Below are 57671 nucleotides of genomic sequence, written 5' to 3'. Positions count from 1 at the left end.
GCGAGTGAACTGCTAAATCGGTACTGCCGGCAAATTCCTGACGACGCTGATTAATTCTAGTTTGGTCTTCGGCGTGTACTGCAATTAATCGATCGCCCTTAGAGAAAACTCGCTCTAAATTTTCCTCTCCATCCATCAAAAGCTGTCCGTGCATCGAACCCATAAACACCTTAATCCCTGGAGTCGGATTCGCATCCAGCAAATCCGGCAAATTCTCCGGCGTAGCCCCAATAAAAAAGCCGTAATTGACCAAACACTTCTGGGCAGCGCGACTTAGCTTATCATCTAAGGCAGCTTGGGTTGTGGTCAAAGGTCGCGTATTGGGCATTTCCAAAAATGATGTCACGCCGCCCTTAGCGCAGGCACAGCTAGCGGTAAACAAATCTTCCTTGTGTTCTAACCCTGGTTCGCGGAAGTGTACCTGGGGGTCAATTACTCCGGGTAACAGAGTTAAGCCGATCGCATCTATTTCGCGATCGCACTCTGCCGCAATCTCCGGAGCAACCCGAACAATTTTGCCATCGCTAATTTGCACGTCCCCTACCAAAAACTCGCCGTCGGGCAACAGAATGCGAGCGCGGCGGATTAACAAACTTGATGTTGTCGGCATAAACTATAATTAAGTGAGTAATGTGCGTGGAAGCATGGACAAATTTTATCGTTAAAATAGTTTTGAAAATAGTAAGAAATATAACTAGCTTTCGGAAAATGTGTAAATTTTCGGGTGTGCACCGAACACCTTACTGAAGCAGATAGTATAAAAACTCACCTCTCAAGCGCAGATTTGGCAGATTTCCTCAAAAAACTCCGAATTAAGTCTATAATTTGTATCCAGCCCAGTCACTTAACACTTATGACTCGTCTAGACAAGTCAGCCGACGAAAAACCCCCGCAAGATACCGAAAATCCTTGGATAGAAGGAATTAAGACGATCGGCTTAGCAGCATTCTTGGCCTTTGGCATCCGCACCCTGGTTGCTGAAGCTCGCTACATTCCTACTGGCTCCATGCTCCCAACCCTACAAATTAACGATCGATTAATCATAGACAAGGTGAGCTATCGACTCCAAGACCCCCACCGAGGAGATATTATCGTGTTTATGCCTCCCGATCCGGCGAGTTTGTGCACGGGACAGCCGCCACCGATCAAAGATGCTTACATCAAGCGAGTGATCGGACTCCCGGGGGACACTGTGGAAGTCAAAGAGGGAAAAGTTTTTATCAATAAGCAGCCGCTACAGGAAAAGTATATTGAAGAAATTCCCAATTATCCCTACGGGCCTGTAGTTGTATCTCAAAATTCTTACTTGGTGCTCGGGGACAACCGCAACGCAAGCTGTGACAGCCATTATTGGGGCTTTGTACCGAGGCAAAATATCATCGGTAGGGCGATCGTCCGTTTTTGGCCTATCAACCGCACAGGGTCGATCGACCCCACGCCGATTTATCCCGCTAAAAATTAGCCACAACCTAGAATTCCGCAGCGTAAAACCTGCGGTGATTAGCTTACATGACCAATGACTAATGACGACTGACCAATGACTCCTTGGGATTTAGTATGACGTTTCGCGATCGAGAACTTTCACAACCTTGTTGTACATCTCCTCTGCTTCTTGGGGCGAATTGCCAATACTCGTCAATCCCAATTTGCCAAACTCCGACAAACAACCCATTAAATGAAACACGCTCCCCGTCTCAGTACCGCTGTCAAAATGCAGTTGATTGTCAGCAATAATATCCATCAAATCGTTCGGCAACAATCCCCGATAGCGCTCTTTTTTTAAATTGTCCGAAGCGACATAATATTTCGGACGCCCCTGCAGGCTGTAAAACAATCCCGTAGTTCGGTCGTAACGACCGTTTGTTAACAGCTTCAAAGCCATAAACGGATGAGTTGTCCCACCTTTACGCAAGTTAATTTCTATTGCTTGAAGATCCCATTTACCGTCGGATTGCTTGACGGCAACATAATCTACTCCAAATCGCTCTAAAGCACCTTTTTCCGCTAAGTTTTTCCCGACTTTCCATCCCGATTCTTGCAGCGCCAGCCGATAGGATTCATCCGCCGGAAATCGGCAACCCAAGAAAATTTGACCGTCCGGGCCTCCTAAAATCTGGTCGTGGGTTGAGAGAATTTCTACTTCGCCGCTGGGGACAATTCGACCTTGAACGCTGGGCGATCGCTTTTCTGATCCTTCAATAAATGCTTCGGCAATCGCCCCTAATTCTGGAATGCGACGGCTAAAATTTTCCCAGGTTTCGCCTGTTGATTGAAAGCGCAAATTGTGGAAGCGCTCGCCAATTGCTTTAACTCTTTCTTGAGGCGCTTTACCTGCGATCGGTTTGAGATCTAAAATTGCATTTCCTTCCCCGGAAAAACCTTCATTTAACTTAATTACCATCTGCTGCAAATCCGGCTGCCTTTCCCACAACTGAGCCGCAGCTTCCGCTAAATCTTCCGCATTCCAAACCAACTCGGAACCGTCAGGATAAGGCACGCCACATTCTTTAAAAATTTGCCTGCTACCGCTTTTTGTTCCCCAGTAAAGCAGATCGGGATCGCTAGCCCACAAAGGAATGCCCAATTTAACCGATAACTCGCGCTCTAAAGGCGTCGAGTTGTAACAAACCATGTAAGATTTTTTCGGTCGCACTGCTTGACGAATGCGCTCCATCAAGCGGGGACGATCTAAAATTTTCTGGGTGAGAGATTTGGCAGAAGCATCATAAGCCGAGAACAGCAAAAGCCGATCGCGCGCGTGAGAAAATGGAATTCCAGGCAGCAATTGCAGGTAATAATCCACAATCATTGGGTGCAGCGGCTCCGAAGTAATGTAAATTAAGCGCGTGCGGGGATTTCGCAGGCGAATTAATGAAAATAAGTGCCGCTCTTCGTAGTGGTAAGCACCTTCAACTTTCTGCATTTCTTGCTGATCCAAGCTGAGAGAAGGAATAACAATAATGTCACAATCTCCGCTGTCAAAGTCTTCGACACCTCGCCAAGTTTCGCGCAATTCTGTCTGAAGATTGCGAAATTTTTCCGAGTGTTCGGAATCAGATTTATTTATATTTTGCATTTCCTTATCCTAAATAGATGTATAGCCTTTCTCAGAAAGATGAGGTACGCGAACGGCATAGGGCATAGGGCATAGGGCATAGGGCTATGGGCTATGGGCTATCCTCACCACGCTTGATAACCGCTATAGATGTAGGGTGGGTCAGTCCAGATACCTGAAGCAAGTCAAACAGTTTTTTCCGGGGCACCCTACCGGGGACGATCGCGAATTTATGTCAAGTTACTTTAAGAAGCCCGCCGCACTCGAAAAAGTTTAGCATACTCTAATATCGGCTCTAGCCGACGTTGATTTTGCTTGAGTGCTGATCGCAATTTTTCCGAAGGGCGGAACACCAGAGGAGCCGAATATTTGTTCAGCATCTCGATATCCGGCGACTGACTCAGCAGCATCAGCCGCACATCTTTGTCAAGCAAATAACTCAGGGACAGCAAATCTCCCATGTTAGTAAAGTCGTTACCGCGATCGCTAATTACAATTGTATCTTTAATTGATCGATTAGCGATCGCCTCTTTGTTAATATTTCTGGCAACTTCAGCATTAAAATAGCTTAAGTCTTTGCTCCACCAAGTATCAGAAACAGCGCTGAGGGTACAAGATGCTATGCTTGCTGTAAATATCCCTGCTAAAACGACTCGCCAAAACCGCTGCTGAGTTTTCAGATTAGTTGCGAGCAAGTAAGCAACTGCTAGCTGCACTCCCGGAAAGCACGAAATCAGATAGCGGCTGACGGCGGAACGTTTGCCGCCTAGGATTAGATCCGGTAACGCCAGTATCAAAAAAGGTAGGAAAATTGATGTTACAATAAACAGCTTAGTTGAACTGCTAGTTTGGCGGCAGATTTGGTAAATCGCTGCGGCAATTAACAGCAAAAATGGCAATCTCAGCAGATAAGTCCAGATATTGTCAAAGCCGAAATCGAAGTCAAAAAATAAGGATGTAAAGCTGAGCGTCCACAATTTGACCAGATACAGCCAACCCGGATTTACTCGCGTCCAATCTGTGGTAGCTGATGCTCGTTCCAGGTTCGTCGCTAGCACGTAAATCCACGGCAGATACAAGATTAAAGCTGCTGTTACTGCCAAGAAAAATTGCGAATTAGTTAAGTGACAGCGCAATTTTTTTTGTTTGACAAACAGCCCGCAAGCAATTATAAAAACTCCCTGTCCGAGCAGTGTCAAACTGAAGAAAGGGTGAGTGTAGAAACCGATCGCGATCGCCAGCGAGTAATACGCCCAATTTTGCCAACCGCGCAACCGCACTGCTCTCAGCAGCAGCCAACTGCTGCCAATCACCGTTGCAGTCAGCAAACTGTACTGCCTTGCTGTCTGAGCAAACAAGATGTCAAAGGGAGATAAAGCTAACAGTGCTGTGGCTAATAACGATGTTAAATTAGAGGCAAACAGTTCTTGAGCTAAAGCGTACATCAAAGGCAGCGACAGCAAACTCAATATGGCTGGCAAACTGCGGGATGCTGTTAGAGAACTCCCAAATTCCTGCATCCACAAACGAGCCATCAGAAAGTATAAAGGCGGATGCTGCGGGTCTTCTAGTGCTAAAGAACGAATGGTGTCTGCTGCTGTACTTCCCGGTTTTATCCGCTGATATTTTTGCAATTCGGGTGCGGGAACAATTCGGTTTTGGAATAGTTCATCGTCGATTTCTTGGCGGGTGAAACCAGCGGCGCGGATTGATGTGTAAACTTCGTCGTGCCAGTACAGTTTGCGATCGATCTCGAAGAACCGAAATCCGATCCCTAGTAAAATGCCGATCGCCAATAAACCGATCGGCCACCGGGAATTTTTGGTATGAGATGTGTCTTGATGTGTTGTAGATGCCATGCTTGTCCTAATTGTGGCGATCGGTTCCAGAGCAACTGCCGATCGTCCTAAACCTCACTCAAGCGAGCGATACCAGTACATACCCCAACATATCGTAATTCTACCCTTTGGTAGATGCCAAATACCTTACAGAGCCAATTTGAAATATTTTACCACAAAGAATTGGTTTAAAGCCGGAACCCTTGTAGGGATAAATTAAAATCAGACAATTCATTACTCCAATCCTCTTCCTTCTAGCTCAACTGTCAACTGTCAACTGTCATCTGTCATCTGTCAACTGTCAACTGTCAACTGTCAACTGAATGAACCACCTTTTCAAAAGCCTGCGCCTGAGATGATGCTGGTTTAATTGAGATGTTGCATCTCAACATCGATTATTTCAAGTTGCAACCTGTGAATATTGCCTGCGATCGCGATACTACTAAACTACGGTTATCAACAGTGAACATCTTACAGAATAGTTAAACAAGATTTATCCACAGACGATCGCAAAAATCAAGTTTGAACTTGCGGAAAAACAATCGAAAGCCGAAAAAAAAAGCCTCATGCGAATCAGGATGTGTTTTGGTTGAAGCAAGCTGGGTGAAGAGAAGGGTCAAATGCTGGGATGGAAAAATGTAAAATTTTGGGGAATAACTTTGAGAGAACTTTGGATGATTGTTAGAATATCTGCCCGCTTCTCAACCTGACGATTGGTTGAATTTGCTTGACAATTATCAGTTTGTGCGCTATAAACTTGTCAGCAAAAATTTTAACTGGGGAAAGGCGATCGTTTTGCGATCGAACTTGGGCAATCTAGAGATAGGTACTCTGCGAGTGCCTGGAAAACAGCGACGCCAAGGGTTAGCAATGGAAAGTACAGAGAAAAAATACATTGAGGATAAGGTGCGGCGGAGCGATTCCCTACGGGATAGCTACGCTTCACGAACTAAGCAGATTTTTGCGTTAGTATCGATGGTAGGTTTTGCTGGTTCTGCGATTTTTGGTATTGTGAGTCTGTTCACCAGCGGTTTGAGCAGCCAGCACCAACAAAAACCAGTGCCGGCTGCTGCTGTTTCTCAGGAATCTCTGCTGGCGGCGCAGGAACGGGAATATGAGACGGTTTTGCGGCGGGAACCTCAGAATCAGACGGCTCTGGAGGGCTTGGCAAATGTGCGGTTGGAGATGAATAATAAGCTGGGGGCGATCGAGCCTTTGGAGAAGTTGGTGAAGTTGAATCCAGGGCGATCGGATTATCAGGCGCTGTTGGGGCAGGCTAAGGGGAAAAAGTAGGGGAAGGGCGATCGTTAAAGCTAAAATCAAAACAAAGCAGACTTACAACCAATCTCACTAAATAAAGCAAAAAATTTATTATGCTCTTTTTACCAAGTCTTAAGAAAACCGGTCATTTAGATCGAGTTCACATTACAGTTGGCATTGTTGGATCTCGTAAAATCGGAGACCTGGATGATTATGCAAGTCAAGGATGGGAAATTTTTGCGCCTAATTTGACTATCTATGGATTTGATGCAGATGCGGAAGCTTGCAATGAAGCTAATGCTGACCTAGAAGCTAGACAAGTAAATTGGACTGAAAAACATATTCCCTTAGCTCTTAGCAATACAGAGGGAAAAGCCACACTTTATGTAACAAAATATCCTGGATGCAGTTCTTTATATCCCCCTAGCGAAGAGTATATCAAGCGCTTCTCGGGAAATTCAGAACTGATCGAGCTAAAGTCTACAGTAGATTTATCCACTACCACTTTAGAAAATTTTTGTAAAACTGAAGATATCAAAGAAATAGATTTTCTTCACCTAGACGTTCAGGGAGCAGAGCTAAAAGTTTTACAAGGAGCTGATGGGATATTAAATAATAGTGTATTGGGATTAGTAACCGAAGTTGAATTCACCGAACTCTATGCAGGTCAACCTTTATTTAGCGATGTAGATATTTATCTCAGGAACCGAGGTCTTACACTGTTTGACTTTGGGCATATGCAGCGCGATATGCGTCGCGAAATCCCAGTCATATCAAACAGTCATCCGGGCGCTTTAATTTGGTCAGACGCTTTTTATTTTCGCGATTTGATGCGATCGAATGTAGATCCAAGCTTGAAAACACCAGAAAAACTACTCAAACTAGCTTGTCTGGCTGACGTGATGAAATTTCATGACTATGCTCTGGAAATTCTAGTGTATTTGACCCTGCAATATGGGGGCGATATAAGATATAACTTGGCTAACAATATTATAGAGAGCTTAGCGCAAATTCCAGAGCTAGTTAAGCTGGGACTAAGTTCATTGCCTATTATTGCTAAAATTCGAGATTACAGCAGTGGTTATAGTGCCATATGTGTATTAAGCGATCAAACTAATTGGCAGCAAAGAGGTAATTCATGCTTGTTTTTAGGAGACTATTCTAAAGCAGCAAGTATTTATGAGCAAGCTATAGAATCTGAACCAAACATCAAATCCCACTATTGGCATTTGGGGTTGATGCTGCTTTTGCAAGAGCAAGAATCCGAAGCTCTAACAGTTTGGTTCACCGGTATACTTGAGGAAAATGCCGAACAAATCGAAGAATGCACATCTGAACTAATAGAAGTTATACAAACAGAAGCACAGCGCCGAGAAGGACTAACCGACTATGCTGTTGCTCGGATACTCCGGCAACACATCCGGGAAATAGCTCCCACCGATATAAATAATCTGTTAAAGATTGTCGAGCTTTCCATTAATATGAATACTTTTATAAATCAAGACCTAATATCCTTGGGAATTGTTGAGTTGTTGCGGTCGGAGTTGTACCCCGTTAATTCCGATTTACTATTACAAGTTCTTCAAAGCATTTTAAATTGTGTACCCTACGAACAATCTACCCTTGAATTTGCCACAGCTTGTCAGCGTTATGCCTCCGATCCTCAAGCATTTGTTAAGGTATTGATGCTAGCTAGCCCCAATATCGCAGATAGCAAAAATGTAGACGCTCCAACTCATAAATATTCATATTTAGACGAAGAAACTATTATTGATAAATATTTGAATCAATTAAGTATAGAAAATAAATACTGTGTAGATATAGCTGCTAGTGATGGAATAACTATGTCAAACACTTATTTTTTATACAAGCAAGGATGGGCGGGATTGGCTATAGAATATGATAGCCAACTATTTACAAGATTAGCACTTAGGTATAGTGAATTTGAAAAAGTCAACTTAAGTAAGTGCATGGTGACACCTGAAAACGTAGTTGATCTTATGAAAACACATCAAGTCCCCGATAACTTTAGTTTTCTCAATCTTGATATAGATGGTTATGATTATTTTGTTTTAGACCAAATACTTAGTTCATTTAGACCTTTGTTGGTCTGCGTAGAAATCAATGAGAAGATCCCACCACCTCTAAAGTTTACTGTTAACTATAGCCCAAATTATGTTTGGAATAACGATCATTTTTTTGGTCAAAGTATTTCACAGTTAAATATTATATGTCAACAGTATAATTATACTCTGGTAGAGTTACATTATAATAATGCTTTCTTGATTCCTCAAGAAATCAGTCCAGCACCTTCACTTACACCAGAGGAAGCCTACAGAAGAGGATATCTCGAACAGCCAGACCGGAAAAATAAATTTCCGTGGAATGCTGATATAGAGCAAGTTCACAATTTATCTCCTCAAGAAGCCTTGATTTATATCACTAACTTTTTTTCTAAATATGAAGGAGAATTTACTTGCTACATATAATTTTAGTAATTAGGTATCTAATTAAATTAATTTAAAGCTTTAACTGTTCTGATGCCTAATCTCAGGAAACGCTAATCCAACAAACAAGGTAAAGACAGGCTGTAAACAATGGAAAATAACATTTCAGACTCCGATATAAATGCCTACGCAATTCTCAAAAAAGTTACTGTTCAACCAGCCAGTTATACAACCATTCAGTCTGCTGTTGAAGCCATTGAAGGTTTCATGGTTCCAGGGCAAGAAGAGTACCTCTTCAATAAGGTAAAGTCCCTCCCTAATGATGCTGTAGTCGTGGAAATAGGATCGTATAAAGGACGCTCCACAGTTGCTATGGCTTATGCCTGTATAGGAACAAATATAAAAATTTATTGTATTGATACATGGGATGGTAACGATATTGACTTTCCAGACCGAAATTTCTTGGATATTTGGCAGCAAAATTTACAAAAAAATGGATTATATGAATATGTAGTCCCCTTACAGGGATACTCTAATCAAGTGTTAAGCCAGTGGCTTGAACTAACCAATGCCAACAAAATCGACTTTATTTTTATTGATGGTTCTCACCAATTTTTAGATGTATTAAAAGACTTTGAACAGTCATTCCCACTCGTAAAAGAAGATGGTTGGATAGCATTTCATGACATTGTACCTACTTGGCCTGGTTCTGAGCGTGTATGGCATAATATTGCCAAACATTGTCTAGTCAATCATGAGTATTCATCAACTCTTGCCTGCGGTCAGAAAAAATCGACTGCCTGTGCTTCTCCCTCATCATTAGAATTACCGCTTCACTTTTTTACTATTGTTCTCAACGGTGAACCATTCATCAACTATCACATAGAAGTATTCAAACAACTACCTTATCAATGGCATTGGCATATAGTAGAGGGTGTAGCGGACTTGAAGCATGATACAGCGTGGTCTTTACAAAATGGCGGACGCATTACCGACGAAATCCACTCCAAGGGACGCAGCAATGACGGCACAGCAGAATACCTAGACGAATTGGCACGGCTATATCCAGAAAATGTCACGGTTTATCGTAAACCGGAGGGTATTTTCTGGGAAGGCAAACGTGAAATGGTTAATGCACCCTTGGAAAATATTAAGGATGAATGTTTGCTATGGCAAGTAGATGTTGATGAATTGTGGACTATCGAGCAAATCTGCACAGCGCGACAGATGTTCATCTATCATCCTGAAAAAACAGCGGCTTTCTATTGGTGCTGGTATTTTGTCGGAGAGAATTTGGTGATTAGCAGTCGCAACTGTTATGCTCAGAATCCTGCACAAGAATGGTTGCGAACCTGGAGGTTTAAACCTGGCTGTATCTGGACTGCCCACGAACCTCCTGTATTGGCTGAACCTTTACCTAATTCTGAATGGAGGGATGTTGCAGCAGTAAACCCTTTTGTGCATGAAGGGACAGAAACGCGGGGTTTAGTATTTCAACACTTTGCCTATGTAACGCCAGATCAGTTGCAATTTAAAGAGCAATATTATGGCTATGCAAACGCAGTTTCAGAATGGAGGGTATTGCAAGCTCAGACTAAATTCCCAGTTCGCCTGAGCCAGTATTTTTCATGGGTTCAAGATGGCACTATGGTTGATACTGCTAATTCCTGTGGTGTAACACCAATGGCGAAAAGAGAAAAAGATACTAATATCTGGGAGTTTTGCTCACCAGACGAATTACCAAGGAAAACAGCATTAACTACTCCAAGAGCAACTCCAACGATTCTTATTGATGGCGTTTTTTTCCAGCTTTACCGAACAGGAATTGCTCGTGTCTGGAACTCCTTGCTAGAAGCATGGGCAAAAGATGGTTTTTGTCAACATATTATCCTTCTTGACAGGGCGGGAACCGCTCCAAAGATTGCAGGGATTAGATACCTTACTATTCCAGCTTACAACTACGAGACAACCGACGCTGACCGGGAAATGCTACAGCAACTCTGCGATCGAGAAGGTGCTGATTTATTTATCTCTACTTACTACACAACGCCCCTATCAACTCCTTCTGTATTCATGGCTTATGACATGATTCCAGAAGTTTTAGGTGCCAATTTTGATGAGCCGATGTGGAGGGAAAAGCATCATGCTATCCGCCACGCCTCTGCCTATATTTCAATCTCCAAAAATACAGCTTGTGATTTAGTCAAGTTTTTTCCGCAAATTCCTTCTAATTTGGTAACTGTAGCTCATTGCGGAGTTGCGAAGGATTTCTCACCTGCCAATAAAGAGGAAGTTAATTGTTTTAAAATAAAGTACGGTATCTCAAAGCCTTACTTTATTTTGGTTGGTGCAGGAAGCAACTATAAAAATGCACCTTTGTTCTTTCAAGGTTTTGCTAAACTTTACACCAGACAAGGCTTTGACATTATCTGTACGGGCAGTGGCCTATTATTGAACTCTGAATTGAGAGCTTGTACATCGGGGAGTGTGGTGCATACGCTGCAACTGAGCGATGAGGAATTGATAGTAGCTTATTCTGGTGCTGTCGCATTGGTTTATCCGTCAAAGTATGAAGGTTTTGGGATGCCTGTGTTAGAGGCGATGGCTTGTGGTTGCCCTGTCATTACTTGCCATAATTCCTCTATTCCTGAAGTTGCAGGGGCAGCAGCTTTATATGTGAAGGATGATGATATTAATGGGTTAGCAGACGCGCTTTGCGAGGTTCAAAAACTAAAAATTCGCAACTCATTGATTGCTTCTGGGCTGGAACAAGCCAAAAAATTTTCCTGGTCAAAAATGGCAACCACAGTTAGTTCGGATTTAATTGAAGCCACTCTCTTGCGCTTGAATTTGAAAGATATTAATTTAATTATTTTCCCAGATTGGTCGCAAATAGAAGAGTCTTTGGATTTAGAGTTAGTACAAGTGGTGAGGGCGATCGCAACTCACCCAGACAAAAGTAAAATGACTCTACTGGTAGATACTACAAATATTTCTGATGAAGATGCCGATTTAGCTTTATCTAGCATTGCGATGAATCTGCTAATGGAAGAAGATTTAGATGTTTCCGATGGGCCTGAAATTATAGCGATCGGACACTTGAGCGAAATTCAGCGGGAAATACTCATCTCTCGCCTGCAAGGTAGAATTGTGTTAGAGAATGAGAATAGAGATGCGATCGCTCAGGCAAAAGCAGAGAACATAGCCTTATTTGAATTAGACAGCTTAAAAATATAAAATTCAATCCTCTGTTTCTGGTGACATCGCATTTAATTCCAGTTCAACTACTCAAATGTATTTGTGCAACACCTTGCTGCGCAAATTATTTATCAGAGTATGCTTTAAAGTATAACATACACAAGATGGGCTTATAGCAATTCCGAAATCTTGAATTCATACCTGTATTCAGCAACGCCCAGGGAAAATTAGAGTGATTGATAATTAATAACCGTTAAAAACTCATCAACCGTTAAAATTGGGCAATAAAATTTATCTGAAAGGCACAGTAAATCACCATCACCTGTCACCAAATAATTAGCCTGACCGACAACAGCTAACAGCAAAAAAGGGATATCAAAAGGATCTCGACATTCAGGAACTACAGGCAAAGTATCGGGCATCAGCACAGTATCACAAAACGGCAGATAGTCTGACAGTAAATCTTCCTGCTCAGAGTTTGTGAGTTTGAATTTTGGGTAAGTAAGCACCCGAACTAACTCAGAGATCGTAACTTCAGAAGCTAAAGGAATAAAGCAATTATTCTGCCATGCAAGGCGCAATCTGGACAGTCTGCCCCCAAACACTAACGCTGACAACACTAAATTTGTATCAATTACCACTCGTGGATGCTCAATCATAACTGATGCGCCCACTCCACAGCATCAGTAATATCCTGTTCATTCACATTTAACGCTCCTAACTTAGCCCGTACAGAATCAGCCCCTTGAATTTTTACTGGAGTCAGAATAATTTGTCCACCTTCTACCTTAACCTCAAAATATTCAGCCGCCCCGATAGTTTGAGTTATACTTTTAGGTAGAATAAGCTGGTTTTCAGCCGTTAATTTGGCAAGCATAGCAAACTTTCCTATTTAGTTGTTTAAGCTTTGCTTAGTTTAACATATCCTAGAAATAATAGAAATAAGTCCCGTTAACTTGTCATATCAAATCCGGTAGCATCGGAATTATTATTAGCCGAAATTAGGAGACGGCTTGGCCTTAGTCCCTACCCAAAATAATATTGTAGGGACTAAGGCCAAGCCGTCTCCTCTATGGGTGCATCTCACTTTTGAAGAGGGCTCTCGCATGACCGCATATAAGTTATTAGTTATAATCTCATATTGACGGAGGTCATGCGAGAGCCCCTACTATTTGTAAAACCCAGATGCACCCTCCTCTATCATTCCGGTGCAACCGGAATTGATATCATATAGCACGTCTAAATCATAAAGATTTGTAGGGTAGTGCCCCGTGCCTACCCCATCGATACGGGGGCGAGCGCGGGGGGAGTGTCCCTACGTTGTATTTAATGGTTTGATTGGTCAATATATATCTGCCACATTTGCTCGTAAGCTTTCTCCATCTCTCGCGTAAATTGCTTGCCATTCCACAGCGGAGCCGTTTGTCGCGACTGCCGCAGTTTCCAAGATATCTGCTGCCGCAAAGCCGCATCTTTTCCTAAACGAATTCCCCATTCTACATACTCTTCATCAGTCCAAGCAATCCCTTCGGAAATACCTGCATTCATCATCATCGTGTAACTGTTACGTGCCGCAAATTGCTCGCCAACTCGCGTCACCAGAGGAATGCACATCCACAAAGTTTCTAGGGTGGTGGTAGCACCGTTATAAGGATAGGTATCAAGAACTACATCGGCAATACCCAAGTTCGCTCGGTGAACGGCTTCTGCTGCTACCTCTGACAAAAATCGCAGGCGATCGCCCGCCACACCTTCTTCTTCTGCCATTTGAGTAAAGAAGTTTTTTATTGATTCTTCATCTCCCCCACCTTTAATCAAAAAGTAACTATTCGGTACTTCCTTCAAAATCTTAAGTTGCAGCCGCGCTGTTGAGGGATGGCGTTTGTAGCTCTTCTGAGCGCTTAGATACACCACCGCATCGCTAGAAATATCTAACTGATCCCGACGCAAAGTAGGGACAGCCACCTCAAAACCATCTACAGCTACATAAGTTTGAGGCAAGCGCCAGATTTTTTCACTATAATAATCTTGAGCAGACTCCGGTAGAACATACGGATCTGCAATAAAATAGTCAACCGCCGGCAGCCCAGAAGCATCCCATCCCAGCCAAGTAGCTTGAATAGGAGCTGATTTAAGCGCCACCGCTTCACAGGTAATATCTAAAGTGATACTGTCGAGTTCAATCAGAATATCAATCTCATCGTTAGCAATCTGCTCTGCTATTTCCAGACCTGCAACGCTGTCCTTAGATGCTTTGAAAACTTGATTTACATACCATTCTTGTAAAGAATCTTGCGTTTTTTTGTTGCCTATAAAATATCCGTAAATTTGAAATTTATCGCGATCATGATACTGAAACAACCATCGCGCTAACCAGCCTACAGAATGCCTTCTCAGGCAACTGGATAAGTAGCCAATCTTCAAGGGCTTAGTAGAACTACCGCTGCTTTTACGAGATGACTGCTGCTGTCGGTATTTTTCTGACTGCTCCTGAGCATAGATTTGAACATTAGCTTGACACAACTGAGACACTTGGTTTTGAATTTGCCTATTATTTTTTGGCTCATCCTGAAAGTAAGGTAAAAAGAAAGAAGTAAGAAATAAATTTTGAACTTTAACTGGGTGAATAGCTCTTGATTGTTCAGCTATCAGCGAATTCAGCAGAGATTTATGTAGTTCGATAACTGAAGCAACCTCTTCCCAATATCCACCTGCACTCATCAAACAGCGCATAATCAGATGGTTGGAAAAAACTTTATCTGCTGACTCATCTGATAAGGAATAGCGCAATTTAGCCACTTGTATGCCCAGATCGTATTGCTGAGCATTTGGGTAATAATTAGCCAGTTGCTGCAAAATTCCTAGATTTTCATCATCTAAACTGCGAGCTAGCTCAGCGAAGCGTACTGCCAGTGCTGGTATTTGTTGTGCAATCTGAACTGAAGCTGCTACGACTATTTCAATAAAAACTTGAATGTTACGCACATGAGGTATACAGGCCTCCGTTAATTCCAAGGAACAGGGATGCAAAGAGTCATAATCTAAAACGCTCTTTAACACTTGCATTAATAACGTAGAGTCTAGCTTGATGTGAGGTTCCGACTCAAGTATATTGAATAAGTCTAGACCAATCAAATCATCTCCCGTATAAGTCTCAAGCAGGATGGACAGTCCTATTATATGCAACAGATTGTTAATATCCCCAGGGTTGATTTCACGTAGATGCTGTCGAATCATCCAAGAGAGCGAACAATCACCGAGATTACCTCTGCGCTCTGCTTCTGCTTGCAGAACTTGTATCAGTTCCGCAGTCCACAGTTCGACTTGTTCTGGCTCCCCCTCTGCCATGCCTAGCAGCCAAGTCGTCTGAGCTTCTGCCTCTTGCCCCTGCAATAGCAATACTAGCCCTAAATTCCAGTAGTATGATTTTATGTCCGGTTCCGCTTCTATCGCCTGTTCATAAAGGTTTGCAGCGTGAGCGTAATCTTCTCGGATGAGACATTCACAGGCTTGTTGTTCCCAATGAGTAGGCTTAGTCGGTAAGTATTTAGCAGTCATATAAGCAAGCTAAGTTTATGCCATTTTCAAGCAAAGTGTAATAAGGACGAGCGGAAATTTATAGTCGTATATTCTGCTTTGATATTAGGAAATGTTTTGTCAAAAAAGTTTATTCAATTCAAATTGAAAGAGTGGGTAGTATTAACAAATACTACCCACTCTTTCAATAGGTTCAGCTCAGACTAGCAAGACCCATGCTCTATCTGAGACCTGTCCTACTTAGTAACTTCAAGTGATGTACCAGTATCACAGACTAAGCCAGCACCACCACCAGCAGGAATAGTAATGGCGTTACCTTTTGCTGCCTTAGTGGCCTGGCATAATACTGCTACAGTGGTTGCATCAGTCTGATTCGGAGGCGTTACCAGAGCCACAGTTCCTGTATAGGGTAAGAGTGAGTCAGATAAGGAGAATGCTTGGTTGCCAACGCTTTTGCCGCCCGAATCTTTAACTGTATAGGTGTAGTTAGAAGTTTGAGTTTTAATGCCGATACCCAGATTGTCAACGGAATCTATTACAAAATTACCATTTTCTGCATATTTGGCTTGCTGGGCGCGGTTCATCGAACCTGTGTACTGCTTGGCTTCGGACTGCTTGGCTTTGTTAGCTTGGTTGAGGAAGGAAGGCAAGGCAATAGCAGACAGAATACCAATGATGATGATAACTACCAGCAGTTCAATCAGGGTAAAACCTTTATCTTGTCTTTTTTGATTGAGGTGATGCAGGAACTTAGCTTTTAATTCAGTTTTCATGGTTTGTTTCTCCTAGAGGCGTGGGATGCTTGATTTCTAACTCGTAAATTTAACTTACCCAGTTTTCGTAGCGTTCATATCACTCCCGCTCATTTTTTTTTCTCATCTCAAGCTGATCGCTCTAAAAGCACGTACATAAAAGCTTCCAGCGTACTTAGGAGTTCCCGCACTTCTGCAAAAGCCGTCTCGTGGCTCACGGGTTCTAGGGTAGCAGGATGCAGTGGCTTGAGCTTGAGCCACAGTTCGACTAGGGAGATCATCGGCTGCGCTCCTTCCCACAAAGGTAGCAGGCAAGCTGCTACCATACTCTCGACGGCGATCGGAACTTGGGAAAGCACAGGGATATAACGGCTGATCGTGAAAGATTGTTGCTTAGCGATGCACTTGAGCAAGTCTTCTTTTACCTGGGGAACCTTCAATTGAGGATGCAGGTGAACCCGCGCTACCTGCCACTCAGATTGGGTCCATTCGGAAACTGGCACTAAAGGCTGACCTTGGTTGGGATGACCACACCAAAAGTCAATCAGGCGATGGACAGGATGAAACAGCTCAAATAAATGCAGTCGCTCTTCCACAGAAATTTCTGGCAGGCTCATTTCTAGAAACATCGGTAAGTTATCAGGCTCCTTGAACAAATCCGTCAATTCCCACTGCCGCCAATTCACCATGCTGACAAATTCTAAATCAGCAGCTCTCAAAGCTGCAAAAACTTCTGGGATATTATACCCTTTATCCCCCAGCAATAAATAATTCATTAAAATCCATTCGTCTTGTTCAGCCTCTTGAGCATTCCAAGCTACCATCTTAAGCATAACTTGATCTTTTAACGTTTTCATGGTTTCTCGAACTAATTCCATTTCTAGTTCGCGGGGATTATCATTCATTAAACCCATTAATTTAAATACTTTTTGAGCCGAAAAATAATGATTTCTCTGAATTAAACTGTGAAGATTTGAACGAATAATTCCCTCAGGCTTTAACACTGATTTCAGGCTCTGCAACCCCACTATTATATCAGGCAACAAATAAAGAACTTCGTCACAATTAATGTAATCAAACTCTAAGCCTAAGCTAGGTAAATTTTCTACATTCATGACATGAAAATCGGCATTGTCAAAACCATGATATTGCAGGCGTTGTTTGGCTAATTTCACAGACTCTTCTGACAAGTCAATACCAATTATTTTTGCCCCAGGATTGGCTTCTGCCAAAACTAATGACTTGTAGCCACTCCCACACCCAGCATCTAAAATAAGTTTTTTTTCTGTTTTTATGAATTTTTGATTTCTTAAATAGTAAGCTGTTGAAATGTTATGAAAATAAAGTAATTCAAACTCGTTCTTAGGAGATTTATCTAAGGGTATTCTAGGATAAGGAGCCGTATCAAATTGCTGACGAATTTTATCTACTACTTCTAAGTTTTGGTTGTCCATTGTAAAAATATCCTGAAGTTTAAGTGACGGTTGGAGAGTCAATTTTTGCATTTGTGTGGCGAGTTCGGCTATATCCTATGACAGAGAATACATATGCTGGTAGGATAGCTGCCAGATAGTTAAGTAAAATCTTCACCTACACTTAGCTGGGGATTTAGGCTTTTCCAATAGTCGGGATTTTGAGCTTGCTCTAAAAGAGTTTTGAGGCTAATCATCGGTTTTTCCTTTGTCTCCCCTGAGTTGACGACTTATAAATTATCAATTTTTCCGGCAAGATGCTTGGCCTGCTTAAACGCCAGCAACAAGTTCAGCTCTTGCGCACTTAGCTTAGGAAATCTCAGTTATGCGAATCTAGCTTTAAACTGAAGCTTACCCAAAATTATCATAAATATTATCAGCACTCCCCTACGAGCGATCGCACTTTTCCCCAAACCCCACACTCAACAAGACCACAGCATTGCCATAATAGTTAAGGTCAAAGTTTCCCACCCCCGCCCAAAACCAGATTATACAACCAACCAGCACATCCATGAACACCAACATCAGCCCCATCCTCAAAGTATTCTCCCTCTCCGCCGCACTCACCCTGGCGATCAAGTACGCAGGGCCCAGCTTATCCATAGCCTCAAGCGACTTCAACGCCCTCATCGCCGTGTTTACCCCCAGTATCATCCTAGCTGCGATTCTGGGCTGGCGGGCATGGCAACAGCAGCCGAGGTAGTATGGATTGTGCGCATCGCTACGCTAACCAGAAATTCCTCTCCTAAACTCCCTCATCGCTTCCACGCTCGAAGCCATCAACAAACAGCGACACAGTAAGTTAATATCTAAATCTGGCAAAATAACACTTGCAGAAATTTTAGCATAACCCTCAGAACCCAAGCGATACATAGCCAATACACCATCCTCCCAGAACCAGACTTCAGACACTCCCAATACTCGATAGCGCTCCAATTTTCTCACAGTACCGCTAGTAAAAACTACTTCGATACATAAATCTGGAGGAGAATTCGGGGTGATGCGTCTGCCAATAAAATAAGATTCATCAGCTTGTACAGACACTATCCCTTCTTGTTCTTGGGTAAAGCTTCCAGTAGGTGCAAACTCAATTTCATTTTCGGCGCAGTAGATAGCCAGCAGCGTACAAATTGTTCTACTAAAAAATTCGTGTTCCGGGGAAACTGCCAAGATTTCTACTTCTCCTCTGTAATAAAATAACTTGATGCCAGGGGAGTCAGAAAACCCCTGTTCAATTAGTTTGAACTGTTCCCAGCTAATCCCAGAATGAATGAACCGTTGATCTAGTGGCCGTAAAAGTGTCTGTGTCATCATGCGAACCTCAATCAAGCTTCTGTTTTATTGCCCTTATCAGAATCTATACCAGTTTTTAACCGCAATTTCCCTATCTCCGGTAAGCTTCAATCTCGACTGCAATCTCCTCCTCTGTAATTTCTGGAACCTCTGGTATGGCTTGCGTTTACTCAAATAAATTCTTTACTTTACGAGCGATGATTCGGCGACTATTTCGCTCAAATAAAATTCTCAATGCTTCTCTTAGCACCGCTTCTACATTTTCATATTTTCCCGTGTCTAACTGAGATTGAATCAACTGTTCTAATTCATGGTTTAAAACCACATTCATCGCCTCTTTCCTGTTAAAAACTCTAAGGTGCGATCGCACTCCCAGCTTGGTAAGTTTGTTCGATCGCTCTTTCGTTACCAGAAAGAATTGGTTTAAAGCCCCAAGCCTTGTAGGGAGAAATTAAAATCAGATTATTCATTACTCCAATCCTCGGACTTCCAGGTAGAGGTAGCTGTCAACTGTCAACTGTCAACTGTCAACTGTCAACTGAACTTCCAACCCCACGCCACAGCGCCCGACTTGTCATAATAGTCTCAATGGTTAATTATACAACTAAAGGTCTATTCCATGAACACCAACATCAGCCCCATCCTCAAAGTATTCTCCTTATCCGCCGCACTCACCCTGGCCATCAAATACGCAGGGCCCAGCTTATCCATAGCCTCAACCGACTTCAACGCCCTCATCGCCGTGTTTACCCCCAGTATCATCCTAGCTGCGATCCTCGGCTGGCGGGCATGGCAACAGCAGCCGAGGTAGGAGTCGAGGAGTCGCACAAAACACCAAAAGCCCACAATACCCAACAATACAGGACAGACGATCGCATGGATCTAACCACTTTCAATCTCAAACCCTTAAACTTGCTGATTTTTCCCGATTGGAGCCAACCAGAAGAATTGCTATATTTAGAGTTAGCAGCAATTATTAAAAGTATTGTCACTCATCCCGATCGCCATAATCTAGCTCTTTTAATATACAGCACCGAAATTTCAGAAGACTCTGAGTTAGACGCTCATTTAATTTTGTCCGGGATTCTCATGGATCTCTGCATGGCAGAAGATTTAGATCCTAGTGACGAACCGGAAATTATTTTATTGGAAAACCTCACTCAAAACCAGTGGCAAAATCTTGTACCACAGATTCAATATCGAATTAGGTTGAATGGGGAAAACCAACAAACAATAGCCGACTCCGGGGCTGACACAATTCCAGTATTGGAACAGGCTAAACTTAGCGAATTCATCCTGGAATCCCAAGCATCAAGGGCGATCGACTTTGCCAACACACTCTACATTCAAGGGAGATATGAAGCAGCGATTAAGCACTATCAAAAGCTTTTAGCATCCCAGACAGGAGATGTAGATCTGTATTTTAACTTCAGCCAGTGTTGGCGAAACCTGAACAACATAGAAGAAGCGATCGCAATCCTCGAAGAAGGAATTCGCAATTACCCAAAAGCCGGACAACTGCATTTTGAACTTATCAAAATTTGCCAACAAAACGGACGCACAAAACAAGCTATCTCCAATGCAGAAATAGCCGCCGATATTCTCCCAGATGAATACGTTTTTCAACTTTTGAAACACTTAACATTGCCGATTATTTACGAGAATACAGAAGAAATTCAACTTTATCGGCATAGATTTGTCATAGAATTAGAGACCTTGATTCAGCAAACATCTTTAACAACTCCAGAAGACAAAATAAATGCTTGCTGTGGCTTGAGGAGTTTTACTAATTTCTACCTAGCCTATCAAGCCCATAATGTTGTGGAATCGCAATCAAAATATGCCAATTTAGTTCATCAAATTATGGTGGCGAACTATCCCCAGTGGGTGGAACCGCGACAGATGCCTCCACTGCCGGAAAATGGTAAAATTAGAGTCGGTTATGTTTCTAGTTACCTGCATTCTTACAGCGGCACTTTATGGTTGACAGGCTGGTTGCGCTATGCCGATCCAAAAAAATTAGAAATTTACTGTTACTATACTGGTAATGAACCTGATCTAATTACAGAACAATTTCGCCAATACAGCCATATATTTCGCCACATTCCTCACAGCTTAGAAGCCGTATGCGAACAAATTATTGATGACAAATTGCACATTCTGGTATTCCCGGAAATTGGCATGGATGCACCAATTATCCAAATAGCAGCTTTGCGCCTCGCGCCCGTGCAATGTTCGGCGTGGGGACATCCTGTAACCTCTGGTTTGCCCACAGTTGACTATTTTATTTCCAGCGAATTGATGGAACCGGAAAATGCACAATTGCATTACTCAGAAACCTTAGTTAAATTGCCTAATATTGGGGTTTCCTACCCAAAGCCCACCGTCGGAGAATTAAATAATAGTCGCTTAGATTTTGACCTCCGAGAAGATGCAGTCATTTATTTATGCTGCCAAGCGCCTTTCAAATACTTACCGCAATATGATTTTATCTTAGCAGAAATTGCCCGCCGCGTTCCGCAAGCTCAGTTTATTTTTCCGCGCGGTGAACTGTTGCGAGAACGGCTCAAGCGGGCTTTTGCTGCTGTTAATCTCGATAGCGAAGATTACTGTGTATTTCGAGCGATTGCAACTCGACAAGAGTACATAGCAATGAACTTTCTTGCCGATGTTTTCTTGGATACTTTCACTTGGTCGGGGGGAAATACGTCGTTAGAGGCGATCGCCTGCAATTTACCTATAGTAACCTGTCCGGGAGAATTTATGCGGGGACTTCACGCTTATAGCTTTCTGAAAATGCTGGCAGTAACAGACACCATTGCCCAAAATGAAGAGGAATACATTGACATTGCTGTCAAGTTGGGTTTAGATTCAGAGTGGCGGCGAGATATTGCACAACGCATGAGTCAGCGACACGATCGTCTGTTTGACGATCGAGTTTGCGTGACCGCTTTAGAGGATTTTTATCAACAAATTGTTCGAGAAAGACTTTAATAATTGTTTTAATACAATCTAATAAACTTATTGTGTTACCGACGCAGGCTGATTAGATCGACAGCAGACAAGCACCGATTTTTGTGAATTTTAAGATGATACTAACAACAGATAAATTTTCCAGCACAAATCCCTGCCCAGCACAACCATCACAACCAAACTTGAGGCCATCACCATGATTCAATCCCTACCAGAATTTGTAACATTCGATGAATTCATAGATTGGTATCCTGAAAACTCACAACACCACTACGAACTGCACAATGGAGAGATTGTTGAGATGCCAAAAGCAACAGGCAAACATTCTAAACTGACAGGTTTTCTCGTAGCTGATCTCAATTTTGAAATCAGACGGCTACAATTGCCGTACTTCATCCCCAAAGAATCTGTCATCAAACCCATCCGGGAGGAATCTGGGTATGAACCAGATATTATTGTACTCAACGAACAAGCAATTGGAAACGAGCCTCGATGGGAGAAATCATCAATTATTACGATGGGTTCATCAGTCCCGCTAATCGTAGAAGTAACTAGCATTAACTGGGCGGATGATTATTCCCTAAAACTAGAGCAATATGAGTCAATGGGCATCCAAGAATATTGGATTGTAGACTATTTAGGATTGGGCGGCAGACGGTTTATCGGCAATCCTAAGCAACCAACTTTTTCGGTTTACCAATTAATTGATGGGGAATACCAAGTCAAACTGTTCCGAGGGGCTGAGGTGATTGAGTCGCCAACTTTCCCAGAATTGAACCTGACAGCGCAGCAGGTGTTCGCTAAAGGGAATTGAAGAGGCTGCGTTGTAAGAGTATATTGTAAAGAGGCGATCGCATCTAAGCTATCTTGTATAAATGCGATTCATCGCGTCTAAAGCAACGTCGGCAATTCCCCACTCTCAGATCGAAAATCTCATGAAGCTAGGACAGTGGATAGGCTTATTAGCCCTCATCGCATCTTGTTACATCCTGTGGCAAATCAGGCAGGCCCTGCTGCTGCTGTTTGCCGCCGTCGTCTTAGCCACGGCCTTAAACAGACTAGCACGCTACTTACAAAAAAAATTACGACTCAAAAGGTCGATCGCCGTACTGTGCTCAATTAGCTTATTATTGCTGATCTTCCTAGGCTTGTTCCTGATTGTTGTACCGCCCTTTGCCCAACAATTCCAACAACTTACCCAAAGAGCACCTCAAGGAATAGCAAGATTAAATGATTGGGTAGATGAAATCGAAACTCGCTTCTCCGGACAAATCGGACAACGGTTGCCGAATCTCGATGTTAACGATATTATGCGGCAACTGCAACCTTTATTTAACCAACTTGTGGGTGGTGCAGGAGCCTTTGTCGGCAACACTTTAGGCGTTATCCTCAGCTTTTTGCTAGTCTTAGTTTTGACTTTGATGACCTTAGCAGATCCCCTGTCTTACCGCAAAGCATTTATACAACTATTTCCCTCTTTTTACCGCCGACGAATTGAGGGTATTTTAGATGAATGCGAAATAGCTCTAGGCAGGTGGGTTATCGGCGCTTTAATTAGCATGAGTGTAATTGCTTTGTTGAGCTTAATTGGTTTGTCAGTCTTGCAAGTTCCCCTACCGCTAGCTCACGCTGTAGTAGCAGGATTTCTTAACTTAATTCCGAATATAGGCCCCACGATCAGCGTCATCCCGCCAATGACTATCGCACTTTTAGACTCTCCATTAAAATCAGGTTTAGTCCTCATCCTTTACTTTCTAATTCAACAATTTGAAAGCAACATCCTCACCCCTTACGTGATGGCACAGCAAGTGTCGCTGCTGCCAGCCGTAACATTAATAGCTCAAGTATTCTTCGCCACCTTTTTTGGATTTTTAGGCTTATTGCTAGCCCTCCCTCTCACCGTTGTGGCTCAAGTTTGGATTCGAGAAGCCCTAATTAAAGACATTCTCAACCAGTGGCACACCAATCCTAAAATGTTAGCAGCCATCGATTCGGGTATCCATGAGGAATATGAATCAATAGGAGTCACCGAAAGTGGGTCAGAAAAGTTACCCGAACACAAACCCGACATTCCAGAGGACGCAGGCAATGACGCTCCAGGAAATCAGTAATTCAGGTTTGTACTAATCCTAAATCTGGCTTAAATAGCAGTTTTTTTTTTGAGTCCGCGCAGGCGGACTTTGTTTTTTTATGAGCGATTTAAATCGCCTATTCTTGTAACAATCTTACCAAATTTTGCTGCAAAATAAGTGTTAGGTTTGTTTAAACTTGCCCTGTAAGCACAGGTGCGTCGCTGTGAGATTATCGATATTTAGTTAGAGATTTTTTATGGCGACACACCCTACGACTACTGTTATATTAAAGTCTTGCATTTTAAACCGCATCTTGTCCAGCGCTAAAAATCTGTTGCACCGTCAAATTTAACTGCGGAAATGTGGGCGACAAAACCCGATCGCTCCCCCGAAACTGACTGATTTGATACTCGCCGTCAACCAAATGGTTAACAAAGAAAGTAGGTTGTTTCGGATTGCCAATATAGCGTCTGCCACCAAGTCCCAAATAGTCCGCAATCCAGTATTCGGAAATGCCTAAAGCTTCGTAATCAACCAATTTGTGACCGTAATCATCCTGCCAATTGGTACTGACAACTTCGACAATTAGCCGAACAGAACTACCCATTGTAATGATAGATTCCTTTTTCCATCTTGGTTCGCTGTTCGTCCCTTGTCTGTCCAAAACGATCGCATCCGGTTCGTAACCAGAGCGCTCATTATCAGCTTTGACAACGCATTCTTTGGGAAGGAAGTACGGAAGTCCTAGTCGTCTGACTTCAAAGTTGAGCTCAGCGACAAGGAAGCCTGCTACTTCTGAATGTTCTCCGGTGGCTTTAGGCATCTCAACAATAGCTCCATTGTGCAGTTCGTAACGGTTTTCGGAATTTTCAGGATACCAGTCAATAAATTCATCGAACGTGACTGGTTTTAATATCGCTTGAGTCATGCCGATCGCTCCTTATGTTATTTATAAGATAATCCCGATCTCTGTTATAACATTTTGCTGTGTTCTCAAACCCAGACCGATCGCCAAAACTGCATTTGCCCGATCGACATTCCATCAAACTAAAATCTAAAAACTAAAAACTAAAATTATGAGATCGATCGACGAAATCAACGATAAAATCAGCCAAGGCAAAGCCACAGTCTGGACAATCGAAGAACTCAAAAGTAGAGTTCAAGAAACCAGCATTACCCAAGCAGCCAAAGAAGTCGATGTGATTACCACAGGCACCTTCGAGCCGATGGAATCCTCCGGTGCCATCATCAACCTCGGCCATACCGACCCCCCGATTAAAATCCGTCAGTGCTGGCTAGACGGCGTTTTAGCCTACTCCGGCTTCGGTGCAGTAGACCTGTACCTGGGAGCCACCCAAGTCGCAGAAGACGGCGAAGAATCCCGGGAACGGGGCGGCGGACACGTCATCGAAGACTTAATTGCCGGGAAACCCGTACAGTTGCGGGCCCTGGGACAAGTCACAGACTGCTACCCCCGCGCTTCCTTTGAAACCACAATTACCCGCGATACCATCAACCAATTTTATTTATTCAATCCCCGGAACGCATACCAAAACTTTATTGTGGGAGTCAACGGGGGCGATCGCCCGCTGTTCACCTACCTCGGCCCCCTGCAACCAAACCTCGGCAACGCCGTCTATTCGAGCCTGGGAGCCATGTCACCCCTGCTAAACGACCCCGACCTCGAACTGATCGGCATCGGCACTCGCATCTTCCTAGGAGGCGCTCAGGGCTACATCACCTGGGAAGGAACCCAGCACTTCCCGCTGCAAAAACGGCAACCCAACCGCACCCCCATCGGCCCAGCCGCCACCCTCGCACTCATCGGCGACGCCAAACAGATGAACTCCAAATGGGTGCGTGGCTGCTACTTCAAAAACTACGGCCCATCCCTGATGCTGGGAGTCGGCATCCCTTTTCCTGTCTTAAACGAAACAGTCGTCGCCCACTGCGCAGTCTCAGACAAAAAAATAGTCGCGCCGGTGGTAGATTTCTCTATCCCCCGGCGCGTTCGTCCCACATTCGGTTTAGTCAGTTACGCTCAATTAAAGACTGGCCGCATTCTCATCGAGGGCAAACCCGTGCGGGCCGCCCCCCTGGCGAGTATGTTTCTCTCCCGGCAAGTAGCAGTGGAATTGAAGCAGCAAATTGAAACTGGTCAATTTACCCTCACGGCCCCAGTTGCTCCCCTACCTACCGACAGAGTATTTCTCCCGCAAGATTTGTGGGGCGCCCAAGTCAGGCTGGAATAAACAATTTTAGATTGGCGATTTGGCGATTTTAGATCAGTGCGTCCAAGACTAATCCAAAATCTAAAATCTAAAATCTAAAATCGGCTTATTCCTCAACTGGCTTAGGCTTCTTCACCGGCTTAGGAAGAGCTTCCTTGGGGACAGCAGGTGCTGCGGCTGCTGCTCTTGCTGCGGACTTGATGGTAGGACGTTCTATAGGAGAGCCGTCACCGCTGGGTTTAGGAGTAAAGGGACGCTTGCTTCCCCCTCCTTTGTAGCCACCACCGGGCTTACCGCTTCCGGGGGGGAATTTCCGCTTCTTAATCGGTAGTGCGCCAATATTGTTAGCCTGCTCGATCATCAGACTGTCAGCTTTCAATTTGACGTGGAAATCCCAAAAAAAGCCGATCGCCTTTGTGCCTACATCTCCCTTGAGTTTCAGCTTAAAAAACTTCATCTTGTCGTCATTCTTGCGGGGAGCTTGCTTGATTTTGACGATGAGATACTTTTCTTCCTCTTGCGATTGTTGATAAATCACCTCGCCTCGAATCGAAAAATAGCCATCTTCAACATCAGGTTCCGAGGGCGACAAAGATGCGGTTGATACTTCGGCGCTAGTCTCAATCTCTCCTGCTTCGAGGTTTTCATCGTCAGAGTCCGGTTCCGAAGATTTTTTGAGCGTTTCCGGCTCCCAAACTCCCATAATTTGGGCGTGCAAGTTGCCGTCTTCTTGCCTGGTGCGGGGATAGACCACCCATAGGTGTTCTTGTTCGAGATCCAGGTGATTTTTGACTAAACTCATGACTCTACCGAGCAGAACTGCATCAATGGCAGTTCCGTCGGCAGCGATCAGCATACCCCGGGTAAATTGCTCTTCAGATTGCGTGTAGCGGCCCCGCACCAAACCAACAGCTCGGTACTGTCTGGGTTCGCTAGGGGGGGGAATAGGATGTTGGCGCATCGAAGGTATGCCATCGGCCTGACTTTCGCTAGCGGCAGGCTCGGCGGTTGCCAGGGGTGCGACTGTGAGCGCTGGAGTATCGCTGGCAGGTGCAGGAGGCGCGGATTGTGGCTCCGAGGATGCAGGAGCATCGCTGGGCGGGTCTTTTGGCTTTGTTTTTTCCCGATCGAGGACTGAATTGTAGCGCGGTCGTTGCAGCGAGTCCGTTGGCGGTGGGGCCTCTGTTGGCGCTGGGGCGTCCGTTGGCTCTGAGGCCTCCGTTGGCGTTAGCGGTTGATTTTGGTCAACAGGTGCAGCCGACGCGGCAGGCACGGGACTTTCGTCTGGTGTCTCGGGCACGGAGGCTGTAACTGCGGGCTGATTCACGGCTGGCTCGCTTGGCTGAGCCTTGCGAGTAGAAGTAGATTTGGACGATTTGGAAGACCGGTTCGGAGAGGGGTTCATAAAAAACTCCTTGCAGCGGAGACACATCCCTTGAGGGAAATTAGGAATAAACTGAAGAAACTGCTTTAAATACTACTAGCACCTGACTTGGGGCTTGCGCCGGAAAGTTTGGTTTTGACCCGTCAACGCCAACTTTCAATGCTAGGCCCGCTGGGGTTAGCAAATCTCAACCTCTTTGCCAGCAAGGAATTTGAGATTTTTTAACCCCAGGAGCGGGTCGATCGCGCGAAAGATGGCGTTGCCAGCTTGTAGCATTTAGGATATTCAGCTTGCCTATTTTACTTAATCCAATTACCTAGCGGGTCGATCCGCCATCTTTTTGGTAATTTTGAGCTTCACCAAACTCTCATTGGACGCAAACCGCAGTCCTTGGGGGCCGCAGGTATGAGTGTCCAAAATTGTTTGGCTAACCTGGAGTTGTGGGTCTGTTACCATATTAGCTGCAAGCAAAAGACTGGTTTGTGAATTGGGACTTTGAAGTTAAGAACTTTTATGGTTGCATGGATCTGGTGAAATTGCAGATGCCCCGTGGTGATGCGTTAATTCTTAGAAAATAGTAGATTTTAAGTTGGGATAGTTGAATTATGGAAAAAGCAAACAAGCGTCGTGGGTTGATTAGTGTGTTGGTGGTGCTGGCGATCGTCGCTTTTGTGGGATTTAGTTTGCTTCCACCACTTTTGGACAGTATTCTCAAGGGCAACCAAGCGCAAAGTCGATCGACTCCAACGCCAACTCAGACAGCGCAGTCTAGCGAAAAGCAATCGCAGTTGCTGCAAGATCAGGTGAGGGGGTACGAATTGGTTTTGCAGCGGGAACCTGACAATGTAACGGCTCTGCGGGGACTTTTGCAGGTACGGCTGGAGTTGATCGGACAAGGAGTGGGGGAGATTAAGGATGTGGTGCCGACTTTGGAAAAGTTGGCTAAGCTGAATCCTGACACTACGGAATACGGGATCTTGCTAGCTCAGGCGAAGGAACGCACGGGCGATCGCGAAGGAGCCGCTCAGGCTTATCGGTCTATTCTAGCGTCTAAGCCTGGGGAGATTGCGGCTTTGCAGGGATTGGTGAATTTGCTGTTGGTGCAGCAACGGCCCGAAGCTGCGATCGGACTGCTGCAAGATACCCTCAAGGCCGCTCCGGCTGCAAATCAGGCGAAACCGGCAAGTATTGATGTAACTTCGGTGCAGTTGATTTTGGGGCAGGTTTATGCGGTGCAGAAGCGCTACCCGGAGGCGATCGCGATTTACGACGAATCGGCTAAGGCTAATCCTAAAGATTTTCGTCCGACATTAGCAAAGGCGATCGTGTTTAAGGAACAGGGCAAAACTGACGAGGCAAAAACGCTGTTTGATAAAGCTACAGAGTTAGCTCCTCCTAACTACAAAGACCAAATTAATCAGTTAGCTAGCGGCACTCCTTCGCCTGCTCCTGCGGCAGAAAAAGCAAGTCCCGAATCGGGTGCTTCTCCTAGTCCCGAACCGGCTGCTTCTCCTAGTCCTGAAGGTGCGCTACCAAAACCTTAAGAACAGTTTTGAGTTTTGAGTGGTTCTGACTGAAAGAGTAGTCGTAGGGTGGGTCGCCATCTAAATTCCTCAATAAAGATCGAAAATCTTAGGGCGACGTACCTTATGAAATAGTTGAGAAAACAACCCAATACTTATTAGTAATACTCTTGAAAAAGGGTAAGTAGGTAAGTGCAAATAAATGTAGGATGGGGAGGGCAAATAAATGTAGGATGGGGAGGGCAAATAAATGTAGGATGGGGAGGGCAGGTTTTGCCACAATCAACTGCTTGCTAGCATATATATCGGCTAAACCTGCCCCTACAATATCTTATGGTTTTTTCCCGTGTATCTACTTATGAAAAATCCAAACTACTCGGATTATTCCCAATTATGTAGTCGTTAGGAAACGAAACCCGGTTTTTATGATATATATGAGTTAAGCGATGAAGAATACATGAAAAACCGGGTTTCTCACCCCTCGCGCTGAGCTTGCTGCTACCGATTACTAATTACTAATTACCAATTAGGTAAGACCTCGGAGGGAATTATGACCCAAAGCGTTGACCGCGTTGTTCTACCTCCTGCTTTTCCAGACCACACTCAATTACCAGAGTCGGATGGTACTTTTGTGAAAAATTTTTAGGAGCATCCGCAAAGCTTAATTTTAACAGATTCGATCGGCCCAATTTTGCAGCAGCGGCATCCTGACGGACAATATGCGATCGGTCAAGACTGCGGCATTTACTGGCGAGAAACCGATCCAGCAGAGAAAGGTGCAGAAGCTCCTGATTGGTTTTATGTTCCCAATGTACCTCCCAATTTAGACGGTAAAATTCGCCGTTCCTACGTGTTGTGGCGGGAGCACATAGCACCGTTAATTGCGTTGGAATTTGCGAGCAGCTTGCTTGAAAGTTCCAAACTCCTTATCTCATAAGTCATTACCAATCTCAAATCTTAAATCTCAAATCTCAAATGGCATGAGATAGTGGGAGGGAAATTGGGGAAAGGGCGATCGGTCTTGAATGTGCTAGGGTGCGATCGCAACCAATGACAGTCCAACTAACTTTCTGACTCCGCAGGGTGAGGCACAGACTTGGCTCTCCCTAAACGATAAGCTGTGAGAGGACTATTCCGAATATCTGCTTCTATCTGGGCAATCAGTTCATCAAGTGCAAAATTAAGACTATCAAACTGCCGACAGACTTCGCGCATTTTAGCAACTGTCTGCTTAACTTTTTCTGGTTCTGGTTGCGGTTGTTGAGTCATAGTAGGTTCCAATCACTTTTAGCTTCTCGGACAGTAGCTTCGCCGGCTTCGGCTGTAGCTTCAGCTTGTTCTATCGTTTGAGTCAGTAGTTCTATGGTAGCAGTAGGAGCGATCGGCTGAAATTCCGAAATTCGCAGGAGCAGGTTATAAAGGCGAGAATAGGAAGAGGTAGCTCGTTCTCTAATGTTTGTCAGTTGTTCTAGTACAGAAGCAGTTGCGTCGGTTTCTCCAAATATTTCAAAAATAGATAGTTCAGTCGCTCCCGCTTGATTGATTAGCTGCACAAGTCGGCGCTCTAATTCTAGAATAATTGTAATAGTTTCATCAGGCAAATCAGCCATGCGCTTTCTCCTCACTCTCATCCAACTCCGCCATAAAATCGGCTGTCGAACCAAATTTAACATTGGCTTCAGCAGACTCTTGACGAACTTCTGCCACTTCCTTGAGTAATTCATTTCGCTGCTTTTGTCGCAGACGATTCTGAAGAATATCTAGAAGCATGGCTTGATCTTCTAATGATAAAACTTCTACAGCTTCAAGAGCTTGCTAGAATTGAGATGTCTGTGTCGTTTTACTCATATTTTGTTTTTAGCTACTTAGAATCACGTTGGGAGAAGCAATGACCAGCGCCACATCCTCGCGTGTTGCTCCGATTGCTAACAAAGTTCTTACCATCAAATCAAGAGAAACAGACGGATCGCCAGCTTCAATTTTAGCTACCCGTGACTGACTTGACTTAATTTTTTTAGCTAAACTCTCTTGAGAAAGGTTTTGACTGATACGAAGCTGCTTCAAGCGTTTACTCAGAGACAGCTTCATCTCAATAAAAGCAACTTCTTCGGTCGAAAGTTCCAGAAACTCGGCGGCATCTCCCACGCGCCAACCTGCTGCTTCTAAACGTTGACGTTTAATGGCATCCATTGTAAATTTTACCTCATTTAATTATGTGAATTACACAGAAATCGGCTAACAAAAATAAAAACCCGTCACTTCAGCTAGGGGACTATTCCCAGAAACCCGGTTACGCCACAAAGAGTGCAAGTCCTAAAATAATTAGGTTCCTCCTGATATTTTATCGTACAATCTCAGTCGTCTCTGACAATTTTCCATTACGGGCTTAGGCGTTTTCTGGGTATTTTTTTTAAACACATCTGCGATGACAATAGCATCGAAGTCTATTCGGTAAATAATTCGCCACTGTTTATCGGCTTTACTATCACCGATCCGCAATTCGTGGCAGTGAGGGCCGATGCTTGGCATAGGTCGAGAAACAGGCATCGCTAAAATTTCTCCATTTTGTAACCTCCTTAATAATATCCCTGCCTCAATTCGCGCTGAGGTTTAAAAAGGGGGAGTTTTTACTTCGCCACTCAACCAAACAACATTTTTATTCTCGCCTTGGGATTCCATAAGTTAACCACTGTATAGTCATATAGTTTTGATTTATAATTATGTCATATCTGACATAATTATAGCAAAACATAACTAAAAGTGGTAGAAGACACCAAAGATTGCAGAATTTCTTCTCAATTCGTAACGTGCGCACCACAAGCCCTGTCAATATGGTCAAAAAGTCCCTCAAACACCTTGACAGGGCTGGGTGCGCACTGCGCACCGGTCTCCTCACGTTTCAGCGCCTTGATTCTGAATCCAAACTCCGAAAAGTAAATAGGGCGCGTCAGCTATTTGGTACTCCTATAAAAAACAAAATTTATTGATGGCTGACGCACCCGACAAATTAATACTTTCGTTCCTGCGGCTCGAACATCGTAATCGCCACCGGCATATAAGCCAAATCAATCCCCGCAGGCGAATAATAGGCCAGCGTATGCTTCAAGAAATTCCCATCATCGCGATCGGTAAAATCTTCCCGCGAATGCGCGCCCCGACTTTCCTGCCGATTCAAAGCAGAAGTTAAAATCATTTTCCCGACAATGATTAAACTCCGCAATTCCAAAGCTTCCACAATTTCGGTATTCCAAGATTTACCCTTGTCATCCAAGTAAACTTCTTGATATTGTTTTTCCAATTCCTCCAATTTATGCAAACCTTCCTGCATCAATTCGGCGCTGCGAAATACTCCGCAATATTCGGTCATCGTATCTTGGAACTTTTGCCGCACTTGATTGATGCGGTATTGTCCGGGACGGTCTACAAGTGCTTGAATTTGCTCTTGCGCTTCCTGGATGTAGCGCTGTTCATCTACTGCGGGTAACTTGCGATTTTGCACGAATTGTGCTATGGTTGCGCCAGTAACTTTGCCGTAAACTACACATTCTAAAAGCGAATTGCTGCCCAAACGGTTTGCGCCGTGTACTGATACGCAAGCTGCTTCGCCGGCTGCAAAGAAACCGTCTACTAAACTGTCAGCACTGCCGCGAACTTGTCCGCCTGTATTAGTCGGAATTCCGCCCATTGAATAGTGTACTGTCGGACGCACGGGCATCGGTTGATTTACAGCATCAATTCCTAATAAGCGGTGCGCTTCTTCCCAAGCAAAAGGTATTTTGCTCATGATTTTTTCGCGTCCCATGTGCCGCAAATCGAGGTAAATAAATGGGCCGCCGGCACTACCATCGAGATTGATTCCTCGGCCTGCGCGAATTTCTATGGACATCGATCGCGATGTAATGTCCCTGGGCGCTAATTCCATCCGCGACGGGGCATAATTCGCCATAAATCGATCGCCCTCTGAATTAATCAAATAAGCGCCTTCACCCCGCACAGCCTCCGAAATCAACACTCCCACCGGATACAAACCAGTCGGGTGAAACTGTACGAATTCCATATCTTCCAACGGCAATCCCGCCATAGCAGTCATCGCCAAACCGTCTCCAGTAGAGGCGTAATCGTTCGAGGTGGTGTTGTAAACTCGACCGTAACCCCCCGTAGCAAACATCACCGCCTTAGCGCGCACGACTGCAATTTCGCCGTCTATCAGGTTAAACATAACTACGCCCTTCGCTTGGCCTTCTTCCAAAATCAGGCGGGTGACGTACCACTCCTGATAGATGTGAACTCCGCAGCGGCGCAGATTGTTGACTAATTCGTGGAGGATGGCGTGACCGGTTTTGTCGGCGGCGTAGCAGGTGCGGTTGTGGGAATGTCCGCCGAATGCGCGCTGGGCAATTCTGCCGTCTGGGAGGCGGGAGAAAAGGACTCCCATGTGTTCTAAATCGATCACGACACCGGGTGCTTCGCGGGTGAGGATTTCTACGGCGTCTTGGTCGGCTAAATAGTCTGAACCTTTTACTGTGTCAAAGGCGTGGGCTTTCCAACTGTCTTCGGGATCGACGTTTTGCAGGCTGGAGGCCATGCCGCCTTGGGCTGCGACGGAGTGCGATCGAATTGGGTGAGTTTTGGCAACTATAGCTACCTTTAAACTGGGGTCAGTCCGGGCAATTTCTACGGCTGCGCGGCAGCCTGCTAAACCGCCGCCTACAATGATTACGTCGTGTTCTAGCATTTTTTTGAATCATGTTGAGTGTTCTCCTAACTTATCGTGACGCAAAAAAAAACTTCCTACCAAAATATCGGGAAGTTTTTTAACTTTTGATTGGAATCGAACATCAAAGTCTAAAATTTCAAATTGAACTAGCCGAGGATTTCGACAGACCTCTGATTCGACTGATTTCCCGTTGCAGAAGGTTGATCTTCGGTGGCGGGGTTTACGGAAAGCACTTCAATGTTATTGAGCAGAGTTGTCACGAAAGCAAACAGCAAAAAGGGCAGAGACAGCACTAAAATCAAGCCGACGGTAGCTAAGGCGTAGATTTGGCGGGCGCTGCTCCAGAGGGCGAGTGCTGACGCTAGACTCAGGAAGATGACTATCAGCCAAATAATGATTTGACCGTAAATGTCGCCAAAGGTGAGGGTACATTTAAGGCGATAGTTGTGAATGTTATCCATTTTATGCCTCGGGAGATTGCTATTACGACTTGTCGAAAAATACTTTAACAGTCTGTGAATGCCGACTGTAAATTAATAATTTTAGCTGCTGCAACTTGGTTTTGAGGCGGTTTTAAACATTTTTATAGAAGTTTGCAACAACACTTTATAAATTTTTGCTTCTGATTGGGAAATTTTACCGAAACCAGACTTACGCACTCGCCCGCAAAGAAACCGGGTTTTTACTGTTTTGGCGCCTGTAACGCGTATTTTCGCAAAAAACCCGGTTTCTGAACCCCCGTGCGTCGCCAATTACGCAAGAAAGGCACAAGGGAAACTCTACTTTTTGGCTGACCCGGATTTTGTAAAGTAATGTTAAGCTGCATGGGTATGGAATCAACGTTTATAGCGTCTTATAGCAACCGCCACATCGGTGAGGACATAAATAACTTCATGAATAGAGCCGATACCCGTACTGCATCAATGATTTGATTCGGGTTATGCCAACTGTCAACCCCTCGGCTCCGCTCGGGGCAAGCTGTCCACTGTCAACTGTCCACTGCTATACCTGTGTTTTAGCTCATGTCTTCCGATCGCACATTGATGATTTCGCGCTGTTTCCTGGCTGGTGTGGGAACGCAGATGTTTGTACACCACCAGCCGCGGATTCCGCAAGAGAGTCCGGTACTGTTGGTGAGCAATCATCGCAGTTTCCTCGATCCTGTGGTGCTGACGGCGGCTTTGGGTCGATCGATCCGGTTTGCTTGTCATCATTACATGGGTCAAGTTCCGGTGATTCGGGAAGTTGTCACGACTTTTGGGGCTTTCCCTTTGGAAGCACCGCAGTACCGACAGCAGCATTTTTTCTCTCAAGCGACGGCGCTGCTGCAAACTGGGGAGATGGTGGGGGTGTTTCCTGAGGGTGCAGAACCGATGGTGAACTTTACTCAACCGCATACTGTGGGGAAGTTTCAGCGGGGATTTGCTCATTTGGCTTTGCGGGCGTCGGTGCGGAATTTGGCGGTTTTGCCGGTGGCGATTGCTTCGATGGAAGAAGAGTCAGTACGATCGGGTTTACCGCTCAAGTTGTTGAGTTTGTTCGATCCTTCGGAACCTTTGTTCGATCGCGCTGGGTGGCATCCTGTGATAGTTTATCAACGAGTTAATGTTTTAATCGGCCGCCCTTACTGGATTACGGTCGATCGACAGCGGCAATATCGAGGCAAAAAAGCCAAAGCAGTTGTTGCTGAACTTACAGAACACTGTCAGGGAGAAATTGCACAATTACTCGATCGAGGATGTGTTTAAGGAAGAAGTCAGTAGTCAGTGGTCAGTGGTCAGTGGTCAGTGGTCAGTAGTCAGTGGTCAGTAGTCAGTGGTCAGTTGTAAAAAGGAGCAATAAATTACCAATTACGAATTGGCACCCTTCGGCTTCGCTAGCAAGATGACCAATTACCAATTACCAATTACCAATTACCAATTACCAATTACCAATTACCAATTACCAATTACCAATTACCCGATTAAGTTTAATCATGGCAAATGCTAACAACAAGGTTCGTTTTCTAAGCCCGAAACCGCCGAAACCCGATCGCCCTTTATTTGTATTTCTGCCCGGTATGGATGGCAGCGGTTTGCTGCTGCGGCCGCAAATTGCTAAATTAGTTCAGGATTTCGACATTCGCTGCCTAACTTTACCAGCTAACGACATGGCTAGTTGGGAGGTACTTGTGACGGAAACAATAGCCTTAATTGAAGCAGAAAAGGAAGCTAATCAGCGGCCGGTTTATCTGTGCGGCGAGTCATTTGGGGGCTGCTTGGCGATGAAAGTTGTTTTAGAAGCTACTGAATTGTGCGATCGACTAATTTTAGTTAATCCAGCTTCTTCTTTCCGACAACAGCCTTGGGTGCAGTGGGGTTCCCACCTAACTCAGTGGTTGCCGCCGAATCTTTATCCGCTGTCGGTAATCGGTCTCTTGCCGATTTTAGCATCGTTGGGAAAGATTGCCCGCGACGACCGCCGCGCTTTGCTAGAAGCGATGCAAGCGGTACCGCAAAATACGTCTGTGTGGAGATTGGCGTTAGTGCGATCGTTTAATGTTGATGAAAATCAGTTGCGCGGCATCAAACAGCCGACGTTAGTAATTGCTAGCGGTGCCGATCGGCTGCTGCCTTCTATGGCAGAAGCGAAGCTTTTAGTCAAGGTAATTCCCAATGCTGAAATGGTGATGCTGGCGAACAGCGGTCATGCTTGTTTGTTAGAAACAGATGTTGACCTTTACGCGATTATGCAAGCTCGCAATTTTTTGACAGAAGCCGAAGAAAATCTCGCATTAGTCAATAGTCAATAGTCAGTTGTCAGTTGTTAGTAGTCAGTAGTCAGTGGGCAGTTGTTAGTAGTCAGTGGGCAGTAGTCAGTAGTCAGTAGTCAGTAGTCAGTAGTCAGTAGCGACAAAATTACAGAGTGGGCTATCGGTAAAGTTTATATCCAAATATACCCCGCTTACAATCATTAGCAAGTATCGGGAGACAAGCTACTAATGACTAATGACTAATGACCACCCTTCGGCGAAGCCGAGCGGGCAAGATGACCAATGACAACTGATAACTGACAACTGATAACTGACAACTGACAACTGACAACTGACTAATTAAGATTCAGCCATTTTTGAGCGTTAAGCCGCTGGACGACGCCAAACACCATGAGGTCTAGTGTTACCTTGCGCTCGTCGATCAAAAAAGGCTCTAAAGTGCTGGTCTTGGTATTATTTTCAGCGCAGGAAAACGCCCTTTGACTTTGAATATTTTCTTGAGGAAAATACAGGTTAAATTGGCGCTGACCTTCTTGGAATTTACCAATTACCTGCCAGCAATCCCCGGCGGAACTCATGCCAGCAAGGGGGAGTTTTTGCTTGGTCAAACTCACATCTAAATCCTTAACGCCCTGCTTAGCCAAAGCAGTTTGCAAGGCGGGCAAATAATCTTGTTGCATAAATTCAGCAAAGGGCTTGTCTTCAACAGCCGGTGCTTTTTCCTTTTTAGCTTTAGCTGGGGGCGTGTCGCCGTCAGCGGGCTTGGCTGCGGGCTTTTTAGCAGCCGCAGAGGGCTTGTCAGTGCTGGGTAAGTCGCTGGTATCGGGTGTATCGGAACTCGGGGCGTTCTCGATCGCATCACTGGGAGTTTCGGATTCGCCAGCGGTTGGATTTTTCGGTTCTTCTGACATTAACGCTTCCTTGTAAAAGTGATGAGTAGAGTAGTCATTAGTCAGCAGTCGTGCCGTCTCAAGCTCGCTCTTGGGGACGATCGGAGGCTCTGACTAATAACTAATGACTAATGACTATTCTAAATCTCTGCGACTGCTCGTTCAATCAAACGGCGGGCGAGAGTTTGCACACCGGTATGTTCGTAGTAGTTGGTAGTCATGTCGAGGAATGCGCCCACATAGTCCACCTTGTCAGCAGAAATTTCGACAAAATTCTGCAAGTGGCCGAGTACGTTTTGGGGAGTCAAACCTCGATCGCTCACAAACGAACTCATCCAGCCGGAAACCGAGTTAAAGCTTTCCCCGATAAAGCCGAGTTGGCCTGCGGGAGAGCCACCAGGAATCATGCCGCCGATCGATTTAAACGCCGGATTATCTTGCATATCGCTGGGGGAGAGCTTTTGAATCCAAGACTGAGTAGCGAGGATAAAGTCTGGGCCCAAAGGAATCAAACCGTCGAAACAAACCAAAGCAGCCATCCGCATCAGGGATTCACCGCCGTAGTCGCCCAAAGCTCCGGCAAAATCGCCGATGCTGTCGCCGGGAAGCCCGTTTATTTGACAAAAAGCCAGCAATTCTGTGACTAATTTTAGAGAAAGGTCGATCGTTTGAGCTTTTTCTGGCTTGGGGGTGAGATTGCCGAGCATCGACAAAAACGGCACATTTTGGGCGACTTTGTTAGCTAGGGCTGCGGTACCGAGGGCGCTAGAGGCACTGTCGATCGTTTGGTAGAGCCAGAGAGCGCGCTGGTAGCCTTCAGATTTATCGTTGTAGAGGGTGATAGCCCGATCGCCAATTTGCTGAATCATTTCTTCATCAGTTTCGCCTGTAACGGTGCGAATCGTATTTTCAAACCCAACTAAATTGTTCCACTCGCCGGGAACCACAAAGTCAAGCGCTCGCAGGGCTTTGACAGTCATGTTGTCTTTAGGCAGTCGATCGACTAATTCAAAGACTGTTTTGCTCACAAAAAACTCCTTATGGTGGTACGGGAATCAAAGGTATTACTTTTGGCAGATGGCAAAAATTTCACAGTCTCCTTGTGGCAGACGCAAGTTGCGATCGCGCCCGACTAAGGGTCTGGCGCGGAGTTTGACAACAGACATTGCTACTTGACGCTAGCGAGGCCGCCCAGGTTAAATTTTGACAGCCAAGCTTCGCGATCGCTAGCGGTAAAAGAGGGATCGCGGGATTGAACTTTCACCTGATAGCGATTTGCCACTAAAACAGCAGTGATGTTAGCGCCCTGATTGACGGCGGGATAGCCGCCAATTTTCTTGGTACTTTGCTGGAATTTCGATCCGGCGCTGGGGTTGCCGGCGATGTCGTTAATCGAAAGCATCGCGACATTTTTACCGCCTTTGTTCAGCTTAGCTTCAGCAAAACCGGTTTTTTCTTGAGCAAAAACGCGATCGAATCCGCCGCCGGATGACGGGAAGTATTTATTTAACTTGCCACCTGCAACTGCCTTCTTCGGCAGGTTGGGATTTTGAGCCGTTGATTTGTCAGCAGTTGTCTGCTTGGTTTTAGCAGATTTTTGGGTGCTTTCCTGCTGGGCTTTGTCCCAGCGGGAGGGGGGCTGATTCTGACCGCAGGAAGTCACTAACAGCAGTACCGAGATCAGGAATGGAGCTAAGATTCGGCGTGCGGGGGGAAATTGCATCGCTGTCTCCTCATTAGTAGGTTTCCATCACAATTGTGGCTCATTAGTTGCCACTTTGTCTTCCCCGATCGGGTAATTTGTGTTTTTTGTAAAAAAATCCTCTGCCTGTAGGCAGAGGATTTTTTAGCAATTGCGACTTTTGAAGGAAGAAGAAAGATTGCTCCACAGATAAGTTCTGGGGATGGGGTAAAGAAACTAAGTTTTCTAATTGCGAGCAATCTCAAAACAATTTCCGCTGATTTTCCCGAGATTTATCTAGAGATTTCAGAGCAATTGTTCGTCAATCGTGTTAATTCGGGCTTCCAACTTAGGTCTTGCTTTTTGGGTAAAGCTCAGGCGTCGCTTTCAATGTAGATAAACAACAAACCCATTACCACAACCGGCATCAGCCAGGTAATTACGGGAATCAAAATCCAAGGCAAGAAAGAAGCAGCGTAGGAACCTGTCATATCAAATTCTCCAAACTAAAGTTAGTGTGTGGCAACAGGGATATTTGGAAGTCGAGTCTAATTGTTGACTAAACCCCGGAAAATGGCATCAACGCCCTTAAAGTTTTCGAGTAAGAAGTAGGCAGCAAAGACACCGCTCATCCCGCCAATAAAGAAACCAGCAGTAAGCTGACTCCAGCCTTCAGCATTTCTGAGGGCATCGGGAGTCATCGGATTAGCGCTGGGGTAGCTGGTGTTGTCTTGCTTGAAAGAGACCAAACCGTAGGCAGACATACCTAGGGTGCCGAGCAAAACTAAGACGAGGGCTGTAATTAGTCCACCGAGATTAGCTGCTTCTGGATAATCCCGCAGCGGGCCGAAGACGATTTCGGGGCCCACCAGGAAATAACCGTGTGCCAAACCGATTTCTAAACCTCGAACTAGGGGCGAGAGTCCTTTGCGGTAGGCGGGCAAGTTCCCAATAAATGCTTTGGTGAAATCAGAAGCACTGATGGGAGTTGCGAGATGACCCGTGAAGGGGTCGCCGTTAAAGGGTTTAATTAGCTCTGCATCTCTGGGATCGGCCATATTCTCTTTTTCCTCGCTGTGCGTAAAAATTGAGGCGTTCAAGTCATATTTTACGCAGGGACGTGTTTCCTATTTGCATAATTGGCACTGAGCTTTAGAAAAGTTCACTATTCTTTAGTTTTCGGAAGAATTTTTCTTTTGTCTCTTATACCAGAAAACAAGTCGATCGGGCGACACTCCGAGCAAATAAGCGATAATTACTATTTGATTGATGGCGGTGGTTTTGACGATCCCAAGCTGCTGCCAGCGGCGGGCGGATGTCACCACGGGCTGGGGTACTATTTCGATGCAGCCTTGTTTTTTCAATCGGCGCACGAATTCAAAGTCTTCCATGAGGGGCAAGTCGGGAAAGCCGCCGATTTTGTCAAAGGTAGCTGAAGAGAGGAAAATGGCTTGGTCGCCGTAGGGCATTTGCAGAAAGCGCGATCGCCAGTTTACCCCTATTTCTACCAGCCGCAGACACAGGCTGCGGGCATCAATCTTGAGTGCGTAAGCTCCCGCTACTGCGGACGGTTTCGCTAGTGCCAGGCGCGCGCCAGAGTCGTACCCGGGAGGCAAATGAGTGTCTGCGTGGAGAAACAGCAGGATATCTCCAGTAGCTGCTGCTGCACCTGCATTCATTTGAGCAGCGCGGCCTGGGGCGGTGGAGATGACTCGCACGCCCAAAGATGTGGCTATTTCTGCTGTACCGTCGCTGCTGCCGCCGTCGGCGACAATTATTTCGATATTTTTGGCTTTTTGGGCGGTGGAGATGACTGAGGCAATTGTAGATGCTTCGTTTAAGACTGGAATGATAATGGAAATTTTCAGATGGGGATTTTGTGACAGCATACAAAATTCAGCAGCCCCTGAGTGAGAGGGCAGGTTTTGTACAAAGCTTATCTGTTATTTCAATACGTAGCGACAGTTTCATGGCTTACACATGGGGGATAGAAACCCGGTTTATACGAGTTTTGCGACGATGAACGAGAAATATAGGAAGAAACCGGGTTTCTGGGGTTGTGAGTGCGATCGCCCTCCGCTTGCGTTTATATTTCCTAATCTGAAACCATTGATTTTTATGAGACTTATTGCATCAATCTTTGATTAATAGATCGACCGCAGATATAAGGCAGATAAACACAGATTAACGCAGATAGTTTCAAAATAGTTTTTGGCTTTTTCTCGCGCCTGCGACTATTGTCGCAAGCGCTGTCTAACCGCTGCATTTGGTTAGACAAATACAATTACTATATTATGACGTTGTGGTTTCACAATCAAGTGTTTTTTATGAGTTATATATGACAATTTTTAATAACTTAAATCGGTTAAATAGAGTTTAGTTATTTCAAAATACTAATATCTAAACCGAGCAAATCCTCCGGTAGATCGATATCTGCAAGAGTGGGAAGATAAGCAATATTCAGGTCGAGGTTTTGGGCGATCGCCCGCGTAGCAGCAAAGACTTCACTGGTTCCCCAGTTAATCCCGTCGAACAATTCCGGTATCGCTCTGCACAGCCCGATCAGATAATAACCGCCGTCTTTGGCCGGGCCCAAAACTAAATCGTGCTGGCTGAGTTTGTCAAAAGCTTGTGCCATGATTTCTGCTTTCAGATCGGGACAATCAGTCCCGATAATTGCAGCTTTGTCAACCCCTGAATTAAAAGAGTTTTGAAACGCTGCTGTCATTTTTGCGCCCAAATCGCCCTCTATTTGATTTTGATAAATAATATCAGTTCCCAACCAGTCTTGCATCAGTTGCTGGCTGCCGCCTGTGTAGTGAATTTCTACTGATAATCGGCGGGAGTTTTGGAGAGAAAGCGCGCGGGCGATCGCCTTTTGGGCCATCAAGCGGTGCAGGTTGGCAGCGCCTGCTTTTCCCAGCACCGGAATTAGTCGAGTTTTGGTTGTTCCAGGTTCGGGATATCGCGTGAAAACAATCAGTTTTTCGGAAATCATACTATTTGAGATTTGAGATTTGGGAAGGATTTATGAGTTAAGGATTTGGAGCTGGTGTGCCAACTCCAAAACCGCTGGCGCACTCTTACTTGAATTGCCTCAGTCTTTGATACAAGAGGAAACGGCAGATGAACGCACCTTAACCTGATAATTTCTAGATGGGAGAGCGGATGGTGGAAAATGGAGTCTGTAAGTCATAGCGTGTCCCGTTAATTCCCCGTACTTAAAAAGGTTTGTAGTGAGGACTTTAGTTTTTTTATGGATGTGGACTAAAGTCCTCACTACAAGCCGAACTGACAATTATTTATTGGTTATTAGCTCATTTCTAGCATTCGCTGGATGGGTTGCAATGCGGCTAGTCGCAGCTCTTGGGACATCGTAATTTCGGGGGTTTGATTTTTCATAGCTAGATACAATTTTTCCAAGGTATTTAATCTCATGTGCGGGCATTCGTTGCAAGCACAAGTATTATTGTTCGGAGGAGCGGGAATAAAGCGTTTGTGAGGTGTTTGCTTTTGCATTTGGTGAATAATTCCCGGTTCAGTCGCGACAATAAAAGCTTGGCTGGAACTGGATTGAGAATATTTGAGCAAAGCGGTGGTAGATCCGATATAATTCGCGTGGCGAAGTACGGGAGGTTCGCATTCTGGATGAGCGATGATTTCGGCTTCGGGATTTTCAATTTTAAGTTGAACTATCTTTTTTTCTGAGAAGTTTTCGTGCACAATGCAGGCTCCTTGCCAGAGTTCCATGTGTCTACCGCTTTGTTCGATGACGTAGCGGCCTAGATTGCGATCGGGCCCAAAAATAATCGGCTGATTTTCGGGAATTTGCTGGACAATTTTGACGGCGTTGGAGCTGGTGCAAATTATGTCGCTCATTGCCTTAATTTCAGCGGTACAGTTAATGTAGGAAATGACTATATGTTCTGGGCGATCGGCTTTGAAAGCTGCAAAGGCTTCGGGAGGGCAACTGTCGGCGAGGGAGCAACCTGCATTTAAGTCTGGCAGCAATACTAATTTGTCGGGATTCAGGATTTTTGCGGTTTCTGCCATGAAATGAACTCCGGCAAAAACTATGACATCGGCGCTGGTGTTGGCGGCTTTGCGGGCAAGCTCTAGGGAGTCGCCAATGAAGTCTGCGATGTCTTGAATGTCGGAGTCTTGATAGTAGTGGGCGAGAATGACGGCGTTTAACTCTTGTTTGAGGGCGTTAATTGCTGCAAACAAGTCGTCGGGCAGTCTGGTTTGAGTAAAATTCGGAGCTGGTGCGGTGGTAAACACAGTTAGAATATTCCGGGGAAGGTGACGGCTGGATTCAAGTGTATTTTGAATTATAGTTGAATTCACCAAAAACGGTGGTAAGCGGGTGGTTGGGTTGAACTAATCGAAAATCTAAAATCTAAAATCTAAAATTGCCAGGGGGAGAGTGCAAAAATTGGTCGCTGTTTCTTATGCTGATAATAAGAAGGGGCTAGGGATCGATCGCACATAACAAATCAAATGAACAAAGCTAAATCTATCAAAATTGCGGTGGTGGGGGACGTTCACGATCAGTGGGAACCCGAAGACAGCGAGGCGCTGAAGCATCTGGGCGTTGACTTGGTGCTGTTTGTGGGGGATTTTGGGAATGAGTCGATAGAGGTGGTGCGGGCGATATCCCAATTGGACATACCCAAAGCAGCGGTGTTTGGGAACCATGACGCTTGGTACACGGCGACGGAGTGGGGCCGCAGTCAGTGCCCTTACGATCGCACTCTTGAGAATCGAGTCAAACAGCAGTTAGATTTAATGGGAGAAGCCCACGTCGGTTACGGGAAGCGGGATTTTCCCGAATTGGGCGTAACGGTGGTGGGAAGCCGCCCGTTTACTTGGGGGGGTTCGGAGTGGAGGTACAACGATTTTTACTCGGAGTGGTTTGGGGTAGAGAGTTTTGAGGAGTCGGCCAGGCGCATTGCAGAAGCTGCGGCGGATGCGGACTGCGAAAATGTGATTTTTTTGGGTCACACGGGCCCGAAGGGGCTGGGAGAGGCTCCTGAAGACCTCTGCGGCCGAGATTGGAAGCCGCTGGGAGGGGATTGGGGCGACCCGGATTTTGCTGAGGCGATCGATCGAACTCGGAGTTCTGGCAAGCAGATACCTCTGGTAACTTTTGGTCATATGCACCACAAACTGCGACACACGAAGCAGGACTTGCGGAAGTCGCTGGAGGTGAGTGGGGAGGGTACGGTGTATTTGAATGCGGCCAGCGTACCGCGCATTGTGGAGAGAGAGTGCGAGAAATTGCGGAATTTTTCGATCGTCCTGCTAGAAAATGGAGCAGTGTCGGAAGTGTCTCTGGTTTGGCTGGGGGAAGATTTCGCGGTGCAAAGAGAACAAATTCTTTATCGGCGCGCTGAATCTGCGGCTATTTGTAGTTAGTGGCAATTGCTGGTATGATAAAATATATGCGCCTGGAGAGGTGGCAGAGTGGTCGAATGCGCCTGACTTGAAATCAGGTGAACCGCAAGGTTCCGTGGGTTCAAATCCCACCCTCTCCGTTTTTGAGAAAATGCCTAATTTGTGGGCGATCGCAACTTGGTCAGACACACCTGATTTCAATTGACAGCCGTAAAGGCCGAGAGTCGATCGCTCAAACTCCCCTCCACTCAAATAACTCCAATTGCTGGAACTCTCTTAGGGTTCCCAGGCTCACCCACTAACGCGGATGATTTTCCCTGTCTTCCAAACTATTGTGAGGCAGAGTAAAATCACATTTATGCCAACGTGGCGATTCATAACACTTATGCTGGCCTCCGAAGAGTCTCAGTTTGTCTATGACCCACCGCAGCCTAGCAGAAGTAGCGGTCTTAATCGCGTTCATTGTATGGGGGATTATGTTTTATCGAAATCAACAAAATCTAACCCAATGAACAAACTTTTCCGCCTGATTTTGATATTGCTGAGTGCGTTGATTGCGATCGCAATCAACATCAATGGCAGTGCAAGCCAACTCGACTTGGATGATAGGATCGATCGCTTCATCACAAGTCAAATGAAGACTCATCACATTCCTGGTTTGGCACTCGCGATTACTCACAATAACCAAGTGTTGCACGTTAAGGGATACAGTACAGCAAACAACGAGCGACCTGTTACAGCACAGACCCAATTCTTGATTGCTTCGGTGAGCAAATCGTTTACCGCAATTGCAGTGATGCAGCTAGTTGAAGCGGGACAAATTAATCTGGATTCACCCGTGCAAACTTATCTACCAGAATTCACCCTAGCCGCTCCAGCGAGCGCTGCCAAAATTACCATTCGTCATCTCCTCAATCAAGTGAGTGGTTTATCTGACGTAGGCTTTCCTGAGTTGCAGCTTTCTCAAGCAACAACAATTGGCGATCGCATTACTAGCCTTAGTCAAGCACGTCCCGTTGCGTTACCAGGCGCTCAGTTCCACTATTTCAATCCCAATTACGAAGTGTTGGCGCAAGTTGTTGAAGTGGTGAGTCAACAGCCATTCTCAGCCTACTTACAAACGCATATTTTTACACCTCTTCAGATGTCGCGGACGCTCAATGCAACTACAAGTGCTGACGCATTCCAAGGTTCTACCAACATGGCACAAGGACATCTGATGGGATTTGGACTTCCCTTCGCATATCCAGAAATGTCTGGTTATCTGAGCGGCAGTAGCGGGATCATTTCAACCGCAGAGGACATGGCAAATTATCTAATCTTCCAAACCAACAGTGGACAATTTAAACAGACAAAATTGCTTTCCCAAAGTAGTGTGGCGCTGATGCACACTCCACCCAAAACCATCGGTAGTTCCTATGGCATGGGTTGGTTTAAGGGCAGCGAGAACGGGGAACCAGCGATCGAACACAATGGAATTTTGTCTACGTTCTATACGGAGGTTGTGCTGTTGCCGAAGGAAAAGTATGGAATTGCACTACTTTACAACATCAGTGCGTCGCCGTTAATTGCAATGGCATTTCCGCAAATCAAAACTGGACTGATTCAATTACTAAAGGATGAGCAGCCTGCCGCAGGTGGGTTCTCAATAACCTTGTGGGGTATAGCGATCGCACTGTTAATGTTTATAGGTGTAATGCTGGCAATCCGCAGTTTGCTTTACTTACCGCAATGGAGACAGGCGATTCGTAGAACTCCAGGGTGGCGTGTCTGGTTAGGGATTGGCTGCACATTCTTGCCAGCGTTTTTCCTACTCGTATTGCCTTGGATATTCGCCTTGGTGTCCGATCGATTCTTTGGATATGTACTTCTGTTTCGATCTATGCTCGATCTAATGCTTTGGCTGAGTGTGTGTGCGGTTTTGGGCGTAGTAAATGGAATTGCACGTTTGATAGTTCTGGCTCGTTTCAATGGATCAGAGTATTAGAAAAGCAAAATTATCTATTCAATCTCACGTCAATTTCACAATCCAAAATAAATTATTTTATCCCTCTTCTGTCACTTTCGGGATTAAAGAAGTAAGAAATAAGCCCAGATTAAGCAGAAGAATAAAAGGGTGGGAATTGATTCATTGCATCAATTAAATGCTTAAACCCCAGCAGTAAATTAGAATTAGGGGATATTTCCCGCCCAGTATAAATACACCAAAATACAAGGATGGGTTGGATAAATAAACTAAAATTATTCAACGTCTTCTTCCATCCACTTTGTTGATTCCATTCTTGATGATCCGAGAAATTAGCCTAAGTATTATTGGGATTATATTGAGTTATCTCGCAATACGGTTCACTTAAGACCGATCCCCCCTAACCCCCCTTAAAAAGGGGGGGACAAGAAAGCTCTCAAAGTCCCCCTTGCTTTCGGGGGATTTAGGGGGATCTCCGGGGCATAAATAGTGTTGTTAAGTGAACCGTATTGAGTTATATCGCATAGATTTAAGGAGAAAAAATCTGGGGAATTTAAACTAATCATTGTGTAAACACAAAAAATAATTGACCACCACTTTTCAATATCCTGTTTTGAGAGGTTGCTTTTTCAAGACTGGCATCTTCAGAAGCAAGACTAAAATTAGCTAGACCTCCTTTTAGATGTTCGTCTGCACCAAGAGAACTTGTCGAAGCTACTTGACCCCCATTCAAAGTAAGTGCTTCTGTTTCCGAAAGCATTTCTGTCGGTGTTGATGCCACCTCCTCAGGAGCCACCAGCGCCAGCATACCCTCGTAATAAAGAATACTTGCTTTTAGTTGTACAGCTTTCGCCTGTACATCAGCAAGTTCTGACTTCTGCTGGTCAAAATTTGCTCTTTGAGCCATTAGACGTGCTGTTCGCGTAACACAACATCCTGTGGCATAGCTCCTAAAACTCTCTCTGCTTCTGAGAAGATAAAACAACAAAACAAATTAGGGAAGCAAAACATAGAAAAAAATGCAAAACTCAACCTATCTCTAAATGACATAACATACTGCTGCTAGTTCTCAAGAAAAAAAACACCCCCGCAGGGGTGCTGTTGCTTACCAGGTAATATTTCTAGCCAACTGACTCACCTCAAGCGGTTTCATCATCCGCCGGGTCGCCGTAGGGGTCTTCGCTGGCGGGGGTCAGGTTGTCGAAGTCTCCAGCATCCGCTACGTAGGAGTCGGCGGGGTCGCCGTAGGGGTCTTCGCTGGCGGGGGTGAGGTTGCCGAAGTCTCCGGCATCAGCTACGTAGGAATCAGCGGGGTCGCCGTAGGGGTCTTCGCTGGCCGGGCGGGCGTTAGCGAAATCTCCATAGCCGGCGGGGTCGCCGTAGGGGTCTTCGCTGGCGGGGCGGGCGTTGTCGAACTGTCCGGGATTTGGGCGATCGTCATAATTGGCATCAGGATCGACTTCCTCGCTGTCTGGCCCGACGATCGCATCTTTTAACTTCCGCAAAAATCCGTCTACCATGATAAAGTTCCTCTGTTTTATGTGGTGAAAAACTGCTGTTTTAGATTGGGGATACCAGATTTAATTAAAAATCTCCAACAGGCAATCTAAAATTCTTTAATTACTGTGCCGGAACAGGACTTGTAGCTTCCGGCACGCCTGTCAAGTCTCGGCCGGTAGTTTGGTTGTTGTACCCCTTGAAATCGCGGTAACGCTCTGCCTCAGCCTCCGGCACCTTAATTCCTTCAGGCGGGGCCGTTACCCAGTGAGGGCGATTCTGGGCATCGCGGTAGTAGACGCGACCATTTTTAGAAAGGTAATATTTTCCCTGCGGCCCTTGTTCTTGCTTGTTTTGGTGCTGGCGGTAGAGGTAATAAAGGGCTGCTGCTCCCGCTAAAGTAATTCCTACTTTTTGAGTATTGCTCAATCCTTTTTTTGCTTCCGGCGTAGGAGTAGCGCGATTAGTTTGAACTGATCCAGCGCGAGTGTCGTCCACTGGAGGCGGGGGAGTGGAACTTTGCTTAGAACCGCAAGCACTCAAAAACGGAAAGGTCAGCAGCGTTGTCAGCAGCAGAGCCATGAAGCGCGATCTTTTGGGTTCGAGTTTGATTGTGTTCATTACCGCTCCGAATTGTCTGGATTACAGGTAGGGTATGTTCTAACGAGGTTGAGGAACCTGGGCTGCTGCCAACCGTTGTGTAAGTAAATGAATTACTCAAAGCAATTTGTTTGACACAAAAGTAGTTGCTGAGAACTTATCAACAGCGCAGGTATGATATTACCTTTCTATTCAATCATCCTCAAATCTGTCTAAGATTGGCTCATTCCAGGGATATAAATAAAGTTTATTTTATTTCAGTCTGGAGGTATATGCAAAGGCGCAGCCTCGGGTAAAAATAAAGTTTTTTTGTGGACGGCTGAAAGCGAAGTGAAGCAGAGAAGGGGGCGCAGGGCGAAACTCACTCTCAGCCATCGCAAGGGAAACAAGGCGGGATTTATCAATTCAGGGCTGTTTAATTGCACCCGAGTGATTGTCTGAGCTAGCGGCAATTTTGTTGTAAAAATTCAGGAGATGCCGATCGCACTGCTGTATTAATAATTAACCGATAGAGAAAGCCGCCGAAGCTTTGCGGATATTTATGCAATTAAAAAATTTAGTTACTGCTGGATTGTCGATCGCCCTTTTATTCGCTGCCACCAAATACATACCTGATTTAAACCAGCAAAACCAAGTCAAGCAATTGCTAGAGACCAAACAGTGTCCCGAATGCAATCTCAGCAATGTCAACTTAAAGGGAATGGACTTGCAAGGATTTAACTTGCAGGGAGCCAACCTAGAAGGTGCTAACTTATCAGGAGCAAAATTGGCGAATGCCAACCTCAAAAATGCCAACTTGAATAAAGCCAACCTGACAGGATCTGATTTAGGCTGTAGCGGCATAAGCTTCAATGTTGATACTAATGGTCAAGCAGCTAATAGGGATTTTAAAGTCAGTGCTGTTCCCGAAAAAAATAACCCAGAAAATGCAGTGGTTGGTTTCAACATGAAATCAACAGATCGAGGAACCACAATGCGTTTCAACCTCCCAGGCTGCGCCGATTTCGAGAATGCTAAATTGCAGGAGACTAAAATGCCCGATGGCAGCATTCACCCTTAATTACAGCACATTAGTTCAGTTCGATCGTTCGGAATGCGAGTCCTTTGGCTGGGGTGAAGAAGGACTAAAGTCCTCACTACGAACCAAGATTTAATTGTTAACCTTTGTTGAGTCCAAACAAAAAACCGCCGCCTGTTATTCAGGGGGCGGTTTTTTTAACCAATTAACTGCTGCCTAAAATTAGTGAGCAGAACCGTTACCGTGATACTTGTCACTATCGTAGAATCCGTTTTTTGTGCCGAAGAACAAACAGCAAACGGTAAAAACTCCTGTCAACACTGCTAAAACTAACTTAACGTCCATAATTGACTGTCTCCTGTTGAATGAGTGCAAATACTCAGATTGTAGAATCTTTTTGGCTGGCGCGGCCATCTACCAGCGTAGCGCCTGATTTGCTGGGCTGTACTCTGGTGCGGCAGTTTCCCGACGGGGAGACGATTCGGGGAATGATTGTGGAAACAGAAGCTTATGCGCCGGGAGATCCTGCTTGTCACGCTTACCGACAACGCACTCTTCGCAATCAGGCGATGTTTGGGGCTGCGGGTATCAGCTACGTTTACTTAATTTACGGGATGTATCACTGTTTTAACGTGGTGACGGATGCAGAGGGGGTTGCTAGTGCTGTGCTGATTCGAGCTTTGCAGCTAGATGCGCCTCCGAAAGGGTTGGCTGGAATTCCCGAAAAAAAGCAGTTGCGCCTCGCCGCCGGGCCTGGGAAGCTGTGTAAGGTGCTGGAGATCGATCGAACTTTCAGCGGTTTTCCCTTAGATGCCAGCCAACCGCTGCGGTTGGAACACCGGAGCGAGCAATTTCAGCAAGCCGTGGAGGAAGGTACAATAAATTTTGTGCAAACTACGCGGATCGGGATTACTAAAGGGATTGATTTGCCTTGGCGTTGGTATATGGGGAACTGTACGGCAGTGTCACAACTCTAGTAATCTCAAAGGTGTCAGTGTAAATTTTATCGCTTATCTTCGTGAAATTATGGCTTACTCTTCTGAAAACCCGATCGTACAACTCAAAAAATGTCTGATGCTAGCTCAGGATGTTGGGAGTCACGCCGAAGCGAACCGCGCCTTCGAGCAATTGTGCGCGATTATAGATGCTGAAAATCCGATGGCGGCGCAACTTTTGGAGATGCTGTGGGAAGACACGATTCTGGCCAGGCGATCGGCTTTATTTTGGCAGCAAATGAGCGATGTTGAGAAAGATATGGCTAATAGAATGATGGAAAATATGACGCAGATGCGGCAAAATTATTTGCGGTTGATGCAAGAAATGTAGGAATTGGGTAACTGGTAATTGGTAATTGGTAATTGCCGGACTTTGCCAACAGGTGTATGGTGCGTCAGCGCTAATATTTGACACTGCTAAAACAGTTTTTTTCTGACGCACCCTACCATAAATCCTGCTAGGTGTAGGGTGCGTCAGCGCAGATATTTGACACTGCTAAAACAGTTTTTTTCTGACGCACCTTACCATCAATTCTGCTAGGTGTAGGGTGCGTCAGCGCAGATATTTGACACTGCTAAAACAGTTTTTTTCTGACGCACCTTACCATCAATTCTTCTATTTCATCAAAGCAGCGCCGCGGTTGTAAAGTTCCCGGGCGTAATCAGTCCAAGTTCCCTGTCCCCAATAGCGGAAACAGCTTGTTTGCAGCAGCAAATTGTAAAGCAAAGCTTGCTGGTATTCAAACTGCTTGGTAACAGAAGCATCTTGCTGTACCAGCCGATCGTACTTTTGGTGAAATGCGGCGCTGAGTTGATTCATGGGTTCTAAGACGTTTTCGTAGCCTTTCACCCAACTCAAATCGTTAGTCCAAGAAGCACCATCCATGTGAAAATTGTGGTCTGTTTGCTTAATTTGGCCGATCGCACTTTCCACTTTTTCCGGCGTAGCACTATCTGGATCGACTTGCTGCCAAATTTTGTGCTGATTAATCCCCTGACAAACAGGATAATCATCAGGATTAACACCCGCCGCCTCAATTATCTCCAAATATTCAGTGCCATTTAAACCGACTACACCGGATTTTCCGCCACCTTGTTCGCGGTTTTCGTGCCAAGCTTTAACAAAGGCGCTGGGAAATTCATTCATCATCACGCCGCCATTTTCGCCATCAGCAATTTGAGTCACCAAAGAAGGAACCATAACATTGCCAATTTGCTGTTTATTGCGGCCTTTCGCTTCGTAATAAGGCTGCATTTGACCGACCAATTTTGTATCGGAACCTTGGGTTTTAATCAAAGCCGTGATACTGATTGTTTCACCACGAGAATTGCGGGCAACTAAACGATTAGGAATGTATTTTTGGTCTTGCGACAATCCCGAACCGTCGAGAGTTTCCACAGAATGTTCTTGCACCATCAGCCAGCGATAGCCGCATTCTTTCAAAGCTTTGATGTATTCGTAAAGTGTATCGGGATGATTGGGGAAGTGCATCTCTGGAGGCGAAAAACCTTTAACTCGCTTCAAGGCATCCAAGCCAAAAATTGCCGCGAAATGATGTTGCCATGCTTGAATTTGCAGTTTAATGTCGGGAATGGGAGTTGAGGGAATGACGGCGTGACTCCACATTGTCCCCAGCCATTCTACGTGGGGTTGATATTGAGGTTCGCAGGTAATTCGTTTGAGATTGTTGAGGACATCATCGCGTCCCATTTGGCGCAATCCCCACAATAAATTACCCGAATAGTCGAGCATGATTCGCGGGTTGCAGCCTTCGGAAATCAATTGGGGAATGAATTCGCCCATGCGGGAATAGCACCAAGCAAAGACTCCGGCATTGTGGTTGTCTCCTTGGTTGGGATTTTCAAACATATTCTGGAGATTGCAGATTAGTTCGCCGTTTGCACCTGCTGGAATTGTTGGCTGGTGCATATGCAGGGCGCAGGCAAATCCGGCTTGAATGTTTTCGAGGCGCAGATTTGTCCTAGGTAAAAAGACTGGTTCGTTCGTATTTGCTGCGGCACTGATTTCTGCTTCGGAACCGCAAATGTTGGGCAATCCCGATTGGATTTCTTCTAAAACGGGTGGATTGGGGGATGGTGCGATCGCAGACATAAGTTTTTCTCGCATAATTGTAGAGCGGCATTGTCTGCTATTCCTAAGATAGCTAGATGATTTAACAGTAGCAGAGTCGTGCAAAATCTGGGATGTATCGCAATCCTATTTCATTTGTGAATGAGATTGATTTAACTAAGGATCGCAAATTAAATAATTTACACAAGTTTGTGGGATGGGCGTCCCGCCCGTTCTTTATGGACGGGCGGGACGCCCATCCCACAAGAATAATAAAGATTGTAAGTTATTTAATTCTCATTCCTAAGTGCTTGCATAGCGCAGAGGAAGTGAAGACAGATCAAGAGAGTAGTTGTAGAAGGTTACAGGGAATTGTGCGATCGATCTTCGCAACAAGACTATACAAACGGCGAGTTGCCTCTTTCCTCAGCAGGACACGGCAGTGCCCTGTCCTGCTGCTGTATTTTAAAGTACACGGCAGTGCCGTGTCCCTACCTGTATTTTAAGTATTTTCCCTGTATTCCCAATGGCCGGCTTGCTTATCTGCCGAGAAATCATATACTTTGTCAAGTTAAGAAAATATTTTTTTGATTCATCCAGGAGCAAGCAAAAAAAATGTACATCGTACAAATTGCCTCGGAGTGCGCCCCCGTCATCAAAGCAGGGGGTTTGGGGGACGTAGTTTATGGTTTGAGTCGGGAGTTGCAGAATTCCGGCCACGCCGTCGAGATTATTCTGCCCAAATACGACTGCATGAGGTACGACCACATTTGGGGGCTGCACGATGCCTATCGGGACTTAGCGGTGCCCTGGTACGGCGGCGAAATCCTATGCGATGTCTACTGCGGCTGGGCTCACGGGGTGTTGTGTTTTTTCATAGAACCTCGATCGCAAGATAACTTTTTTAACCGCGGCTGTTATTACGGTTGCAATGATGACAATATGCGGTTTGCATTTTTCAGCAAAGCTGCTTTAGAATTTTTGCTCAGAAGTAACAAGCGCCCGGATGTGATTCACTGTCACGATTGGCAAACTGGTTTGGTTCCAGTCATGCTGTTTGAAATTTACAAATACAATTGGATGGAAAATCAGCGAGTCTGCTATACCATTCACAATTTCAAACATCAAGGCATGGGCGGCAGCGAGGTTTTGCAAGCAACGGGTTTGAATCGAGATGATTATTATTTTCAGTACGATCGCCTCCAAGACAACTTTAACCCTTTTGCCATCAACTTTATGAAAGGGGGCATTGTGTACTCGAACTTTGTCACCACGGTTTCGCCGCACCATGCTTGGGAAGCTCACCTGGGCGAGTTCGGCTACGGTTTGGGCCACACTTTGCATATATATCAAGACAAGTTTCGCGGGGTGCTCAACGGCATCGATTACGGTGTGTGGAATCCCGAGAGCGATCGCTATATTCCGCAACACTACACTGCGGAGGATTTGGCAGGAAAAGCCGAAACTAAACAAGCTTTGCGCGATCGGCTTTTCCTGCGCGATGCTGACAAGCCTATTATTACCTTTATCGGTCGTTTGGACGACCAAAAAGGCGTTCATCTCGTCCACCACGCAATTTATTACTCTCTGAGCAAAGGCGCGCAATTCGTGCTTTTGGGTTCGGCGACGGAAGCGGGAATTAACGCACATTTCCAGCACGAAAAACAGTTTTTAAATGACAATCCAGACTGCCATTTGGAACTCGGTTTTAATGAGGAACTGTCGCACTTAATTTACGCGGGTGGGGATATCATTGTGGTTCCGAGCAATTACGAACCCTGCGGGCTGACTCAGATGATCGGGTTGAGGTACGGTACTGTTCCTGTGGTGCGGGGTGTGGGCGGTTTGGTGAATACTGTGTTCGATCGCGATTACGACACCAGCCACACCCCCCAAGAGCGCAACGGCTATGTATTTTACCAAAGCGACTACTGCGCTTTAGAGTCGGCGCTCGATCGCGCGCTCGGATTGTGGTATGACTACCATGACGACTTTGAAAAACTCATGGTTCAAGGCATGAATTGTGACAATTCTTGGAAATATCCAGCCAAAGACTATGTGGAAATTTACGAGCTAATTCGACACAAATAATCAGTAGGGCGCGCACACCAGCAGGTTACTAACTGTAGGGTGCTGGTGGTGTGTGCACCTTACCCGTATGTAGGGTGCAATGAAAAAAAAATATTGCAATATTATCTATTTTTATGAATGTATTTTTGATATCTGTTAGCTCGGTCTATGCCTGGAAGCGGGGTTACTTGGGGCGCAGTTTGGTAATGGCAAATGCCAATTATTTAGAACTGCCTACAGATACGCTGAGTTCTCAGTCTTGGTGGCAAGATGAGGTAAACTATCAAGTAGCAGTGACTCAGGACACGCACATAAAAACTTGTGTTTTTGGAGATTCGATTACTGCGATGCTGGGCAATACTCTGGGTGATAATTCTTTCAATTTTGCGATCGGCGGGATGAGCGCGATTTCTCAGTTGGAACAGCTCAATTTGTTAACTGCTGCTAGAGTAAGGTGCGACCTTGCGATTATTGCTCTGGGTACAAATGATGCTATTTACAGAACTATGGACGGGAAATTTATGAAAAATATGCAGCAAGTAATCGGGATTCTTAAAAATAATCTGGGGGCGAAACAGGTGGTTTTGCTTCCGGCTTTTTACTCGACTGTTGAGGCGAGCCGCGATGTCAGTGTTGCTGCTCCTATTCCGAGAGTTGATAAGTTTAATCAGTTGATTCGTCAAGTTGCGGTTGCTCAAAGTTTATCTGTTGATGACGCAGCCGTGCAGCCGTTATTTGAGGGCAAAGCTTTGAAGGCTAATTTGACTTCGGATGGCGTGCACCTCAATCTCGATGGTAAAAAAATATATCGTGAAGCTTTGTTAAAAATAGTGGCTGATTTCGATCTAAAAAATTAGAGTATATTAAGATTGAAATAATTCCGGTTTTTCAAAAGTTTGGGGCAACAAGCAAGATGCGAGTTCCACGAGAAATAATGCCTATTTTAAAATAAAAAATGTCTGTTTTAAAATAAAAAATGTCTTTTGTGGAACAGGCCAGAAAGCCTGTTGCCGAATATTCGTATAAGATGTTAATTAAAATCAAATAAATCATAAATATGGATTTTCCCAGAGCGCGACAACTGTTTTATCAAGAAATCAATCAGCCGGATGGCTCGATCGATCTGGCGAAAGCTGCGCTGTACTTGGCTTGGGAAGAATACCCGAATTTAGATCCCCAGGAGTATCTCAACGCTCTCGATACGATCGCAGATCGAGTGCGCGATCGCCTGCCGGTACAGAATTATCCGCTGCGGATCATTCAAACGCTCAACCGCTATCTGTACGACGATTTGCAGTTTACGGGGAATGATGCTGATTATTACGATCCCCGCAATAGCTTTTTGAATCAAGTGATCGATCGCCGCACGGGGATTCCGATATCTTTGTCTTTGGTTTATTTGGAGGTTGCTAAGCGCATTGATTTTCCGATGGTGGGAATTGGGATGCCGGGACATTTTTTAATTAGACCGGATTTTGAGGATGCTGGGATTTTTGTTGATGCGTTTAACGGCGGCGAAATATTATTTCCTGACGATTGTCAAGGGAGACTTTCTCAAATTTACGGTCAACCGATGGAGTTGTTGCCGGCTTTTCTCGCCCCGGTAAGTCGCCGGCAGTTGTTGGGGCGAATGCTGGCAAATCTGAAGGCGATTTATTTGCAACAGCGGGATGCTTTGAGGGTACTGGGGGCGATCGAACGGATTTTGCTGCTGTTTCCTGATGCGTTGGAGGAAAGGCGCGATCGCGGAATTCTCTATTATCAACTGGGGCGGTTGGCCGAGGCGCGCCACGATTTGGAAACCTACCTGAGAAATGCTCCGAATGCTGAGGATGCTGCGGCAATTCGCCTATTACTCGAAAGGCTCGATGGGAACTAAACTTAAATTCGCGATTGTTAGCCAAGCCCTCGCAGACGATCGCACACTACAACACGCGAAAGCGACAATCACTAAACTGTTGCCCGACCCTAAAATGTCGCTTTTATAAGTTTTGCAAAGCTATATAAAATGTCACATATCCTAACGTAACATATAAATTATCAATTAACACCTATCTTTTGATGGGTTAAATTTGCTTGACATGACTGTAGAATAACTAGGTCATTTACGGAACTTCTAAGTCCACTTTTCCGACTGATACCTGCAAAGAAGATCGATCGAAACAGTATTTTGACGTAAAGAGGCATAAACTGATGAATTTTAAGTTTCAACAAGGTTATCTCAACGAAATGCGATCGCATTCAGCCCATTTTAGCAAAAAAATGTCAAACTCTTTATCATTAGGTTTGGCACTTTTGCTCTCGACAAGTGCAGTATTGCTGAGCAGTGGCAAAGCCTTTGCATTAGACAATGTTACCGTAAAATACGGTGCTGTTGACGTAACTTTACCGATGAGCGACTTGCAAAGCTTTGCACAAACGGGCAAAGCATCATCTCAACTGCAAAGCGTTTTGAGTCTGGCGAAACAAACTCCCGAATCGGTACGCGAAATATTAACGCGAGAAGTGCCTTTAGATCCCCAATTAGTATCGCGGCTGGCTAATACTTATTTTGGGGAAATTGTTTTCAAACAATTGGGCGAGGTTGCTTATACGCCCGCAACTCGGGCTCAAAGCGCGCCAGCCTTGCGCGATGCTTTAGTCGCAGCTTCCAAAGATGGCAAAGTATCGCTGATTGAAGTGATGCAAAATTACAGTCCTCCGGCTTTAGAAGTTGACGGGAATCAAGCTATGGCTATCTACCAGCGAGTGATTAAAGACCTGCAAGATTTGCAAGCTATGTATCAGAATTCCCCGGCTTTGCAAAGTACGGCAGGTCAAGCTATGAATTCGGCGAGACAAATGATTTGTCAGCCCAATTCCTCGGGAAGTGCGAAGTAAATAACTGAATTTGCTATTAATTGGGAATTGGGAATTGGGAATTGGGAATTGGTGCTTTCTTTTATTATTATATCTGAGTTTTCAGCTCTGACGATTAGCAAT

Annotated in this window: 54 protein-coding genes, 1 tRNA gene and 2 pseudogenes (1 of these 57 cut by a window edge); 22 read left to right on the top strand and 35 right to left on the bottom strand. The window is 45.1% G+C overall.

The window, feature by feature from the left end:
* Positions 1 to 610 carry the beginning of a dihydroorotase gene (locus QUB68_RS20985; RefSeq protein ID WP_332996047.1) on the bottom strand. The gene continues 713 nt to the left of window position 1, outside the view, so the window shows 610 of its 1323 coding nt (coding positions 1–610); the start codon lies at positions 608 to 610; the stop codon falls past the left edge of the window.
* A gap of 243 nt (positions 611 to 853) precedes the next feature.
* Here QUB68_RS20985 and lepB point away from each other — a divergent pair, with 243 nt between their 5' ends.
* Positions 854 to 1462 carry a signal peptidase I gene (lepB, locus tag QUB68_RS20980; protein ID WP_332996044.1) on the top strand — a complete coding sequence of 203 codons (609 nt, stop codon included), beginning with the start codon at positions 854 to 856 and terminating at the stop codon, positions 1460 to 1462.
* 90 nt (positions 1463 to 1552) lie between these two features.
* On the opposite strand, the gene QUB68_RS20975 is transcribed toward lepB, so the two are convergent.
* Positions 1553 to 3076: a peptide ligase PGM1-related protein gene (locus QUB68_RS20975; RefSeq protein ID WP_332996043.1), complete on the bottom strand. Its 1524-nt coding sequence runs from the start codon at positions 3074 to 3076 to the stop codon at positions 1553 to 1555.
* 224 nt (positions 3077 to 3300) lie between these two features.
* A complete protein-coding gene (locus tag QUB68_RS20970; RefSeq protein ID WP_332996041.1) occupies positions 3301 to 4914 on the bottom strand; it encodes a glycosyltransferase family 39 protein in 1614 nt (537 codons plus the stop codon).
* A gap of 657 nt (positions 4915 to 5571) precedes the next feature.
* Here QUB68_RS20970 and QUB68_RS20965 point away from each other — a divergent pair.
* From QUB68_RS20965 to QUB68_RS20955, 3 genes are all read left to right on the top strand, one after another.
* Entirely contained in the window at positions 5572 to 6186 is a 615-nt protein-coding gene (locus QUB68_RS20965; RefSeq protein ID WP_332996039.1) for a tetratricopeptide repeat protein, read from the top strand.
* An 80-nt stretch (positions 6187 to 6266) separates the two neighbouring features.
* Positions 6267 to 8642: an FkbM family methyltransferase gene (locus tag QUB68_RS20960; RefSeq protein ID WP_332996037.1), complete on the top strand. Its 2376-nt coding sequence runs from the start codon at positions 6267 to 6269 to the stop codon at positions 8640 to 8642.
* 108 nt (positions 8643 to 8750) lie between these two features.
* Entirely contained in the window at positions 8751 to 11837 is a 3087-nt protein-coding gene (locus tag QUB68_RS20955; protein WP_332996035.1) for a class I SAM-dependent methyltransferase, read from the top strand.
* Positions 11838 to 12025: 188 nt separating this feature from the next.
* Here QUB68_RS20955 and QUB68_RS20950 read toward each other — a convergent pair whose 3' ends face one another.
* The 9 genes from QUB68_RS20950 to QUB68_RS20910 form a co-directional block, all read right to left on the bottom strand.
* Positions 12026 to 12457 (bottom strand): putative toxin-antitoxin system toxin component, PIN family, encoded by a 432-nt coding sequence (locus QUB68_RS20950; RefSeq protein ID WP_332996033.1) that lies wholly within the window; start codon positions 12455 to 12457, stop codon positions 12026 to 12028.
* Entirely contained in the window at positions 12454 to 12675 is a 222-nt protein-coding gene (locus tag QUB68_RS20945; RefSeq protein WP_332996031.1) for a hypothetical protein, read from the bottom strand. The genes QUB68_RS20950 and QUB68_RS20945 overlap by 4 nt, the downstream gene beginning before the upstream one ends.
* A 449-nt stretch (positions 12676 to 13124) precedes the next feature.
* Positions 13125 to 15356: an O-linked N-acetylglucosamine transferase, SPINDLY family protein gene (locus QUB68_RS20940; RefSeq protein ID WP_332996029.1), complete on the bottom strand. Its 2232-nt coding sequence runs from the start codon at positions 15354 to 15356 to the stop codon at positions 13125 to 13127.
* A 215-nt stretch (positions 15357 to 15571) separates the two neighbouring features.
* On the bottom strand, positions 15572 to 16108 hold the full coding sequence (locus QUB68_RS20935; RefSeq protein ID WP_332996027.1) for a type IV pilin-like G/H family protein: 537 nt from the start codon (positions 16106 to 16108) through the stop codon (positions 15572 to 15574).
* A 107-nt stretch (positions 16109 to 16215) separates the two neighbouring features.
* Complete coding sequence (locus tag QUB68_RS20930) at positions 16216 to 17541, bottom strand: class I SAM-dependent methyltransferase (protein WP_332996026.1); 1326 nt, start codon at positions 17539 to 17541, stop codon at positions 16216 to 16218.
* A 405-nt stretch (positions 17542 to 17946) separates the two neighbouring features.
* Positions 17947 to 18162, bottom strand: coding sequence for a hypothetical protein (locus tag QUB68_RS20925; protein WP_332996024.1), 216 nt, complete (start codon positions 18160 to 18162; stop codon positions 17947 to 17949).
* Between the two features lie 123 nt (positions 18163 to 18285).
* A complete protein-coding gene (locus QUB68_RS20920; RefSeq protein ID WP_332996023.1) occupies positions 18286 to 18873 on the bottom strand; it encodes a Uma2 family endonuclease in 588 nt (195 codons plus the stop codon).
* A 145-nt stretch (positions 18874 to 19018) separates the two neighbouring features.
* Positions 19019 to 19177, bottom strand: coding sequence for a ribbon-helix-helix domain-containing protein (locus QUB68_RS20915; protein ID WP_332996021.1), 159 nt, complete (start codon positions 19175 to 19177; stop codon positions 19019 to 19021).
* Between the two features lie 287 nt (positions 19178 to 19464).
* Entirely contained in the window at positions 19465 to 19614 is a 150-nt protein-coding gene (locus QUB68_RS20910; protein WP_332996020.1) for a hypothetical protein, read from the bottom strand.
* Between the two features lie 27 nt (positions 19615 to 19641).
* On the opposite strand from QUB68_RS20910, the gene QUB68_RS20905 reads away from it, so the two are divergent.
* From QUB68_RS20905 to QUB68_RS20895, 3 genes are all read left to right on the top strand, one after another.
* Positions 19642 to 21846 carry an O-linked N-acetylglucosamine transferase, SPINDLY family protein gene (locus QUB68_RS20905; protein WP_332996017.1) on the top strand — a complete coding sequence of 735 codons (2205 nt, stop codon included), beginning with the start codon at positions 19642 to 19644 and terminating at the stop codon, positions 21844 to 21846.
* A gap of 175 nt (positions 21847 to 22021) precedes the next feature.
* On the top strand, positions 22022 to 22639 hold the full coding sequence (locus tag QUB68_RS20900; protein ID WP_332996015.1) for a Uma2 family endonuclease: 618 nt from the start codon (positions 22022 to 22024) through the stop codon (positions 22637 to 22639).
* 121 nt (positions 22640 to 22760) lie between these two features.
* On the top strand, positions 22761 to 23936 hold the full coding sequence (locus tag QUB68_RS20895; protein WP_332996013.1) for an AI-2E family transporter: 1176 nt from the start codon (positions 22761 to 22763) through the stop codon (positions 23934 to 23936).
* 262 nt (positions 23937 to 24198) lie between these two features.
* Here the strand turns inward: QUB68_RS20895 and QUB68_RS20890 are convergent, their stop codons facing one another.
* Positions 24199 to 24825 (bottom strand): Uma2 family endonuclease, encoded by a 627-nt coding sequence (locus QUB68_RS20890; RefSeq protein ID WP_332996012.1) that lies wholly within the window; start codon positions 24823 to 24825, stop codon positions 24199 to 24201.
* Positions 24826 to 24973: 148 nt separating this feature from the next.
* Here QUB68_RS20890 and QUB68_RS20885 point away from each other — a divergent pair, with 148 nt between their 5' ends.
* Positions 24974 to 26149 (top strand): homocysteine biosynthesis protein, encoded by a 1176-nt coding sequence (locus QUB68_RS20885; protein WP_332996010.1) that lies wholly within the window; start codon positions 24974 to 24976, stop codon positions 26147 to 26149.
* A gap of 85 nt (positions 26150 to 26234) precedes the next feature.
* Here the strand turns inward: QUB68_RS20885 and QUB68_RS20880 are convergent, their stop codons facing one another.
* A complete protein-coding gene (locus QUB68_RS20880; protein ID WP_442923111.1) occupies positions 26235 to 27455 on the bottom strand; it encodes a hypothetical protein in 1221 nt (406 codons plus the stop codon).
* A gap of 662 nt (positions 27456 to 28117) precedes the next feature.
* Between QUB68_RS20880 and QUB68_RS20875 the strand changes: the two genes are divergently transcribed.
* Positions 28118 to 29056 carry a tetratricopeptide repeat protein gene (locus QUB68_RS20875; protein WP_332996007.1) on the top strand — a complete coding sequence of 313 codons (939 nt, stop codon included), beginning with the start codon at positions 28118 to 28120 and terminating at the stop codon, positions 29054 to 29056.
* Between the two features lie 529 nt (positions 29057 to 29585).
* Positions 29586 to 29936: pseudogene (locus QUB68_RS20870) on the top strand (Uma2 family endonuclease); the annotation flags it as partial.
* A 161-nt stretch (positions 29937 to 30097) separates the two neighbouring features.
* Here the strand turns inward: QUB68_RS20870 and QUB68_RS20865 are convergent.
* From QUB68_RS20865 to QUB68_RS20835, 7 genes are all read right to left on the bottom strand, one after another.
* Positions 30098 to 30304: a hypothetical protein gene (locus tag QUB68_RS20865; RefSeq protein ID WP_332996005.1), complete on the bottom strand. Its 207-nt coding sequence runs from the start codon at positions 30302 to 30304 to the stop codon at positions 30098 to 30100.
* Complete coding sequence (locus QUB68_RS20860; RefSeq protein ID WP_332996003.1) at positions 30301 to 30645, bottom strand: hypothetical protein; 345 nt, start codon at positions 30643 to 30645, stop codon at positions 30301 to 30303. The genes QUB68_RS20865 and QUB68_RS20860 overlap by 4 nt, the downstream gene beginning before the upstream one ends.
* Positions 30638 to 30805: a hypothetical protein gene (locus QUB68_RS20855; RefSeq protein ID WP_332996002.1), complete on the bottom strand. Its 168-nt coding sequence runs from the start codon at positions 30803 to 30805 to the stop codon at positions 30638 to 30640. Before QUB68_RS20855 ends, QUB68_RS20860 begins: the two co-directional genes overlap by 8 nt.
* An 87-nt stretch (positions 30806 to 30892) precedes the next feature.
* A complete protein-coding gene (locus QUB68_RS20850) occupies positions 30893 to 31225 on the bottom strand; it encodes a helix-turn-helix transcriptional regulator (protein ID WP_332996000.1) in 333 nt (110 codons plus the stop codon).
* Between the two features lie 132 nt (positions 31226 to 31357).
* Positions 31358 to 31633: a type II toxin-antitoxin system RelE/ParE family toxin gene (locus QUB68_RS20845; RefSeq protein ID WP_332996121.1), complete on the bottom strand. Its 276-nt coding sequence runs from the start codon at positions 31631 to 31633 to the stop codon at positions 31358 to 31360.
* A gap of 409 nt (positions 31634 to 32042) precedes the next feature.
* Positions 32043 to 33770, bottom strand: a complete 1728-nt coding sequence (locus QUB68_RS20840; protein WP_332995998.1) for a succinate dehydrogenase/fumarate reductase flavoprotein subunit — start codon at positions 33768 to 33770, stop codon at positions 32043 to 32045.
* Between the two features lie 128 nt (positions 33771 to 33898).
* Positions 33899 to 34213 carry a hypothetical protein gene (locus QUB68_RS20835; RefSeq protein ID WP_332995996.1) on the bottom strand — a complete coding sequence of 105 codons (315 nt, stop codon included), beginning with the start codon at positions 34211 to 34213 and terminating at the stop codon, positions 33899 to 33901.
* Between the two features lie 561 nt (positions 34214 to 34774).
* On the opposite strand from QUB68_RS20835, the gene QUB68_RS20830 reads away from it, so the two are divergent.
* Positions 34775 to 35500, top strand: coding sequence for a lysophospholipid acyltransferase family protein (locus QUB68_RS20830; RefSeq protein ID WP_332995994.1), 726 nt, complete (start codon positions 34775 to 34777; stop codon positions 35498 to 35500).
* 227 nt (positions 35501 to 35727) lie between these two features.
* Entirely contained in the window at positions 35728 to 36543 is an 816-nt protein-coding gene (locus tag QUB68_RS20825) for an alpha/beta fold hydrolase (RefSeq protein ID WP_332995993.1), read from the top strand.
* Between the two features lie 296 nt (positions 36544 to 36839).
* Here QUB68_RS20825 and QUB68_RS20820 read toward each other — a convergent pair whose 3' ends face one another.
* From QUB68_RS20820 to nadA, 8 genes are all read right to left on the bottom strand, one after another.
* Positions 36840 to 37415, bottom strand: coding sequence for a DUF2996 domain-containing protein (locus QUB68_RS20820; protein ID WP_332995991.1), 576 nt, complete (start codon positions 37413 to 37415; stop codon positions 36840 to 36842).
* A 119-nt stretch (positions 37416 to 37534) separates the two neighbouring features.
* The gene (locus QUB68_RS20815) at positions 37535 to 38422 is read right to left on the bottom strand and encodes a hypothetical protein (protein WP_332995989.1); all 888 of its coding nucleotides are present in this window, start codon (positions 38420 to 38422) and stop codon (positions 37535 to 37537) included.
* Positions 38423 to 38562: 140 nt separating this feature from the next.
* On the bottom strand, positions 38563 to 39117 hold the full coding sequence (locus QUB68_RS20810; RefSeq protein ID WP_332995987.1) for a hypothetical protein: 555 nt from the start codon (positions 39115 to 39117) through the stop codon (positions 38563 to 38565).
* Between the two features lie 332 nt (positions 39118 to 39449).
* Positions 39450 to 39566 carry a photosystem I reaction center subunit VIII gene (locus QUB68_RS20805; protein WP_015174678.1) on the bottom strand — a complete coding sequence of 39 codons (117 nt, stop codon included), beginning with the start codon at positions 39564 to 39566 and terminating at the stop codon, positions 39450 to 39452.
* Between the two features lie 57 nt (positions 39567 to 39623).
* Positions 39624 to 40133 carry a photosystem I reaction center protein subunit XI gene (locus tag QUB68_RS20800; protein WP_332995986.1) on the bottom strand — a complete coding sequence of 170 codons (510 nt, stop codon included), beginning with the start codon at positions 40131 to 40133 and terminating at the stop codon, positions 39624 to 39626.
* A 114-nt stretch (positions 40134 to 40247) separates the two neighbouring features.
* A complete protein-coding gene (locus tag QUB68_RS20795) occupies positions 40248 to 40964 on the bottom strand; it encodes a TIGR04283 family arsenosugar biosynthesis glycosyltransferase (protein WP_332995985.1) in 717 nt (238 codons plus the stop codon).
* 491 nt (positions 40965 to 41455) lie between these two features.
* A complete protein-coding gene (locus QUB68_RS20790) occupies positions 41456 to 42073 on the bottom strand; it encodes a TIGR04282 family arsenosugar biosynthesis glycosyltransferase (protein WP_332995983.1) in 618 nt (205 codons plus the stop codon).
* Between the two features lie 314 nt (positions 42074 to 42387).
* Positions 42388 to 43356, bottom strand: a complete 969-nt coding sequence (gene nadA / locus QUB68_RS20785; RefSeq protein WP_332995981.1) for a quinolinate synthase NadA — start codon at positions 43354 to 43356, stop codon at positions 42388 to 42390.
* 219 nt (positions 43357 to 43575) lie between these two features.
* Between nadA and QUB68_RS20780 the strand changes: the two genes are divergently transcribed.
* The 3 genes from QUB68_RS20780 (at position 43576) to QUB68_RS20770 (ending at position 46459) form a co-directional block, all read left to right on the top strand.
* Positions 43576 to 44493, top strand: coding sequence for a TIGR04168 family protein (locus tag QUB68_RS20780; protein WP_332995980.1), 918 nt, complete (start codon positions 43576 to 43578; stop codon positions 44491 to 44493).
* A 34-nt stretch (positions 44494 to 44527) separates the two neighbouring features.
* Positions 44528 to 44612: transfer RNA gene (locus tag QUB68_RS20775), tRNA-Ser, on the top strand.
* A gap of 368 nt (positions 44613 to 44980) precedes the next feature.
* Positions 44981 to 46459 (top strand): serine hydrolase domain-containing protein, encoded by a 1479-nt coding sequence (locus QUB68_RS20770; protein ID WP_332995979.1) that lies wholly within the window; start codon positions 44981 to 44983, stop codon positions 46457 to 46459.
* Positions 46460 to 46568: 109 nt separating this feature from the next.
* On the opposite strand, the pseudogene QUB68_RS20765 reads toward QUB68_RS20770, so the two are convergent.
* The 4 genes and pseudogenes from QUB68_RS20765 to QUB68_RS20750 form a co-directional block, all read right to left on the bottom strand.
* Positions 46569 to 46772: pseudogene (locus QUB68_RS20765) on the bottom strand (IS701 family transposase); the annotation flags it as partial.
* Positions 46773 to 47000: 228 nt separating this feature from the next.
* Complete coding sequence (locus tag QUB68_RS20760; RefSeq protein ID WP_332995978.1) at positions 47001 to 47345, bottom strand: hypothetical protein; 345 nt, start codon at positions 47343 to 47345, stop codon at positions 47001 to 47003.
* A 232-nt stretch (positions 47346 to 47577) separates the two neighbouring features.
* Complete coding sequence (locus QUB68_RS20755) at positions 47578 to 47958, bottom strand: translation initiation factor (RefSeq protein WP_332995976.1); 381 nt, start codon at positions 47956 to 47958, stop codon at positions 47578 to 47580.
* Positions 47959 to 48058: 100 nt separating this feature from the next.
* On the bottom strand, positions 48059 to 48556 hold the full coding sequence (locus QUB68_RS20750) for a hypothetical protein (protein ID WP_332995975.1): 498 nt from the start codon (positions 48554 to 48556) through the stop codon (positions 48059 to 48061).
* Between the two features lie 520 nt (positions 48557 to 49076).
* Here QUB68_RS20750 and QUB68_RS20745 point away from each other — a divergent pair.
* The gene (locus tag QUB68_RS20745; RefSeq protein WP_332995973.1) at positions 49077 to 49595 is read left to right on the top strand and encodes a pentapeptide repeat-containing protein; all 519 of its coding nucleotides are present in this window, start codon (positions 49077 to 49079) and stop codon (positions 49593 to 49595) included.
* Positions 49596 to 49775: 180 nt separating this feature from the next.
* Here the strand turns inward: QUB68_RS20745 and QUB68_RS20740 are convergent, their stop codons facing one another.
* Entirely contained in the window at positions 49776 to 49898 is a 123-nt protein-coding gene (locus QUB68_RS20740) for a hypothetical protein (RefSeq protein ID WP_332995971.1), read from the bottom strand.
* Between the two features lie 20 nt (positions 49899 to 49918).
* On the opposite strand from QUB68_RS20740, the gene QUB68_RS20735 reads away from it, so the two are divergent.
* Together QUB68_RS20735 and QUB68_RS20730 are read left to right on the top strand one after the other, a co-directional pair.
* Positions 49919 to 50530, top strand: coding sequence for a DNA-3-methyladenine glycosylase (locus tag QUB68_RS20735; RefSeq protein ID WP_332995969.1), 612 nt, complete (start codon positions 49919 to 49921; stop codon positions 50528 to 50530).
* Between the two features lie 49 nt (positions 50531 to 50579).
* A complete protein-coding gene (locus QUB68_RS20730) occupies positions 50580 to 50879 on the top strand; it encodes a hypothetical protein (protein ID WP_332995967.1) in 300 nt (99 codons plus the stop codon).
* A 285-nt stretch (positions 50880 to 51164) separates the two neighbouring features.
* Here QUB68_RS20730 and QUB68_RS20725 read toward each other — a convergent pair whose 3' ends face one another.
* The gene (locus QUB68_RS20725; protein ID WP_332996119.1) at positions 51165 to 52661 is read right to left on the bottom strand and encodes a glycosyl hydrolase family 57; all 1497 of its coding nucleotides are present in this window, start codon (positions 52659 to 52661) and stop codon (positions 51165 to 51167) included.
* A gap of 573 nt (positions 52662 to 53234) precedes the next feature.
* On the opposite strand from QUB68_RS20725, the gene glgA reads away from it, so the two are divergent.
* From glgA to QUB68_RS20705, 4 genes are all read left to right on the top strand, one after another.
* Positions 53235 to 54710, top strand: a complete 1476-nt coding sequence (gene glgA / locus QUB68_RS20720; protein ID WP_332995965.1) for a glycogen synthase GlgA — start codon at positions 53235 to 53237, stop codon at positions 54708 to 54710.
* 113 nt (positions 54711 to 54823) lie between these two features.
* A complete protein-coding gene (locus tag QUB68_RS20715) occupies positions 54824 to 55546 on the top strand; it encodes an SGNH/GDSL hydrolase family protein (RefSeq protein ID WP_332995963.1) in 723 nt (240 codons plus the stop codon).
* Between the two features lie 200 nt (positions 55547 to 55746).
* Complete coding sequence (locus tag QUB68_RS20710; protein WP_332995961.1) at positions 55747 to 56568, top strand: SirB1 family protein; 822 nt, start codon at positions 55747 to 55749, stop codon at positions 56566 to 56568.
* Positions 56569 to 56882: 314 nt separating this feature from the next.
* A complete protein-coding gene (locus QUB68_RS20705; RefSeq protein ID WP_332995960.1) occupies positions 56883 to 57569 on the top strand; it encodes an alpha/beta hydrolase in 687 nt (228 codons plus the stop codon).
* Positions 57570 to 57671: the final 102 nt, after the last annotated feature.

The sequence above is a fragment of the Microcoleus sp. A006_D1 genome (assembly GCF_036702805.1).
In the GTDB taxonomy this organism is placed as follows: domain Bacteria; phylum Cyanobacteriota; class Cyanobacteriia; order Cyanobacteriales; family Microcoleaceae; genus Microcoleus.
The sequence above is the reverse complement of the archived record's forward strand: the minus strand, read 5'-3'. Positions and strand labels throughout refer to the sequence as shown.

Excerpts from the sequence above, each read along its gene's own strand:
- lepB (WP_332996044.1), top strand. The coding sequence starts at position 854 with ATGACTCGTCTAGACAAGTCAGCCGACGAAAAACCCCCGCAAGATACC.
- QUB68_RS20975 (WP_332996043.1), bottom strand. The coding sequence starts at position 3,076 with ATGCAAAATATAAATAAATCTGATTCCGAACACTCGGAAAAATTTCGC.
- QUB68_RS20970 (WP_332996041.1), bottom strand. The coding sequence starts at position 4,914 with ATGGCATCTACAACACATCAAGACACATCTCATACCAAAAATTCCCGG.
- QUB68_RS20960 (WP_332996037.1), top strand. The coding sequence starts at position 6,267 with ATGCTCTTTTTACCAAGTCTTAAGAAAACCGGTCATTTAGATCGAGTT.
- QUB68_RS20955 (WP_332996035.1), top strand. The coding sequence starts at position 8,751 with ATGGAAAATAACATTTCAGACTCCGATATAAATGCCTACGCAATTCTC.
- QUB68_RS20950 (WP_332996033.1), bottom strand. The coding sequence starts at position 12,457 with ATGATTGAGCATCCACGAGTGGTAATTGATACAAATTTAGTGTTGTCA.
- QUB68_RS20945 (WP_332996031.1), bottom strand. The coding sequence starts at position 12,675 with ATGCTTGCCAAATTAACGGCTGAAAACCAGCTTATTCTACCTAAAAGT.
- QUB68_RS20940 (WP_332996029.1), bottom strand. The coding sequence starts at position 15,356 with ATGACTGCTAAATACTTACCGACTAAGCCTACTCATTGGGAACAACAA.
- QUB68_RS20935 (WP_332996027.1), bottom strand. The coding sequence starts at position 16,108 with ATGAAAACTGAATTAAAAGCTAAGTTCCTGCATCACCTCAATCAAAAA.
- QUB68_RS20930 (WP_332996026.1), bottom strand. The coding sequence starts at position 17,541 with ATGGACAACCAAAACTTAGAAGTAGTAGATAAAATTCGTCAGCAATTT.
- QUB68_RS20925 (WP_332996024.1), bottom strand. The coding sequence starts at position 18,162 with ATGGATAAGCTGGGCCCTGCGTACTTGATCGCCAGGGTGAGTGCGGCG.
- QUB68_RS20920 (WP_332996023.1), bottom strand. The coding sequence starts at position 18,873 with ATGATGACACAGACACTTTTACGGCCACTAGATCAACGGTTCATTCAT.
- QUB68_RS20910 (WP_332996020.1), bottom strand. The coding sequence starts at position 19,614 with ATGATACTGGGGGTAAACACGGCGATGAGGGCGTTGAAGTCGGTTGAG.
- QUB68_RS20905 (WP_332996017.1), top strand. The coding sequence starts at position 19,642 with ATGGCAACAGCAGCCGAGGTAGGAGTCGAGGAGTCGCACAAAACACCA.
- QUB68_RS20900 (WP_332996015.1), top strand. The coding sequence starts at position 22,022 with ATGATTCAATCCCTACCAGAATTTGTAACATTCGATGAATTCATAGAT.
- QUB68_RS20895 (WP_332996013.1), top strand. The coding sequence starts at position 22,761 with ATGAAGCTAGGACAGTGGATAGGCTTATTAGCCCTCATCGCATCTTGT.
- QUB68_RS20890 (WP_332996012.1), bottom strand. The coding sequence starts at position 24,825 with ATGACTCAAGCGATATTAAAACCAGTCACGTTCGATGAATTTATTGAC.
- QUB68_RS20885 (WP_332996010.1), top strand. The coding sequence starts at position 24,974 with ATGAGATCGATCGACGAAATCAACGATAAAATCAGCCAAGGCAAAGCC.
- QUB68_RS20875 (WP_332996007.1), top strand. The coding sequence starts at position 28,118 with ATGGAAAAAGCAAACAAGCGTCGTGGGTTGATTAGTGTGTTGGTGGTG.
- QUB68_RS20865 (WP_332996005.1), bottom strand. The coding sequence starts at position 30,304 with ATGACTCAACAACCGCAACCAGAACCAGAAAAAGTTAAGCAGACAGTT.
- QUB68_RS20860 (WP_332996003.1), bottom strand. The coding sequence starts at position 30,645 with ATGGCTGATTTGCCTGATGAAACTATTACAATTATTCTAGAATTAGAG.
- QUB68_RS20855 (WP_332996002.1), bottom strand. The coding sequence starts at position 30,805 with ATGCTTCTAGATATTCTTCAGAATCGTCTGCGACAAAAGCAGCGAAAT.
- QUB68_RS20850 (WP_332996000.1), bottom strand. The coding sequence starts at position 31,225 with ATGGATGCCATTAAACGTCAACGTTTAGAAGCAGCAGGTTGGCGCGTG.
- QUB68_RS20840 (WP_332995998.1), bottom strand. The coding sequence starts at position 33,770 with ATGCTAGAACACGACGTAATCATTGTAGGCGGCGGTTTAGCAGGCTGC.
- QUB68_RS20835 (WP_332995996.1), bottom strand. The coding sequence starts at position 34,213 with ATGGATAACATTCACAACTATCGCCTTAAATGTACCCTCACCTTTGGC.
- QUB68_RS20830 (WP_332995994.1), top strand. The coding sequence starts at position 34,775 with ATGTCTTCCGATCGCACATTGATGATTTCGCGCTGTTTCCTGGCTGGT.
- QUB68_RS20825 (WP_332995993.1), top strand. The coding sequence starts at position 35,728 with ATGGCAAATGCTAACAACAAGGTTCGTTTTCTAAGCCCGAAACCGCCG.
- QUB68_RS20820 (WP_332995991.1), bottom strand. The coding sequence starts at position 37,415 with ATGTCAGAAGAACCGAAAAATCCAACCGCTGGCGAATCCGAAACTCCC.
- QUB68_RS20810 (WP_332995987.1), bottom strand. The coding sequence starts at position 39,117 with ATGCAATTTCCCCCCGCACGCCGAATCTTAGCTCCATTCCTGATCTCG.
- QUB68_RS20805 (WP_015174678.1), bottom strand. The coding sequence starts at position 39,566 with ATGACAGGTTCCTACGCTGCTTCTTTCTTGCCTTGGATTTTGATTCCC.
- QUB68_RS20800 (WP_332995986.1), bottom strand. The coding sequence starts at position 40,133 with ATGGCCGATCCCAGAGATGCAGAGCTAATTAAACCCTTTAACGGCGAC.
- QUB68_RS20795 (WP_332995985.1), bottom strand. The coding sequence starts at position 40,964 with ATGCTGTCACAAAATCCCCATCTGAAAATTTCCATTATCATTCCAGTC.
- QUB68_RS20790 (WP_332995983.1), bottom strand. The coding sequence starts at position 42,073 with ATGATTTCCGAAAAACTGATTGTTTTCACGCGATATCCCGAACCTGGA.
- QUB68_RS20780 (WP_332995980.1), top strand. The coding sequence starts at position 43,576 with ATGAACAAAGCTAAATCTATCAAAATTGCGGTGGTGGGGGACGTTCAC.
- QUB68_RS20770 (WP_332995979.1), top strand. The coding sequence starts at position 44,981 with ATGAACAAACTTTTCCGCCTGATTTTGATATTGCTGAGTGCGTTGATT.
- QUB68_RS20760 (WP_332995978.1), bottom strand. The coding sequence starts at position 47,345 with ATGGCTCAAAGAGCAAATTTTGACCAGCAGAAGTCAGAACTTGCTGAT.
- QUB68_RS20755 (WP_332995976.1), bottom strand. The coding sequence starts at position 47,958 with ATGGTAGACGGATTTTTGCGGAAGTTAAAAGATGCGATCGTCGGGCCA.
- QUB68_RS20750 (WP_332995975.1), bottom strand. The coding sequence starts at position 48,556 with ATGAACACAATCAAACTCGAACCCAAAAGATCGCGCTTCATGGCTCTG.
- QUB68_RS20745 (WP_332995973.1), top strand. The coding sequence starts at position 49,077 with ATGCAATTAAAAAATTTAGTTACTGCTGGATTGTCGATCGCCCTTTTA.
- QUB68_RS20740 (WP_332995971.1), bottom strand. The coding sequence starts at position 49,898 with ATGGACGTTAAGTTAGTTTTAGCAGTGTTGACAGGAGTTTTTACCGTT.
- QUB68_RS20735 (WP_332995969.1), top strand. The coding sequence starts at position 49,919 with ATGAGTGCAAATACTCAGATTGTAGAATCTTTTTGGCTGGCGCGGCCA.
- QUB68_RS20730 (WP_332995967.1), top strand. The coding sequence starts at position 50,580 with ATGGCTTACTCTTCTGAAAACCCGATCGTACAACTCAAAAAATGTCTG.
- QUB68_RS20725 (WP_332996119.1), bottom strand. The coding sequence starts at position 52,661 with ATGTCTGCGATCGCACCATCCCCCAATCCACCCGTTTTAGAAGAAATC.
- glgA (WP_332995965.1), top strand. The coding sequence starts at position 53,235 with ATGTACATCGTACAAATTGCCTCGGAGTGCGCCCCCGTCATCAAAGCA.
- QUB68_RS20715 (WP_332995963.1), top strand. The coding sequence starts at position 54,824 with ATGAATGTATTTTTGATATCTGTTAGCTCGGTCTATGCCTGGAAGCGG.
- QUB68_RS20710 (WP_332995961.1), top strand. The coding sequence starts at position 55,747 with ATGGATTTTCCCAGAGCGCGACAACTGTTTTATCAAGAAATCAATCAG.
- QUB68_RS20705 (WP_332995960.1), top strand. The coding sequence starts at position 56,883 with ATGAATTTTAAGTTTCAACAAGGTTATCTCAACGAAATGCGATCGCAT.